Source organism: Actinophytocola sp., from assembly GCF_036002505.1.
Lineage (GTDB): Bacteria > Actinomycetota > Actinomycetes > Mycobacteriales > Pseudonocardiaceae > DASYTH01.
In genome coordinates this window covers 1-56,265 of the sequence record NZ_DASYTH010000428.1, presented here as the reverse complement: position 1 = coordinate 56,265, position 56,265 = coordinate 1, and the positions used below count along the sequence as shown (strand labels likewise).

The following is a 56,265-nucleotide window of genomic DNA, read 5'->3' as shown; positions in this document are numbered from 1 at the left end:
CGGCGAACAGGTACTCGCAGGCGTGCTTGACGTCCGACCGGTTCCACCAGCCGCCGGAGGCCCGGGCATGGCGCGCGCTGCCGCCGAGCTCGTCCTCCAGCTTCCCGGCGCTGACCGGGCCGAGCTCCTTCACCGCGGCCAGCAGGTCGCCGAAGAGGCCCGCGTGCTCGGCCAGCTTCTGGGCGTCGTAACCCCAGAACTGCTCCTCGTAGTGACGCATCCGCCAGCGCAGCAGCGGCCAGTCCGCCACCGGCATCAGGCTCGCCATGTGCGCCCAGTACTCCACCAGCAACCGCGGCCGGCGGGCCGAGTGCGCCCACGCCGCATCGTCCACAAGGGACGGTTCGTACGGCCCGAGCCGGCTGAACACCGGCATGTAGTGCGCCCGCACGGCGACGTTCACCGAGTCGAGCTGCAGCACCTGGGTGCGGGCGAGCACCTTCTGCAGGTGCCGGCGGGACGGCTCCCCGGCCGGCCGCGGGTCGGCGAACCCCTGCGCGGCCAGTGCCATCCGCCGGGCCGCGCTCGCCGTGATCGTCTCCGTCATGTCCGCACCGTGCCATCCGGCACCGACATTTCCCCGCACGGCGGCTCCGGCTTCGGCCGCCGCTCGGCGCGCACCACCAGCACGACCGCGGCCAGCACCACCACACCGCCGGCGAGCTGGGCGAACCCGAAGTGCTCACCGGCGAACAGCACGCCGAGCACCACCGCGATCACCGGGTTCACGTAGGCGTAGGTGGCCACCGTGGACACCGGCAGCTTGCCGAGGATGAACACGTACGAGCTGAACGCCAGCAGCGAGCCGAACAGGATCAGATACCCCCAGGAGAACCACGAGGTCGTGGTGACCGCGCCCAGGTCCAGCCGCTCGCCGGTGACCATGCCGACGATCATCATCGCGGTGCCGCCGGCCACCATCTCCACCGCGGAGAGCGTGAACGGGTTGGGCGGCACCGGAAGCCGGGTGCTCGCCACCGAGCCGACCGACCAGCCCAGCGCCGCCAGCAGCACCAGCCACGGCGCCCAGCCGGCCGACCCGTGCGCCCCGGCCACCGGCCCGCCGAGCAGCAGCAGCGCCAGCCCGGCCATCCCGATCGACACGCCCACCAGCGTGATCGCCGGCGGCCGCTCCCCCAGCAGCCGGCGCAGCACCACCACGTACAGCGGCACCGACGCGATCAGCAGCGCGGCCAGCCCGGACGCCACGTGCTGCTCGGCGATCACCACCATCCCGTTGCCCCAGGCCGGCAGCAGCAACCCGATCAGCAACCCGCTGCCGAGCTGCTTGCGGGTCATCCGCAGCGCCCCGCGCCCGGCCAGCACCAGCACGCCGGCCAGCAGCACGACCCCGGCCAGCACGAACCGCGCCCCGCCGGACAGCATCGGCGGCATCGACCCGACCACGAACCGGATGGCCAGGTACGTCGACCCCCACACCACGTACACGATCCCCAGCCCACCCCAGGCCAGCCAGGCAGGAGTCCCGGCACGGGTATCGGAAAGCGCTGTCTGGGTCATGAGTGCACCCTCGCACACACCCCTGACCAGCGTTGAACGGTTATTGGCGGGAGTCGGCTGATGATCGCCGAAATGGGAAATCCACGCTCGATTGTGAGTGTGGACTTCCCATCCTGGTGATCATGCCGCCGTTCGGCAGCGTGTGCCGAGCCACGCCGGCCGAGGTTGCGGTAGTGGGCGGCATCCAGGTCGGCGACTCAGCCCACAGGCCGTGCCACCAGGCCGCGGCGACTCCACACAATGTCGCCACCGGCAGGATCTGACAACCATCACTGACTGGGCCGGAACGCGGAGCCCTGGCTGCCGTCCTCCTCGGTGAGGGTGCCGACGCACCGGTAGACGTTGCGCTCCGCCTTCCGGTCGTCCGGGGTCGGCGGCAGCACCTGCGGCTCCCACTTGGTCGCCGGGAGCTTCAGCGCCTCGCCGAACCGGGAGGCGAGCAGGACCTCCTTGGCGCACACCTTGGCCACCGTCGGGTTGGCCTCGAGCACGTCCAGGTAGGGGTCCGCCACGTCGGGTGGGACGAGCGCGATCGCGTAGGTCTCGTAGGCGTGCTTCTGCTCGCACGGCAGCTTCCGGATGCTGGTCAGCTCGCCCTGGATGACCACGATGCCGCTCCAGCACTCGGCCCGCTTGGCGCAGCGTGCCTGCCCGCCCGCCACCCCGGCGGCCGGGCAACGGTCCACGACGGTCTCGATGCCGAACGTCTGCGCCGGGTCCGGTGCCTGGGAGGTGGTGAGGGTCGCCGAACCGCCGGACGAGGCCGCGCCGCCGCCCTGGGCACCCGGATCGTCCCGGACGGCGAAGTACCACACACCGATCAGCGCCAGCACCACCACCAGCGCGACCCCGGAGAGCAGGACCGCCCGGCGGTTTCGACCGCCCGGCCGGGACTCCGTCGACCCGGCCCCCGACCACGCCCCGGGTTGCGGTGCCACCGGCGGCGGCAGCACGGGCACGGTCGTGGAGACCTGCGACCGGCCGGCGAACCGGGCCAGGTCGTCGCGGAACGCCGCCGCGTCCGGGTAGCGCCAGCCCGGTTCCTTGGCGAGCGAGCGGCGCAGCACCGCGGTGAGCTCGGGCGGCACGCCGGGCAGGTCCGGCACCGGGGCGTCGTGCAGGCGGATGATCTCGGGGACGCTCGGGTCGGCGCCGCCCGCGGGAAAGCGCGGCGGGCGGCCGGCGAGCAGCGCGTAGAGGGTGGCGCCGAGCGCGTAGATGTCCGACTGCGGCGTCGGCGGGTGCAGGTGGAACGCCTCGGGCGCGGCGTAGGCCGGGGTGAGCGCGGCCAGCGTCACCGAGGAGTCCCGGCCCTGGTCGATCAGCGCGGCCAGGCCGAAGTCGCTGAGCCCGACCGTGCCGTACCGCTTGATCAGGATGTTGCCCGGCTTGATGTCCCGGTGCAGCACGCCGAGCCCGTGCGCGGTGGCCAGCGCGTCGGCGATGCCGCTGCCGATGCCGGCCACGTCGGGCGGGCGCAGCGGCCCGCGCCCGGCCAGCGACCCGCCCGGGCACAGCTCCATCACCAGGTACGGGTGCCCGTCCGGCAGCACGCCCGCGTCGTAGATCTCCACCACGTTGGGGTGGCCGGACAACCGCCCGGCGGCGCGCACCTCGCGGAGGAACCGGCGCTGGTCGCGGTCGTCCAGGATGACCCGGCTGTCCACCTTGACCGCCACCTCGCGGTCGATGGTGACCTGCCGCGCCCGGTACACCACGCCGAAGCCACCCCGGCCCAGGACGTCGAGCCTCTCGTAGCCGGGCGGGGTGAGCACGGCTGGCAGCGTACGGCAGCGATACCTTGCGGGTATGGCAGATGCCGACGTTCGACCGGCCACATCCGATGACGCAGCGGAGATCGCCCGGATCCAGCTCGGCACCTGGCGCACCGCCTACACCGGGATCCTGCCCGCCGCAGTGCTCGCCGAGCTTTCCGAGGACGGCGCGGCGGCGCAGTGGCGGCAGACCATCGAGCACGGCCCGGCCACGGTTCTCGTTGCCACCGAAGGAGGGTGGACGGTCGGGTTCGCCGCGGCCGGCCCGGCACCCGAGGACGAGTCGGCCGGCGCGGCCGGCACCCCCCCACCCGACGCGGCCGGCGTGGCCCTGGTGAGCGCCCTGCTGGTGGAACCCCGCTGGGGCCGGCGCGGGCACGGCGGCCGGCTGCTGGCCGCCGCCGGGGAGCGCCTGCGCAAAGCCGGTGCCACCCGCGGAATCGCCTGGGTTCCGGTGGCGGACGACGCATCCCTGTCGTTCTACCGGCGCGCCGGATGGGCGCCGGACGGCACCGTCCGCACGCTGGACGCCGGCGGCCAGCCGCTCCGCGAGCTCCGGCTGACCGGCGGGCTGGATCTCGACCTGGTCTGAATGCGATGAATGCGTCGTTCCTCACGCCCGGTGCGAGGAAGGACGCATTCATCGCCCTGAACTGACCCGAGCCGCGAAACGTGTCAGGGTCGGGGCCCGAATACCCGGGCGTTCCCCGATGCCGCGACCCGGCGGTCGCCCTAGCGTGAGGGCTGGGGTAGGGAGGAATCCACGCATGCTGATGTGGCTGGCGGTGAGCCTGGGCGTCGCGTTCGGGTCCGCGCTGCTGCCGCTGATCAGCGTGGAGATCTTCCTGATCGGACTGGTGACCCGCGAGCCGGGCCTGCCGTGGCTGGCGCTCGGCGCGGTGATCGCGGTCGGCCAGGTGGCCGGCAAGCTGGTCTACTACTACGCCGCGCGCGGCTCCTTCCATCTGCCGAAGTTCCTGCACCGCAAGCCGAAGACCGGTGGCAGCGAACGGTTCGCGTTGCGCACCAAGCGGATCCGGGCGTGGTTCGCCCGGATCACCGAGCGCTGCGAACGGCACCCGCACTGGATGGTCGGCACCTACGGGGTGAGCGCGCTGGTCGGCGTGCCACCGTTCATGGCCACCACGGTCATGGCCGGGCTGGTCCGGATGAACCTGACCGTGTTCGTCTCCGCCGGACTCCTCGGCCGGTTCATCCGGTTCAGCGTGCTGGCCGCCGCACCCGCCCTGTTCGCCGGCTGGCGGTTCTGACCGCTACCGGTTCACGACCACGGGAACGGCGCCGAAGCGGCGGTCACGGGCGGCGAACTCCTCGAGGGCACGCCAGAGATGGCGACGGTCGACATCCGGCCACAGCACGTTCTCGAACATCAACTCGGCGTAGGCCGACTGCCACAGCAGAAAGTTGCTGATCCGCTGCTCACCTGAGGTGCGCACGATCAGGTCCACGTCCGGCACGTCAGGCAGGTACAGGTAGCGGCTGAAGTCCTGCTCCCGCACAGAGTCCACATCCACCCGGCCAGCCGCCGCGTCCCGGGCGAGGCACCGGGCCGCGTGCGTGATCTCCGCCCGCCCGCCGTAATCCAGGCAGATGATCACGGTGAGCCGGTCGTTGCCGGCGGTGAGCCGCTCCGCGGTCTCCAGCTCGGCCCGCACCTCGTCCGGCACCCGGTCCCGCCGGCCCGCCCAGCGCACCCGCACGCCCTGCCGCCGAAGCCAGTCGACGCTTTCCGGCAGCCGCCGCGCGAGTAGTGCCATCAGCCCGGCGACCTCGTCGGCGGGTCGGGACCAGTTCTCGGTGGAGAACGCGAATGCGCTCACGTACTGCAGCCCCAGATCCAGCGCGGCCTCGACAAGATCACGGACCGCGTGTTCGGCCGCCACATGGCCGGCGAGCCTCGGCCGGCCGCGGCGCCGGGCCCACCGCCCGTTCCCGTCCATGATCACGGCGATGTGCCGGGGCAACCGGTCCGGCGGGATCGCCGGCGGGCCCGCGGCCCGGCCCGGGATCGCCGGCATGCGCGGTCGCGGCAGTTCGCCGGAACCGTCGCTCGCGGCGGGAATCCGCTCCCCGCGCCGGCTGATCTGATCGAGATAGGCGTGGCAGGCAGCAATGGCTTCGGTCAGAAAGGACCGGCTGGAGGGATGGACGAGGTCGACGACGGCCGAGCCCTCGTCCATCATCCGCCGGGCTCGCCCCGCCTGGAGCGCGTGCAGGCCGTCGATGTCACCGGAGATGGTCGTTCCGTCCAGCCGCACACCGAACCGGTCCACGTCCGCGGCGGGAAGGTAGCACCGGCCGGCGGCCAGGTCGGCGGCGAAGTCCCGGAAGATGTCGATCAGCTGGAACACCTCGCCCAGCAACGACATCAACGCGGACGCCGCCGGGCTCGGCCGGACCGGCTCGAGCACCGGCAGCAGCAGCCGCGCCGGAATCCCCGCGACCCCCCGCAGGAACACCCGAAGCTCCTCGAAGGTGGCGAACGGCGCGGTCCGTTCGGCGTCCTGCCCCGTGGCGGCGAGGAAGTCGGCGACGAGCGCCGGATCCAGCTCCCACAGACCGAGGGTGTGCACGAACGCCCGGCGCAGCGGGTGGTCGCTGTGCCCGGCCGCGACCTCCCGGAGGCTCGCCGCCTCCCATTCGGCGAACGCCCCGGGCTCACCCTCGTCGGCCAGCCGGTCCGCGGTGATCAAGAACCCGTACAGGGCATGGGCGTACGGCTGCTTCGGCCCCGGCAGGTAGGCGGACACCAGGAAGTGGGTAACCGTGTCAGATTCCCGGTGCACGCGGTCGCACAGCTCGAACGATGCGCGTAGCTCAGGGTCGACGATACCGGCCAGATCCAGCGGACTCACCATCGGCGGCGCACCCTTTCCACAGTGGAATGTCCCTCAGCGTGCTCGGTAATGACGGCCCGGGTAATTCCCGGTTCGGGTGAATTCCGGTGCGGGACCGGGTTCCGGGGCCGGGACACTCCTAGGCTCGGCGCGGTGTTCTTCGGTGGTGGTTTGGGCGGGTGGTGCGCCCGCAACCGCTGGCCGGTCGTGGCCGCCTGGCTGACCGCGGTGGTGCTGTCGCTGGTCGGCCTGCCGCGGCTGCTGTCCACGGTGGGCGCGCCGTCGCCGGCGATCGACGGCGCGCCGGCCGGACGGGCCAGCCAGATCATCGCGCGCGAGCTGCCGCAGCTCGGGCAGGAGCAGCTGGTCCTCGTCGTGCGGTCCGAGCGGCGCACCAACGACGATCCGGTGTTCCGGGCGGCGACCGCCGCGGCCGCCGAAGCGCTCGGCCGGGATCCGGGCGTGCGCGGGGTTTTCCCGCTCCCCCGGGCCGGATCGACCGGGGACCGCGGGGTGTTCGCCGGCCTCGCGGGTGTCTACCACGATCCGCACAATGTCTACGCCCTGGTCGGCGTGGCCGGCGACGGCAGCACCCGCCAGCTCGCCATCCCCCGGCAGCGCGCGGCGATCCAGTCCGCCGCGTCGACCGTGGACAATGAGATCAAGGCTTACCTGCTTGGCGAATCGCCGGTCAACTACGACCTGCGCCGCATCGAGCTGGTCGACCTGGCCAGGGCCGAGCTGGTCGCCGTGCCGCTCGCCCTGCTGATCCTGCTGCTCGGCCTGGGCACGCTCGGCGCGGCGCTGGCCCCGCTGGTCCTGGCCGGTGTGTCGGTGCCGGTCACCCTCGGGCTGTTCGGTCTGATCGCCCCGGCCGCCGGGTTTGACGTCGTGCTGCTCACGATCGTCTCCATGGTGGGCGTCGCGGTCGGCATCGACTACGCGCTGCTCGTGGTCAGCCGGTTCATCGAGGAACGTGGCCGGGGCACACCGCCCGAGCGGGCGGCGACCACGGCGGTGGCCACGGCCGGCCGCACCGCGGTGTACTCCGGGGTCGTGGTCGTGCTGGCCTCCGGCAGCCTGCTGTTCGTCCGCTCCCAAGTGTTCCGCGAGTTCGCGTTCGGCACCGCGGTGGTCATCGGGGTCGCTCTGGCCGCGGTGCACACGCTGCTGCCGGCGTTGCTGGTCGCCGGCTCCCGGTGGCTGCGCGGCCGGCGCGATCCCGGGGCCGGCCGGTGGGCGCGCTGGGCCAGGCACCTCATGCGCCATCCGTGGCGGTACTCGCTGATCACCATGGCGATTCTGCTCGCCGCCGCGGCACCGGCCCTGTCCCTGCGGACGGGTGTCGACTTCGGACGCGGAGCCCTGGCCGGCACGCCGAGCGGGCCGGCGCTGCGGATCGTCGAACGCGACGGGTTCGCCGGCGCCGCCGGCACGGTCGGTGTGGTGCTCCCCCGGCGGCCCGGCACCGCACCGCCGGACACCGGCGCGCTGGCCGCCGCGCTGCGGGCACATCCCGGGGTGGCCGGGGTGGTGGACGTCGACAACGGCAGGACGCTGCGCCTGCTGGTAGTCGTGCCGACGACGGCGCCCGACACCGGCCGCTCGGCCGGGCTGGCCCGGGAGATCCGCGACGACCTGGTACCGCGGACCCTGCCGGGCCGGCCCGAGGTCCTCGTCGGCGGACCTGGCGGGCTGCTGCTCGACGTGACGGAGGAGACCGCCGGAAAGCTCTGGTGGGTGATCGGGTTCGTGCTGGCGCTGTCGTTGCTGTTGCTGGCCCTGATGTTCCGCAGCCTGCTGCTGCCGATCAAGGCGGTGCTGCTGAACCTGCTGGCGACCATGGTGGCCCTGGGGCTCACCGTGCTCGCCTTCCAGCACGGTCTGGCCGCGCACGTGTTCGGGTTCACCAGCCTCGGCACGATCCAGGTGCACCTGCCGCTGGTCATCTTCGCCGTCCTCTTCGGACTGTCCATGGACTACGAGGTGTTCCTGGTCCGGCGCATCCAGGAGGAGTACCGCAGAACCGGGGACAACACCGAGGCCGTCGCGATCGGCCTGCAGCGCACCGCCCGGCTGATCAGCGTGGCGGCGGCGATCATGGTCGCGGTGTTCGCGAGCGTGGTGTTCAGCCGGGCGCTCGAGTTGCAACAACTCGGGTTCGCACTGGCGGTCGCGGTGACCGTGGACGCGACGCTGATCCGGCTGGTCCTGGTGCCCTCGCTGATGCGGTTGCTCGGCCGGTGGAACTGGTGGCCCGGACTCCGCCGGGCACCGGTGGCCGGCCCGGCTTCCCTCCACGGTGCGCCGGAAATGCCCGAGCGGGTGAATTCGGCCCCAACTCGGAAAACACCACAAACGAGTGAAGCCGGTCCGGGATGGATTGACACCGTCCGCCGGGCCGGCCGACGCTGAAGAAATGACAGGAAAGCGCGTCTGGTTCACCGTTGTCGCAACCGTTGCCGGGGTCGCCGCGACCTGGCTGGCAATTCCGCGAATGGTGGCTGGTGCGACGCCACCGCCGGACACCGCCCGCGCCCCGGCCGCCGTGGAGTGCACGCTCGCCGGCACGGGGAAATCCGCCCAGGGACTCACCAACGGCGCACCTGTCACGACCAAGGTCGCCGCAAGCCCGACGACCGCATCCTGCGTGGACCGGCGAGCCGATGTGAAGAACAAGCTCACCGGGGCGATCGTCGAGGTGCCGGACATGGGCACGCTCGAGGGCAACTGCGCCAACCTCACCGGATCCGCGACCGTCCGGGTCACCTGGATCCGCGCCACCCCGACCACGACCCCGTCGGTGAGCACGATCAAGGTGTCCGGCGGGGTCGCTGACGGCGTGCCGTACGGCGGAGCCGAGGTCACCGACGGCCCGCTGAAGGGCTACACGGTCTCCGCACTCCCGGTTTCCGCCGAAGCCCTGACCATGACCAAGGACCTGCTGCTGGCCGCCTGCGCGACCAGCGCGGGCGCCAGCCAGGCGACCATTGCCGGCACCGTGTACTTCAACCAACCGGCGTAACCGTGAGGCGGTGTTCTAGACCGAAGTTGCTGTGACTCTGCGTAGACCTTCGGCGGTTCACCTGCGAGAACGGGTCGATCACCGAGTGTGGCGAATGCGTCCTTTGTCACGCCCAGGGTGACCAAGGACGCTTTCGTCGCATCAGGAAATCATTCGTAACTTCGGTCTAGACCAGCACCTCCTCATCCACCAGCACCACTTTGACCTGCGCCGGGTCGTACTTCAGGCGTGGCACGGCGAACACCGCGGTCGCCGGGCCGGTCGAGTAGGTGAGCATCCGCCACTCGCCCTCGTCCCAGCTGTCCAACAGGTCCGAGCGGAGCTGGTCGGCCACCGCACGGTAGGCCGCGCTCCTGTGCAGCTGCTGCACGGTGGACTCCAGCGGGATCTCGAACGGGCGGCCGGCCAGCGGGTGGCTGATCCGCAGCCGCAACCGGCGCAGCGGCACCAGCCACACACCGTCCAGCTCCGGCGAGAGCACCACCACCAGCGCGGCCTCGGCGGCCAGCAACCCGACCGTCGCAAGGGGACGGTCGAGGAACGGGACCGGCCACCAGTCCATGGCGAACATCGCCGTGCCGCTCGCCAGCACCAGCACGCCGGCGCGGGCGAAGCTCCGGGTGCGGACCGGGGTGTGCTTCTCGCCCAGACAGCCGCACGAGGACTCCGGCGCCGCGAAGCGGGCGTAGCCCAGGTAGCCGACCATGCCCACGGCGAGCACCAGCGCCGCGATTCCCTTGGCCGGGTGCGCGGGCGGCAGCACCAGCAGCGTCGCCACCGCCAGCTCCACCCCGCCGACCGCGCGGTACACGGCGAAAACCCGGCCCGTGCCGACCAGCCGGCGGAGCGCCGAGCGGCGGGCCGCCAGCTCCGCGGACCGCCCGAACACCTTGATCGCCCCCGCCCACGCGAGCACACCGCCGACCAGCACCGGCTGCGCACCCGCCAACCACTGCATCATGGCGTTCCCTTCGGGATTGGAGAAGCAATGTGACGCTGCTTTCCTTCTATGGCAGCAATGTCACATTGCTTTCCTCAGTGGATGGTCAGGCTGCGGCGAACACCGTGGCGAGGTCGACCTCGTTCGTGTCCGGCCGCCACGCGCCGAGCACCTGGACGTGCTTGCCCACCTGCAGCAGCGACAGGTCGGTCACCGCGGGCGTGCCGTTGTAGACCGTGGCGGTGGTGCCGGCGACCACGTGGCCGACGATCAGGTTGCCGTTGTGGTCGAGGTGCAGCACGTCCTTGCCGATCGAGGTGATGTTCACCTGCAGGTTGACGATGTTGAGCCACACCGCGTCCGCGGCCAGCGTGCCGTCCGGTAAACGCACCCCTCGGGCGTACAGGCCGTCGCCGACCGCGGCCGCGTCGATCGTGGCCGGGCGGAGCTTCCACACACTGGTGCCGCTGGTGAGCTGGATCTGGTGCAGCACCCCGTCGGAGCCGGAGACCATCAGCAGCGCGCCCTTGATGCCGGTGATCCGGCCCTCGGCGAAGTTGGGGTCGATCCCGCCGGGCTCGACCTCGAAGGCCGGCTCGGCGATGGCCACCTCGGGGCTGACGGCGCCCAGCGCGGAGGCGGTCACCACGGTGGTCGCGGTGCCGAGCACGGCCCGGGTGAGAAACCTTCTGCGGTCAAGGGAGTTCATGTCGGGCACCTCCTCAGCTGTGCACGGCCATCGGGATGATCCCGCTGGACAGGTTGCCGATCGCGCTGAACGCGGACGGGGTCAGGTCGAGGATCCGGTTGGACGCGCAGCTGCCGCTGCAGCAGGACTGCTCGCCGCACCACAGGTCGGTCTGCGGCCCGCAATCGGCGATCGTGACCGCGATCTCCGTGGTGCGGCACAGGTTCCGCACGAAGAAGGTGTGCCCGCAGGTGCGGCGCAGCAGATCCTCGCCGCAGCGGTCCGGCCGGGTGATCGAGAAGCAGGCGTCCGAGGTGTTCGGCCAGGCGCACTGCCGGCTACCCGAGTTGCAGGTGCCGCAGGCGCCGTGCCCGGTGGCCCCGCACGGGCCCCAGGCACTGCCGCAGCAGAACCACGACGTCTCACCGGTTGCCGGCGCGTCGGGTACCACGTCATCAGGTGACATCGTTTGTCGCTCCATCCACAGCAGGGAGAGGGTGGAATTTTGCGCGAAGTAGCAGGGGTTGGTTATGTACTGACAGCCCGTAACGCTACCTACTCACCCGGAAATCAACAGCGACCAAACGACGCAGTGACCTACCCCGAACGGCTCATATGGTGATGGCCACCTTCGCCCGCGCGTGCTCCACCTCGAGGTAGCGAATCGCCTCCGGCACCTTGCTCAGCGGGTAGGTGCGGTCGACGACCGGCGCGATCTTCCCGGACTCGATGAGCTCCCGCAGCGTCGCCAGGTTCTCCCTGCTCTGCTTCGCGGTGACGAACGAAAGCCGCTGGCGGACAAAGGGTGCCACCAGCTTGCCTTTGAGCATCAGCGCCATCGGACCGAAGAAGCTGCCACCTTCGGACACGCCCCCGCCGGAGAGCGCCAGCGTCCCCCGGGGCGTCAGAGCGCGCCGGAGGTCGGTCAGCGAATGATTGCCCACCAGGTCGAAAACGACGTCGTAGCGCTGGCCGCTCCGGGTGAAGTCGTCGCGCGTGTAGTCGATGACGTGGTCCGCGCCGAGCGAGCCGATCAGCTCGACGTTCCGAGTGCTGCAGACCGCGGTCACCTCCGCGCCGAACGCCTTGGCCAGCTGGACGGCGAACGTCCCCACCCCTCCGGACGCCCCATTGATCAGGACCCGCTGTCCCGGCCGCACCTGCCCCACGTCCCGGAGGCCGACCAGGGCGGTGTTGGCCGCCAGCGGCACGGCGGCGGCCTGCTCGAAGGTCAGGTTCGCCGGCTTCGGCTCCGCCAGAGCGTCCGGCACGCACACATGTTCGGCGAACGCCCCACTGGCATAACCGAGGTCGCCGTACACCTCGTCACCGGGACCGAACCTCGTCACGCCCGTGCCCACCGATTCCACCCGGCCCGCGAAGTCCTGGCCACGGATGCTGGTCTTGGGCTTGCCCAGCCCGAAACTCAGGCGGTACAGGTAGGGATCACCGCGCACGGCGTGCCAGTCGTAGGCGTTGACCGAGGCCGCGTGCACCCGGACGAGCAGCTCGCCGGGAGCGGGTGCCGGCGTGGGCACCTCCCGGAGCGCGAGGACGTCGGGCGAGCCGTACCGGTCTTGAACAATGGCTTTCATCGGGTCTCCAATGCGGGAATCAGCGGGCCGGAAACACCGGCCCGGCGAGTGGGCCTGCGGATCAGCCATTCGGCCACGACGACGTTGATCACCCAGCCGGCCAGATGCCCCAGCGCGACGCTGAGCCGGTCGGGCGAGCCGAAGGCCAGCATCGGCGCCAGCGTGAACAGCTGGGTGCCCGCGCCCATGCCGACCGCATAGGCGCGCATCATCCAGGCCCGGTGCCGGACCACGTCCCAGCGCCGGATCGCGGTGAAACCGAGAACCAGGAACAGGATCCAGGCCGAGCCGAACACGAGCCGGAACACCGTGAGGAGCCAGCCGGTGCTCGGCGGGTGCGGGTAGAACAGGGTCATCCACAGCCCTGCCGAGGCGGCCAGCATGCCGCTGGGAACCAGCAGCCGGCCGGCCGCGCGGTGCCACCCGGGGCGCCGGCGGCGGAGCCCCGGAGCGAACTGGAAAGCCGACAGGAGCGCGTAGACGCTGACCGTGACGATGTGCACCACCACGGGAACGGGTGAGGCGAAGAACCGCGCGTTGTCCGGCGTGATCTGGGCGCCGGTGGACAGCTGGCCGACGCGGGCCGCACCGGCCAGCACCGGGACGAGGCTGAACAGGATCAGCCCGGCGGGCAGGAGCCACCCCGGTCTGGCGGAGGTCGTCGTCATGACCCGAATCATGGCGGCCGGCGGGGTGTCAACTCATCGGAAGAAAGGCCGCAAGTGTGCCGGCCGATGGTTCGGGGGCGAGGCCGTACTTTCGGGGCTACCGCTTGGCTCCCCGGCCGACGCGGTTGGTCTCGTGGGCCCACATGGCGACCTCGACGCGATTGCGGGCTGCGAGTTTGGTCATCATGCTCGCGATGTGGGTCTTGACCGTGCTGAGCGTGATGTGGAACTCGCGGGCGATCTCGTTGTTGGTCCGCCCGCCGGCCACGGCGACCAGGATCTGCTCCTCGCGGTCGGTCAGCGCCTCGATCGGCTGCTTCGGCGGCGCGGCGGGCCCGGCGCCGGCGAACGCCTCGAGCAGCCGGGCGGTCACGCTCGGGGCGATCAGCGCGTCACCGTTCGCCGCGGCGTGCACGGCCCGCACGAGCAGGTCGGTGCCGGCGTCCTTGAGCAGGAAACCCTTGGCACCGGCCCGAAGCGCGGCGTAGACGTACTCGTCGAGGTCGAACGTCGTGATCACCACGACGGCCATCGGCTCCGCGACGGCCGGGCCGGCGAGCAGCCGGGTGGCCTCGATGCCGTCGACGCCGGGCATCCGGATGTCGAACAGGCACACGTCCGGCCGCAGGCGCCGGGCCAGCTCAACGGCCTGCCGCCCGTCGGCGGCCTCCCCGACGACGTCGATGCCCGGCTGGGCGTTGAGGATCATCGCGAGGCCGGTGCGGACGATCTCCTGGTCGTCGGCGACCAGGACCCGGATGCTCATGCGGGGGTCCCGGTCCGCGGCAGCACGGCGGTCACGGTCCAGCCGCGGTCCGGGTCCGGGCCGGCCTCGCAGGTGCCGCCGAGCAGGTCGGCACGCTCGATCATGCCGATGAGCCCGAACCCCGAAGAACCCGCCGGGCGGGTGAGAGCGGTGTCGCCGTCGTCGCTCACTCGCAGGTGCACCGACGTGTCGTCGACCGCCACGCGGACCTCGATGCGGGTCGCGCGCCGGGCGTGCCGCCGGGCGTTGGTGACCGACTCCTGGGCGAGGCGGTAGATCGCCGCCCCAACCGGCGGCGGCAGGTCGTCGGCCGCGCCGGTGATCTCCACCTCGACGGCCGGACCGGGCCGGGCCGGGCCGGCGAGCAGCTCCAGATCGCTGACCCGCGGGCTGGGCGCCAGCTCCACCGGCTGATTGCGGCGCAGGACCCGGACCATCCCGCGCATCTCGGTGAGGGCCCGGGATGCCTCGGACTCGATGAGGGTGAGCGCCTCGATCGCGGCGTTCGGCTGGGACGCGGCCATGGCCAGGCCGGCCTGGGCGCGGATCGCCATCGCCGAGACATGATGGGCGACGGTGTCATGCAGGTCGCGGGCCAGCCGTTCCCGTTCCAGCAGCTTGACCTGGTCGAGCTCGCGCATCCGCGCCCGGGCCCGGTAGCGCAGCGCCGCACCCAGCGCGCCGGCCGCGGACAGGATGCCGAAACCCGCGATCAGGTCAGCCGGGCTCATGTAGCCCAGGATGATCCCGACCAGGAGCTTGCCGAACACGATCGACGATCCGACCACGGCATCGCGCCCGGACCCCCAGCGGAGAAGCGAGTACTGCAGAAGCAGCAGGTACGCCGCCGTGTTCAGGGCCAGATCGCCACCGACCACCAGCGAGGCCGCCGCGCAGGTGCCGAACGCGATCGCGACCATGAGCAGCGGCCTGGTGCGCCGCCACAACAACGTGGGCAGTATCCCGACGACGACCACCACCGAGACGGCCCGCCACGGCAGGTCCGGTCGCAGCACCCCTTCGAGCACCGCCGCCACCCCGAGCGCTCCCACCAAAGCCCAGTCCAGCCACCTCCGCGGAGGCGGGTTCGGGGGACGCGGCTCGTCCCACACGGACCGGAGGAGGTCGTGCACCAGCCCATCGTACGAGACCAGGCATCCAGCCAGATCAGCCCAAAGTACGAGACGGACCGGTCGTGACCGGCGCGGCGGGCCGGACCCGGTTGCGGCCACCCGACTTCGCGGCGAGCAGCGCCTCGTCGGCGGCCCGGAGCAGCGCCTCGACCCCGTCTCCGTGCCGCGGATATGCCGCGACACCAACCGATGCGGTCAGCCCGGACAGCGCAACCGCGCCGTGCAGACCGGTGACCCGCAACACCAGCCCGGCGATCCCGGCGCGCACCCGCTCCGCCACCCCGATCGCCTCGGCACCGTCCGCGCCGGGCAGCAGCGCCACGAACTCCTCACCGCCGAACCGCCCGACCAGATCGTGCGCACGAACCTGCCGCACCGGCCTGGACCATCGCTGCGCCTCTACATCGTCGCAACGCGCAAGCGATTCGTCAGGGCTCGAGGATGCCGGCCCAGCCTCCAGCGGCCGCTGGGTGAGCCTCCAAAACCACCCGTGGCAGTGTCGTCATGCTTGATGCACAAGGAGGTGTGCGATGAGCTTTGTGCAGATCATCGAGTTCGAGACCACCCGGCTAGACGAGTTCAACGATCTGGTGGACGAGTGGCTGGCCGCCACCGAGGGGCGGCGCATTGCCACCAGCGGCGTGCTCGCCCGGGACCGCGACCAGGCCCACACATACCTGCAGATCGTCGAGTTCCCGTCCTACGAGGAGGCGATGGAGAACTCCGACCGGGAGGACACCACGCACTTCGCCGAGCGGGTGGCCAAGTTGTGCCTGGCGCCGCCGACGTTCCGCAACCTCGACGTCATCCACGTCGACGACCTGTAAAGAGACGGCGATGCCCCGAAGGCCGCCTTCAGGACGTTGAACGCCCTGAAGGCGGCCTTCAAGGCATCTAGGAAACGGCGTAGCCCTTCAGCCCGGCGAAGTCGATCACTACACAGGCTTCGTCGCCGACTGTCCAGGCGTCGTGCCCGGGCGGGATGTGGATCGCGTCGCCGGGACCGACGTCGGCGGTCCGGCCGTCGTCCATGACCACCTTCATCCGGCCGGACACCACGTAGCCCAGGTGCTCCACCTGGCAGCTGTCCGTCCCGGCGAGCGGTTTGACGTCGGTCGACCAGCGCCAGCCGGCCTCGAAGGTGCCCAGCCCGACCGGACCGCTGTCCAGGTTGACCAGATCCACGTGCCCGTGCCCGGTGAACGGGCGGGTTTCGTCCGGTGACCCGAAGTTCTTGCTCTGCAACTCGCTCATCGGCGTGTCCTTTCCTGCGCGTGCTGGCACGGTAGGTCCGAACGGCCGCCACGAGTAGTCCCGATGGCCGACTGTGGACCTTCGGCCCTGGCCGTTGAGGTCCTTCGCCCCCCGCGCACAAGCCGCCGCGCGTGCTTGGTTGTCCTTTTTGGAACGGAGGCGTGGCGATGAGATTCGTGCAGACCATCGAGTTCAGGACGAGCCGGATCGACGAGTTCAACCAGCTCCTGGACGAGTGGCTGGCGAGCACCGAAGGCAACCGCATTCCCACCCGTGGTCAGCTCACCCGGGACCGCGACCGGGACGGCACGTACGTGCAGATCGTCGAGTTCCCCTCCTACGAGGAGGCGATGGAGAACTCGAACCGGGCGGACACCACGGCGTTCGCCGAACGGCTGGCCAAGCTGTGCGACGGGCCGGCGGTGTTCCGGAACCTCGACGTGCTCCGCGACGACGACCTGTGAGGGAGCTTGCGAGCGAACCGTCAAGCACTGCCTCAGCGCCGAGCTTGCGAGGCGCTGAGGTTCGGCGCTCCGAGCTTGCGAGGAGGCGCCGTGTAGCGCGGTCAGATATCGAGCAGGTTCTCCAGGCCGACGATCAGGCCGGGGCGGGTCAGGATGGAGCGGACCCCGAGGAGGACGCCGGGCATGAAGGAGGTGCGGTCGAGCGAGTCGTGGCGGATGGTGAGGGTCTCGCCGTCGCCGCCGAACAGGACCTCCTGGTGCGCGACCAGGCCGGGGAGCCGGACGGAGTGCACGTGGACGTCGGTCAGCCGGGCGCCGCGCGCACCGTCCACTTCGGACGTCGTGGCGTCCGGGCCGGGTTCGAGCCCCGCCGCGGCCCGGGCGGCGGCGATCAGCCGGGCGGTGTGCGCCGCGGTGCCGGACGGAGCGTCGGCCTTGCGGTCGTGGTGCAGCTCGATGATCTCCGCCGAGCGGTAGTAGCGGGCCGCGACCTGGGCGAAGCGCATGGCCAGCACGGCACCGAGGGCGAAGTTCGGCGCGATCAGCACCCCGAGCTCGGGCTTGGGCGACAGCCATTCCCGCACGGTGTCCAGCTTGGCCTGGTCGAACCCGGACGTGCCGACCACGCACCGGATGTCGTGGTCGACGCAGAACCGGATGTTGTCCAGCACCACGTCCGGGTGGGTGAAGTCGACCACCACCTCGGCTCCGGCGTCGGCGATGTCGAACTTCCAGTCGCCGGTGTCGACCATGGCGACGATCTCCATGTCGGCGGCCGCCTCGACGGCCCGGCAGACCTCCGAGCCCATCCGCCCGCGCGCGCCCAGCACCCCGACCCGGATCGGGTTGTCCTCCGTCCTCGCGACCGTCACCTGTCGATCACCTCATGCACTTCGGCCGGCACATCGTCGGCGTGAGCGTAGGGCCCCACCACCGCCGCCGCGACGGGGCGGGCCAGCAACTCGCCGGCCAGCGCGCCGACCTGCTCCGGGGTCACCGCGTGGATCCGGTCGAGCGTCTGCTGAACCGACAGGTACTCACCGTAGGACAGCTCCGCCTTGCCGATCCGGGACATCCGCGAGCTGGTGTCCTCCAGGCCGAGCACCAGGCTGCCGCGCAGCTGGCCGTGCGCCCGCGCCACCTCCTCGGCGCTCACCCCGTCCCGGGCGATGCCGGTCAGCACCTCGCGCACCACCCGGGCGGCGTCGCCGAGCCGGTCGGGCTGGCAGCCGGTGTAGATCGACAGGTGCCCGGTGTCCGAATAGGACGCCACCGAGGAGTACACCTGGTAGGCCAGCCCGCGCCGCTCCCGGACCTCCTGGAACAGCCGCGAGCTCATGCCGCCGCCGAGCACCGTGTTGAGCACACCGAGCACCCAGCGGCGCTGGTCGTGCCGGTCCGGCGCCCGCACGCCGAGCATCATGTGCGCCTGCTCGGTGTCGTCGGGGTGCACGACCAGCTTGGCCGACGCCGGGATGCGCGCCCGGCCGGCCCGCGCGGCCACCGGCTTTCCGTTGCCGGACAACCGGTTCCGCAGCGACTTGCGGGCCAGGCGGAGCACGTCGCCGTGGGTCAGGTTGCCCGCCGCGGCGAGCACCATCGACGGCATCGTGTAGCGCCGCTTGTAGAAGCCGTGCAGGGCGGTGCGGCTCATGTCGGTGATCGACTGCTCGGTGCCGAGCACCGGGCGGCCCAGCGGGTGGTCGCCGAGCAGCGCCGCGCAGAACGCGTCGTGCAGCAGGTCCTCGGGGTCGTCGTCGCGCATGGCGATCTCCTCGAGCACCACACCCCGCTCGGTCTCCATCTCGGACTCGGCCAGCAGCGCGTCGAACACCACGTCGCACACCAGGTCCATGGCCAGCGGCAGGTCCTCGTCGAGCACGTGCGCGTAGTAGCAGGTGTGCTCCTTGGCCGTGAACGCGTTGAGCTCACCGCCGACCGCGTCGATCTCCTGCGCGATCTCCGTCGCCGTGCGCCGCTCGGTGCCCTTGAACAGCAGGTGCTCCAGGTAGTGCGCGGCGCCCGCGACGGCCGGCTTCTCGTCCCGCGAGCCGACCGCGACCCAGATCCCGATCGAGGCCGAGCGCACGCCCGGCACCTGCTCGGTGATCACCCGTAATCCACCGGGGAGCACGGTGCGCTTGACCACACAGCCCTCGGCCGTGCGCTCGAGTACCCGCGTGCTCGTGCTCCCCTGACCGCCCGCCGTCACTGGCCGGACGGCTGCTCGGCCTCGGCCGGCTGGGCGGCGGCGTCCTCGTCCTTGACCGGCACCAGGCTGATCTTGCCGCGCTGGTCGATGTCGGCGATCTCCACCCGGAGCTTGTCCCCGACCTTGACCACGTCCTCCACCTTGCCGATGCGCTTTCCGTTGCCCAGCTTGGAAATGTGCACCAGGCCGTCCTTGCCGGGCAGCAGCGAGACGAACGCGCCGAACGCGGCGGTCTTCACCACCGTGCCGAGGAACCGCTCCCCCACCTTGGGCAGCTGCGGGTTGGCGATGGCGTTGATCTTCTGGATGGCCGCCTCGGCGGACGGACCGTCGGCCGCGCCGACGTAGATCGTGCCGTCGTCCTCGATGGAGATGTCCGCGCCGGTCTCCTCGGTGATCGAGTTGATCATCTTGCCCTTCGGCCCGATCACCTCGCCGATCTTGTCGACCGGGATCTTGACGCTGGTGACGCGCGGCGCGTACGGGCTCATCTCGTCGGGCTTGTCGATGGCCTCGGCCAGCACCTCGAGGATGGTCAGCCGGGCGTCCCGGGCCTGGGACAGCGCCGCCGCGAGCACCTCGGACGGGATGCCGTCGAGCTTGGTGTCCAGCTGCAGCGCGGTGACGAACTCCTTGGTGCCGGCCACCTTGAAGTCCATGTCGCCGAACGCGTCCTCGGCGCCGAGGATGTCGGTGAGCGCCACGAACCGGTCCTCACCGTCGACGTGGTCCGACACCAGACCCATGGCGATACCGGCCACCGGGGCCTTCAGCGGCACGCCGGCGTTGAGCAGCGCCAGGGTGGACGCGCAGACCGAGCCCATCGAGGTGGAACCGTTGGAGCCCAACGCCTCCGACACCTGGCGGATGGCGTAGGGGAACTCCTCGCGCTTGGGCAGCACCGGCACCAGGGCCCGCTCGGCCAGCGCGCCGTGGCCGATCTCGCGCCGCTTGGGCGAGCCGACCCGGCCGGTCTCACCGGTGGAGTACGGCGGGAAGTTGTAGTGGTGCAGGTAGCGCTTGTGCGTCTCCGGCGACAGCGAGTCGATCTGCTGCTCCATCCGCAGCATGTTCAGCGTGGTGACGCCCAGGATCTGGGTCTCGCCGCGCTCGAACAGCGCCGAGCCGTGCGCCCGCGGGACCACCGCGACCTCCGCGCCCAGCGACCGGATGTCGGTGAGTCCGCGGCCGTCGATACGCACCTTGTCCCGCAGGATGCGCTGCCGCACCAGCTTCTTGTTCAGCGACCGGAACGCCGCGCCGATCTCCTTCTCCCGGCCGGCGAACGCCTCGTCGGCGCTCAGCCGCTCCAGCACGCCGGCCTTGAGCTCGTCGAGCCGGGCCTCGCGCTCCTGCTTGCCGGCGATGGTCAGCGCCTGGGCCAGGTCCCCGGCCACGGCGTTCTCCACGGCCGCGTACACGTCCTCCTGGTAAGCCAGGAAGCGCGGGAACTCCCCGGTCTCCTTCGCGGCGGCGTCGGCCAGTTCCTGCTGGGCCTGGCAGAGCACCCGGATGAACGGCTTGGCGGCCTCCAGGCCGGACGCGACGATCTCCTCGGTGGGCGCCTGGGCACCCGCACCGATCAGGTCGATCACGTTCGCGGTGGCCTCGGCCTCGACCATCATGATCGCGACGTCGTCCCCGACGATCCGGCCGGCCACCACCATGTCGAACACGGCGGAGGCGATCTGCTCGTGGGTGGGGAAGGCCACCCACTGGCCGTTGACCAGGGCCACCCGGGTGGCGCCGATCGGGCCGGAGAACGGCAGGCCGGCGAGCTGGGTGGAGGCGGATGCGGCGTTGATCGCCACCACGTCGTAGAGGTCGGCCGGGTTCAGGCTCATCACCGTGACCACGACCTGGATCTCGTTCCGCAGACCGTCCACAAAGGACGGACGGAGCGGACGGTCGATGAGCCGGCAGGCCAGGACCGCGTCGGTGGACGGCCGGCCCTCGCGGCGGAAGAACGCGCCCGGGATGCGGCCCACCGAGTACATCCGCTCCTCGACGTCCACGGTCAGCGGGAAGAAGTCGAAGTGCTCCTTGGGCTGCTTGGACGCCGTGGTGGCGGACAGCATCATGGTGTCGTCGTCGAGATAGGCGACGACGCTGCCGGCCGCCTGCCGGGCGAGCCGCCCGGTCTCGAGCCGGACCGTGCGGGTGCCGTAGCTGCCGTTGTCGATCGTGGCGACGGCCTCGTGCACGCCGGGTTCACTGAATTCGGTCAATGTTGAACTCCTCGTCTCGTGGGCAAGTGCGCGCCGGGGCGCGGCCCAAAGACGAGGCCGGTCTTCGATCGAAGTCCCCGGGGATTGGTGACCCGGGAACCACTACCGAGGACCGGCGAACTGGTCCCCTGCGGGGCGCGCTTGCCTGTGCTTATTCCTCAGTTCAGTTATGTACGAGGGGAGTGACCCTGGTGGCCACTCCCCTCGGGCTAGCTATCGGCGCAGACCGAGGCGCTGGATCAGCGATCGGTAGCGTTCGATATCCACCTTCGTCAGGTAGTTGAGCAGCCGGCGGCGACGGCCGACCAGCAGCAGCAAACCCCGGCGGGAGTGGTGGTCGTGCTTGTGCACCTTGAGGTGCTCGGTCAGGTCGCTGATGCGCTTGGTCAGCATCGCGACCTGGGCCTCCGGCGACCCGGTGTCGGCCGAGTGCAGTCCGTACTCGCCCAGGATCGTCTTCTTCTGCTCGGTGGACAGCGCCACTCGTCGTCTCCTCGATCTTCGCGCGTACCGTGGGGCCCTGCCCTCGCGGACAAGGTGAGACGGTCACGGCCGCCACGGACTGCAGCCGGACCCAACCCCTTACGTTACCAGGCGGTGAATTCCGCTCGCGTTCAGGTGACCTCACCCCGCGAGTTCGACACTCGAGCGCAGGTCATGCCGGCAAGATCGCCGTTTGGGGACGGAAGTGCTCGATTTTCAAGCATTTCCGTCCCCAGGCAGTGATCATGAACCCACCGTCACCCACTCGTGCCACCATGGCCCCGCCAGCCCCCACCCCAGGCCGCGAGGCGGCCCCGGCCCCAGGAATGTCGAGCTCGCACGTCAGGTGACCTTCAGCGGGATGCGCTCGACGACGGAGTAGATCGAGCCCTCCGGTTTGAGCTGACTGGAGAAGAGGACGAGCTCGCGGGGGACCCACCACGGGCCGTTGTAGTCGCCGAGCGCGAGGGCGGCGCGTTCGGCGAGAGGGTTGCGATCGGGGCCGCGGCGCCAGCGGGCGACCGTGACGTGGGCGCGAAACTCCTGGTCGTCGCCCTCGTCGGGCTGGGCGGCGGTGGCCACGGCGAGCATGGCCCGCTCGGCCGCGCGGTTGGCCGGGTCGACGCCGATCCACAGCACGCCGGGGAAGCCGCCGGCGGCGGCGAGCCGGATGCGTGGCGCGGCAAGTCCCGAGGCGCGGCGGCGCAGCCATGCGCCACGCCGGTCGGCGTGTTCCCGGTTGCCGTAGAAGCCGAGGGTGATGTGCCAGCTGTCCGGCTCGACCCAGCGCAGCGGGTCGGCCTCGGCCCGCACCTTGTCCAGCCGCGCCGCCAGGTCGGCCGCCACGAAGTCGGGCAGCTCGACCGCGGAGAAGAGTCTCGGCACGGTAGTTATTGCCTCCAGGGACGGACGGTCAGTCAGTGGCGGCCGGCCCGGCGCAGCAGGTCGGCCAGGTCGGGGAACTTGCCGTTGAGCAGGTCCGCGGCCGCGGTGAGGTCGTTCGGGTCGGCCACCCGGCGCAGCGCCGCGACCGCCACCCGGTCGTTGCGGCCCACGTCGACCGGCAGGTTGTCGCGGGTCACCGACGGCCGGGACTCGCGCACCTCGTCCAGCGCGCGCTGCAGCGCCTCGCGCTTGCCGGCGGCCACGTCGGGCTGGAACACCTTGCGCTCCAACATGATCAGCCGGGCCAGCACCTGCGGGTTGCCGATCTTGGCGCGCCGGCCGCTCATCACCTGGCTGAGCATCGGCGCGCTGATCCCCAGCACGTCGGCGAGGTTGGCCTGGGAGACGTCGAACGCGACCACCAGCCGGCGCACCCGATCCCCCAACGGCTCGCCATACCACTCGCGCTGCAGCGCGAGGTTCCGCTGGACGATCTTGTGGTCCTCCACGGCCGCCTCTCCCCTGAGCACCTCATCGCAGGTCAGTCCACTGCATCTTGCCAGTCCAGCACATCGGGCGTGGAGAATTGGAACACTCGGCCGTATCCTCGTCGCCCATTAACCCGATTGGTCCAGCACCGTGCGGGTACGTTCGACATCGCGGTGCATCTGCTCGACGAGCGCCTCGCTGGACGGGAAGCGCTCCATGTCGCGCAGCCGCTCCACGAAGTCGACGGCCACCCGCTGGCCGTAGTAGTCGGCCTCGACGTCCAGCACGAACGCCTCGACCCGGCGCTCCCGCCCGGAGAACGTCGGGTTGGTGCCGACCGAGACCGCTGCCTTGCGCGGGCCACCGTTGCTGAGCAGGGAGAACTGGCAGGCGTACACCCCGTCGGCGGGCACCGCGGCGTAGCGCGGCGTGGACAGGTTGGCGGTCGGAAAGCCCAGCTCGTGCCCGCGCCGGTCGCCGCGCACCACGATGCCCTCCAGCCGGTGCGGCCGGCCCAGCGCGGCGGTCGCGGCCCGCACGTCGCCGGCGTCGATGCAGGCCCGGATGTAGGTGGAGGAGAACGTGATCTCGTCGCCGGGCTGGGCGTTCGGCACGGTGACCAGCTTCGCCCCCTCGGTGACGAACCCGAACCGGTGGCCGAGGCGGCTGAGCTGGTCGACGGTGCCGGTCGCGCCGTGCCCGAACACGAAGTTCTCCCCTACCACCACGGCGGCCACGTGCAGCTTCTCGATCAGCACCTCGTGCACGAACTCGTCGGCCGGGAGCTTGGAGAGCTCGGGGGTGAACGGCAGCACGCAGAACACGTCGATGCCCAGCGCCTCGACCAGCTCGGCCTTGCGCCGCAGCGTCGTGAGCTGCGCGGGATGACTCCCCGGCCGGACGACCTCGGACGGGTGCGGGTCGAACGTGAGCAGCACGCTCGGTAACCCGCGCTCATGGGCCAGCGACACCGCGCGGTGGATCAGCTCCTGGTGGCCGAGGTGCACCCCGTCGAACACACCGACGGTGACGACGCAGCGGCCCCAGCCCCCAGGCAGGCTGTCCAGTCCACGCCACCGCTGCACACCCGGCAGCCTACAAGCCGGTCACCCGGCCGGGCTCAGCACGACCAGGGCCCGGGTCACCGCGCCCTCATCGACGGCGAGCGCAAGGGCGTGGCCGTCCTCGTCGAACACACCGTAGGTGCCTTCGATCCCCGCGGCGGGCAGGCGGCGGCCGTGCGCGAGGGCGGCGGCGAGGTCGCGGTCGACGTCGCGGCGGGGGAACGCGGCGGCCACCGAGGCGTCGAGGTCGAGCGAGAGCGTGGGCTCCTCCTCGAGCCGCTCCAGGGTGCGCGCCAGCTTCAGGCCGAACGGGCCGACCATGGTGCGGCGCAGCGCCGTGAGGTGGCCGCCGACCCCGAGCCCGGCGCCGAGGTCGCGGGCCAGCGCCCGGACGTAGGTGCCGGACGAGCACTCGACCAGCACGTCCAGGTCGATCGCACCGGGCTCGCGGTGGGTGTGCAGCAGGTCGAACCGGTAGACGTGCACCGGCCGCGGCGGGATCACCACGTCCTCACCGGCCCGCACCCGGGCATAGGCCCGCTTCCCGTCGATCTTCACCGCGCTGACCGCGCTCGGCACCTGCGCGACCGGACCGGTGAGCGCCGCGATCCCCTCGGCGATCTCCTTGTCCCGCACGGAGCTGAGATCGTCCACTGTGGACAGCACGGTCCCCTCGGCGTCGTCGGTGGTGGTTGCCGCGCCGAGCCGGATGGTGGCCAGGTACGCCTTGCGGTCCAGGGCGAGGTGGCCGAGCAGCTTCGTGGCCCGCTCCACCCCCAGCACCAGCACGCCGGTGGCCAGCGGATCGAGCGTGCCGGCGTGGCCGACCTTGCGGGTGCCGAGGATGCGCCGAACCCGGGCGACGACATCGTGCGACGTCATCCCGGCCGGCTTGTCGATCACGACCAGACCTGGCTTCACGGTGCGACAGGCTGTCACATTCGTCGCTCCCGCGTGGCCGCAGATGGTGTTGGCTTCCTCCGTGCGCTGCTCGGCGCTCGTTCCTCGCGCGCTGCTCCTTCGTCCAGCCAACACCGCGGCCCGCGTCCGCTCCTAGGCGGCCACCACGTCGGCGTCCCACCGGCGGTAGGTGAGCTGGACCGGGACGGCCTCGCCGCGGGCCTCGGCGGCGAACACCGCGGCGCGGGCCCGGCGCCACCAGACTGCGGTCCGCCACGCGCCCAGGGTCAGCAGCACCACCAGGGCCAGCAGGGCGATCCGGAACGAGCCGGTGAGGTCGAGCAGCAGGCCGATGCCGAGCGCGGACAGGGTGATCGCCACGAAGCCGCCGACGTTGACCACGCCGGTGGCGGTGCCCACGCGGCGCATCGGGTTGTAGTCGCGAGCCAGGGCGAACGCGATGCTGGACGCCGGTCCGCCGAGGGAGAGCCAGGCGAACGCCGCGACCAGGACGGTGAGCGGCAGCCGCCCGCCGGGCCAGCCGAGCAGCACCACCCAGACCGCGAGCGCGCTGGCCAGATAGGCGATCACCAGCGGCATCCGCCACTCCGGGCGGCGGCTGATCAGCACGCCGAGGGCCGGCCCGCCGAGGAGCGCACCGAGCACCAGCACCCCCAGCACGGAGCCCGCGGCACCGGTGCTCAGGCCCTGCGCCTGCACCAGGTACGGGAAGCCCCAGAGCAGGCCGAGCACGGCCGGCGCGAACATCGTGGAGAAGTGCACCCAGAAGCCGAGCCGGGTGCCGGGCACCCGCCAGGACCGCCGGACCTCGGTGAGCACCTCGCCCACCGGCTCGCCGGCCCGGGTGTCGGCCGGCGGGCCGGGCAGGCGCAGCGCGATCACGATCGCGTAGCCGGTGGTGGCCGCGCCGGCGACGAGGAAGGTGGCGGTCCAGCCGGCGCTGTCCAGCAGCAGGGTGAGCGGCACGGTGGCGATCAGGTTGCCGACGGTGCCGAGGGCGGCGGTCAGCGCGGCGAGCGCGGCGAACCGCCGGGCCGGGAAGTGCGCCGCCACCAAGCGAAGGACGCTCACGAACGTCATCGCGTCGCCGACGCCGAGCACCGCGCGGGCGAGCAGGCCGAGCGGGTAGGATGCGGCGACGGCGAACAGCGCCTGGCCGAGTCCCATGAGGACGGCGGCGACGGTGAGCACGCGGCGGGGTCCGAAGCGGTCGACCAGCAGCCCGGTGGGGACCTGCATCAGGGCGTAGAGCCCGACCTGGAGCACGGTGAACGTGCCCAGTGCCGCCGGTCCGACGTGAAACCGTTGTGCCGCTTCGAGACCCGCCACACCGAGGGAAGTTCGGTGGAACACCGCGGCGATGTAGACAACCACGGCGACCACCCAGATCCACAGAGCACGCACGCTGGTTACAGCGCCGCCGCGGAGGGAATCGTTAGCAAAGCTAAGCGTGTGCTCGATCACGTGCGAGTACCGCGCCGGTGACGGCCCACCGGCCGGAGCGCAGCCGGCCTGCCGCCAGCACCAAGCGAATCAGCACGAACAGCGTGAGCCCGGCCCAGATGCCGGACAGGCCCCAGCTGAACGCCAGCGCGGCCCAGGTCAGCGGAAGATACCCGAGCACGGCCGAGATTATGGTGGCGTTGCGCATGAATCCGGCGTCCCCGGCGCCGAGGAAGATCCCGTCCAAGGCGAACAGGGTGCCGGCCATGATCTGCATCACGACGAAGAACCACCAGGCGTGCGGGACCTCGGCGAGCACCGAACCGTCCGAAGTGAACACTCCAGGTAGGACGCCGGCCAGCGCCGCGAACACACCGCTGAACACCACGCCGAGCACCGTCCCGTAGCCGGTGATCCGCCAGGCCAGCTCGCGCGCGCCCCGGGCGTCGCCCGCGCCGAGTGCGGCGCCGATCAGCGACTGGGCGGCGATGGCCAGGCAGTCCAGCACCAGCGCCACGAACATCCACAGCTGCAGCACGATCTGGTGCGCACCGGCGGCCGCGGCGGAGGTGTGCGCGGCGACCGCGGTGGCCGAGATGTGCGAGACCTGGAACGCGAGGCTGCGCAGGATCAGGTCGCGCCCGACCGCGAGTTGGGCGCGCATGACCGCCGGCTGCGGGCGCACCGGCGCACGCTCGGCGGCCAGCGCGCGCAGGAACAGGCTCGCGGAGATCACCTGCGCGGCCACATTGGCGATCGCCGAGCCGGCGAGGCCGAAGTCCGTGCCGTACACCAGAAGTGGGCACAATACGGCGGAGATTCCGTTACCCGCCAACACATAGCGCAGTGGACGGGCGGTGTCCTGCACACCCCGCATCCAACCGTTGCCGGCCATCGTGATCAGGATGAACGGGGTGCCGAGCAGCGCGATGCGCAACCACCCCACCGCGGCGGCCGAGACGTCGCCGGGGCCGGCCAGCAGCCGGGCGATCGGGCCGGCCAGTGCCAGGCCGGCGATGAGCAGCAGCAGCCCGCCGAGCGCCGCGAGCCAGGTGGATTGCACGCCCTCGGCCACCGCGTCGACCCGCCGGCCGGCCCCGTGCAGCCGGGCGGTCCGCGCCGTGGTGCCGTAGGAGAAGAACGTGAGCGCGCTGACGGCCTGCGCGAGCACCGTCCCGCCCACCGCGAGGGCCGCCAGCGACACCGCGCCGAGGTGGCCCACCACCGCCGTGTCGACCAGCACGTACAGCGGCTCCGCGGCCAGCACCCCGAGCGCCGGCAGCGCCAGCCGCATGATCTGGCGTGGTCCGCGCATGCCTCCTCCGGTAAGGTGCAATGCTGCAAAGTGCCCCTGACAGATTCGCAGCCTATACGTAAGGACCGCTCGTGGACAACGCCAGTTACCTAGATGTCGCGCTGCGGCTGGCCAACGCGGACCTGACCGGGGTGGACGAGTTGCGGGCGGCGCTCCACGAGGAGCCGTGGTGGTCGGAGCGGGTGACCGAACGGGACGTCCGGGCACTGCGCAAGGTCGCGGCCGGCCTGCGGCAAGCGTTCGAGGCGATGGTCGACACCGACCGCGAGGGCGTGGTGCGCGAGGTGAACGCGCTGCTGGCGGCCCACCCGCTGCGGCCGCGGCTGTCCTCGGGCCACGACGAGGCGGTGGCCGACTGGCACGTCCACGTGGCGGACCCGACGGAGCCCCCGGCGACCGAGGTGGCGGCGGCCGCGTCCTGGGGTCTGGCGCAGGGCATCGTGCACCACGGGCTGCAACGCTGGGGCCGCTGCGCCGCCGACGACTGCGGCAAGTTCTATGTGGACACTTCCACCAACCGCGCGAAACGGTTCTGCTCGGCCCGCTGCGCCAACCGCGTCCACGTCGCGGCCTTCCGCTCCCGCCAGGACCCGCGAGTTCGACTCTCCAGCAACTGAGTTCGACGCTCAGGCAAGTGAGTTCGACATTCGGGACGCTACGCGGCTTGCCGGAGGCCACCGAGGAAGGCGGCGTTGGACGAGGTTTTCTTGAGCTTGTCGAGCAGGATCTCCACGGCCTGCTGGCGGTCGAGGCCGCTGAGGGTTCGGCGGAGCTGCCAGATCAGTTGGCGTTCGTGGGGGTTAAGGAGGATCTCTTCGCGGCGGGTGCTGGAGGCGTCGAGGTCGATGGCGGGGTAGATGCGTTTGTCGGCGAGGGGGCGCGACAGGCGGAGCTCCATGTTGCCGGTTCCCTTGAACTCCTCAAAGAAGTTGTCGTCCATGCGGGAGCCGTTCTCCACGAGGGCGGTGGCAAGAATGGTGAGGGAGCCGCCTTCTCGGATGTTCCTTGCGGCGCCGAAGAAGCGGCGAGGTGGGAGCAGGGCTGCGGCGTCGATGCCGCCGGCCAGGATGCGGCCGCCGTTGGGGGCGACGTTGTTGTAGGCCCGGCCCAGGCGGGAGAGGGAGTCGAGCAGGACCACGACGTCCTGGCCCAGCTCGACGAGGCGTTTGGCGCGTTCGATGGCGAGCTCGGCGACCGTGGTGTGGTCGCGGTCGGCTCTGTCGAAAGTGGACGCGGCGACCTCGCCTTTGATGGACTCGCGCATCTCGGTGACCTCCTCGGGGCGCTCGCCGACGAGCACCACCATGAGGTGGCATTCCGGGTGGTTGGCCGAGATGGCCGCGGCGATGTCCTGCAGGATCAGGGTTTTGCCGGCTTTGGGCGGGGCGACGATCAGGCCGCGCTGACCTTTGCCGATGGGGGCGAACAGGTCGATCACACGGGTGGTCGGGGACGCGGTCTCCAGGTGGATGCGCTCGTGGGGGTGGATCGGGGTCAGGTCGGCGAAGCGGGGGCGGTCACGCCACGTCGGGTTGCCGTTGACCGAGATGACCTCGTTGAAGGAGCCGGTGGCGACCACGTGGTCACCGGCGCGCAGACCGTGCCGCTTCACCTGGACGAGCGGCATGCGGGCGTCGGCCGGGCCGGGCAGGTAGCGGTCGGAGCGCAGGTGGGCGACCTTGTCGCGGACGTCGAGCAGGCCGCTGACTGTCTGATATGGACTTTCTGAGTCGGAGAACTGTACGGATGTGGACATGAATTTCCTTCCCCTGAGGGGATATGGGAGAGCAGGCGCCACGAGAGGGCGCTCGATGCTCGAGAGGAGTGGGGCGCGGATCGCACGCGGCTGAGCCGGCATGCTCGCTGCCCTGCGTTCAGGGTAGCAGGGTCTGACACGATCGCGGTATGCCTTATGCGCCGAGGATGGTCGACGGGGTCGAGGTGGTGCCGCTCCGGGATGCGGTGGGGCCGTTGGGAGCGCCGCTGCGAAGGCCGCTCGCGGAGATCTTCGCGAACGCGTCGGCGGCGGACTGGGCGGGGCTGGACACCGGCGAGTGGGTGTTGGAGTTCCGGTGTTACCTGCTGCGGGACCGGAGTGGGCGCACCGTGCTGGTGGACACCGGGATCGGCGGAACGGACTCGCTGGCGGCGGGTTGGGCGCCGGTGCCGGGACGGCTGCCGGAGGAGCTCGCCGCGGCGGGCACCGCACCGGACGAGATCGACGTGGTGGTGATCACCCATGTGCACAGCGATCACGTGAGTGGGACGGTGCTCGGCGGGGTGCCGGCGTTTCCGAACGCGCGGCACGTGTTGCAGCGGGCGGAGGTGGAGTGGGCGTCCGGGGCGGTCCGCGAGCGCGTGCTGGGGCCGCTGGGTGAGCGCGTGCAGGTCGTGGACGGAGACGTCGAGGTGGTGCCCGGAATCCGGGTGATCCACACGCCGGGGCACACGCCCGGCCATCAGGTGGTGCGGGTCGGTGACCTGGTGCTGACCGGTGACCTGGTGCTGCACGCGGTCCAGCTCAAGAACCCGGCGGTCACCTACCTGTACGACGACGACGCCGAGCAGGCGGCCGCCACGCGCATGGCGGTGCTGGACGAGATCCGGGCGGCCGGCGGCACGATCGGCACCGCGCACCTGGCCGAGCCGTTCGTGCCGGTGCCGTAAAAGGCAGACGCCCCAGGGGTTTCCTGGGGCGCCTGCGTTGGTGCGCGGAACTACTGGCGAAAGACGACCTGGCGGATCTCGACCTCGCCGGTCCACTCGGGCCAGTGGTCGGCGTGCAGCTGGGCGAACCGGCGGCCCCAGTGCAGGGCCTCCTCCTTCGACTCGACCTCGTACACGGCGTAGCCGCCGACCAGCTCGGTGCCCTCGCCGAACGCGCCGTCCGTCACGTCCAGCTTGCCGCCGCCGATCCGGATGCGGGCGCCCAGCCCGCTCGGCCCCAGCGCACCGGTCTCGACCAGCACGCCGGCGATGGTGGCTTCCTCGCCGAGCTTGCCGATCGCCTCCATCAGGGACTGCGGCGGCTGGCCGGCGTTCTCCGAACCCTTGACCATGGTGAGGAATCGCATCGCTCTTCTCCTTCGAGACGTAGGGCCGGTATTTCCGGCCGCTGCCAACGCGTCGAGCGGAGCGAACCGGAATCGACACCGCGGCAAGAAATTCTTCAGAAAAAAGCAACACCCCGAGGGGTTCCCCGGGGTGTTCGATGTGGACGGTGGAGCTATTGGTGGAAGACGACCTCGCGTATCTCGACCGTGCCCGACAAGTCGGGCCAGTGCTCAATGTGGGCCTCGGCGAAGCGGCGGCACCACTCGAGGGCCTCCTCCTTGGTCTTCGTCTCGTAGACCGCGTAGCCGCCGATGAGCTCCTTGGCCTCGCTGAACGGGCCGTCGGTCACCGTGATCTTCCCGCCACCGAAGCGGATCCGGGCACCGAGGGCGCTGGGGCCGAGGCCTCCGGTCTCCACCAGCACACCGGCCTTGGTGGCGTCCTCCCCCAGCTTGCCGATGGCGTCCATCAGGCCCTGCGGGGGCGGGCCGGCGTTCTCCGGGGCGCTGACCATCGTGAGGTAACGCATGACTGCTCTCCTTCTCATGTGGATGGTGAGGAACTTATCGAGCCACCGGGCCGGGAACGTCGTGCAGGTAGCTGCCGGCCCAGTCGATCACGTCGTGCGCCGGCGAGACGATCGGCGGCGCGGGCACGAAGTTGGCGGCGTCGTCGATGCTGCCGGTGCCGTCGTACTTGGCGCGCAACGGGTACGGGAACACCGGGCGGGTACGGGTGATCTCGTGGGTCTGCGGGTTACGGCCGGTGGCGATGGCCCGGTCGGGTGCCTGGCCGCGCTCGACCCAGCTCACCAGCTCCGGAAGCGGGTCGAACTCCTGCAGCTGGTCGCCGCCGGTGAAGCAGTGGTACATCGACGGAACCAGGAACGCCCGGGCGAACTTCTGGGTCTCCCGCAGGCCACCGCTGCGCTGCACCAGCCGGGCGTAGTAGTCCACCGTGCCGACCGCCGGGATGGACTGGTCCTCCCAGCCGTGCCAGATGATCAGCTTGCCGCCGGCGCGGCGGAACGCGGACAGGTCGAGGCTGAGCGCGTTGGCCTTGGCGCCCTCGGCGGTGAGCCGGTTCAGCTCGTCCACGGTGAACGGGAATTCGGCGAGCGAGGAGTGCGGCGTCCCGATCGGGTAACCCACGTAGCGCAGGTAGTTGTCCGGCAGCGGAGCGAGGAAGCTCAGCCCGTCCCAGGCCGGCTCGGAACCGCGCGAGGCCCAGCCCGGGTAGAGCCGGCGGCCCTGCTCGTCGACCGGACCGCGGTACATCTTCGTGGCGGCGTCGACCTGGGCCGGGGTCAGGCAGGTGTCCGCGTCCGTGCCGGCCGGGCACTGGAGCAGCGCCGGGTCATAGGTGCAGGCGCGCGGGTCCTCGATCTGGACGTCGATCAGGCCGTCCAGCCCGTCACACGCGCCGACCACGGCGTTGTGCAGGCTCGCCAGCTTCGTCGTGGTGAGGTTGGCGCCGGCCAGGGTGCGGGCGATCCAGGTGAAGTACACGCCCATCAGCGGCCCGTTGTACGCGGCCGAATCGCCGGCGATGATCCCGTCGAAGTCGGTCGGGTAGCGCTGGGCGAGCAGCAGCGCCTCGCGCCCACCGGTGGAGCAGCCGTCGAAGTACGAGTGCCGCGGCGGCGCGCCGTAGAACCGCGCGATGATCCGCTTGGCGGCCAGCGAGACCACGTGCGGGCCACGGAAGAAGTAGTTGTCCCGGGCCGCCTGGTTGCTCGCCGCCCAGGTGCCGTCGGTGATCTGGACGAACGGGTTCGGCGGGTTGTTGAACGGGTCCTGGCCGGCGTGCCCGTCGTTCGTCGCCGCCACGGCGAAGTCCCCGGACCGCGGCCCGCAGGTGGTGGCCGGCGGGAACGCCTCGTCGAGGAAGGTGCCGCACAGGCCGTGACAGCCCTTCTGCAGGTACCGGCCGTTGTAGGTGTCGAGCGGCAGCTTGAGGTGGAACTCCACCGCGGGCTCGACGTGGCCGACCACGTAGCAGTGCCGCGGCTCGCCGGTGCCGGAGCGCTCCTCGGCCGTGGTCACGTGGGTGGGCGCGCCCGGGATGGCGTAGTCCCGGACCAGGTCGGCGCACTGGCGCACCGGTTGGACCGAACCGTCGGTGGCGGCCGACGCCGGAGCGCCGAGTCCCAGCCCGGTCACCGCGATGATCAGCGCGCCGGCGGCGACCGCGTACCGGCGCCACCAAGATGTGCGTTCCATGTCTGCTCTCCCTGTCGTCCCTCAGTGCTGGGGCCCGGGCATGACCCGGCGCTGCCCACGCGTCGAACGCGGAGCCCCCAGATCGACATGTGCGCGAGGAATCTTTCGGGAGAGTGTCCGGTCAGGTCAAACGGCCACCGGAACCTCGATCATGGCGCGGGTGAGCGGCGCGTGGCCGGTGACGGTGTAGCCGTCCGGCTCGAACAGCGTTTCCGGGAGGCTGCGCCGGATCCACTCGAGGACGAGCTCGTTCTCGCCGAGCACGTCCATCTGGAGCCGGTCCGCGCCGGCGTCGACGACGTGTTCGAGGAGGCCACGGATCAGGCGGGTGCCGAGGCCGCGATGGCGGTACCCGGCGGCGACCACGACCCCGAGCTCGACCGCGCCGGCGGCGTTGGTGGATGCCATGGCGTGGCCAACGACCTCGGTGCCGGTGACGGCCAGGAGGACCCGCTGCCGCGGGGTGACCGTCACCAGCTCGCGCACCAGGCTCGGCGAGACCGAGCCCAGACCGGTGAAGAACCGCTGGTACTGCGTGTCCGGCGACAGCCCAGCGAGAAAGGCCCGAACCGCCCCGGCGTCGGCCTCGGTGGCCGTTCGGATGCAGACCTGAGTTTGAATCACGCACGCAGCCTGCCCGGTCGTTGCTGGGTCTGTCAACTAGACTTAGCATCGTCTACGTGACGGAATCAACGCTGATGCGCTACCGGCCGGTGGACTGTTCGATCGCGCGCTCCCTGGAGCTGCTTGGCGAACGCTGGACGATCCTGGTGCTGCGCGCGGCGTTCAACGCGGTCCGGCGCTTCGACGACATCCAGGCCGACACCGGCGCACCCCGCCAGGTGCTCAGCGCGCGCCTGGCCCACCTCGTCGAGCACGGCATCCTGAAGCGGATCCCCTACCAGGAACCCGGCCAGCGCCAGCGCTACGAGTACCGCCTCACCCACAAGGGCCTGGACCTCTACCCCGTGTTGCTCGGCCTGCTGGAGTGGGGGGACAAGTACCTCGCCGACGACGAGGGCCCGTCGGTCGTGTTGACGCACAAGGAGTGCGGCTCCCCCATCCACATGGCCATGGTGTGCGCCGACGGCCACGAGGTCGAATCCGCTCGCGACGTGCGACCAGTGCGATGAAGGGGGCCTTCCTCACGCTGGACGTGAGGAAGGCCCCCTTCATCGCACTTCAGTCAGGCAGCCGGTCACCGGACTCGGCGTCGAACAGGTGCACGGCGCCGGGCTGCGGGACGAGGCCGATCTTCTCGCCGCGCTGCCAGTGCGACATGCCGGCGGCGCGCACGGTGATCGCGTGCGGGGCCTCACCCTGGTCCACGGTCTCGTCGGCGGCGATCACCTTCGTGCTGGCCGTGCAGTAGAGGAACTGGTCGCTGCCGAGCTCCTCGACGACCTCGACGACGGCCGAGACGCCCTCGCCGGCCGGGCGGATCTCCCAGCCCTCCGGCCGGATGCCGACGACCACGTTGTTGCCGGACAGCGCCGAGCGCTGCGTGCGGGTCAGCTCGATGGGCTGGCCGCCGATCTCGGCCACCTCACCGTTGACCGTCGCCGGGATCAGGTTCATCGCCGGCGAGCCGATGAAGCCGGCCACGAACAGGTTCTTCGGCTTGCCGAACAGGCCGATCGGGGTGTCGCACTGCTGCAGGAGGCCGTCCTTGAGCACGGCCACCCGGTCGCCCATGGTCATGGCCTCGACCTGGTCGTGCGTGACGTAGATCGTGGTGACGCCGAGCCGGCGCTGCAGCGAGGCGATCTGCGTGCGGGTCTGCACCCGGAGCTTGGCGTCCAGGTTCGACAGCGGCTCGTCCATGCAGAACACCTGCGGGCGGCGGACGATCGCGCGGCCCATCGCCACGCGCTGGCGCTGGCCACCGGAGAGCTTGGCCGGCTTGCGGTCCAGGTACGGCTCGAGGTCGAGGAGCTCCGCGGCCTCGTGCACGCGCTGCATCCGCTCCGCCTTCGGCACCTTCTTGATCTTGAGGTGGAAGCCGATGTTGTCCGCCACGGTCATGTGCGGGTAGAGCGCGTAGTTCTGGAACACCATCGCGATGTCCCGGTCCTTGGGCGGCAGGTTCGTCACGTCCCGCTCGCCGATCCGCACGCTGCCCGAGTCGACGCCCTCCAGGCCGGCGAGCATCCGCAGCGTCGTGGACTTTCCGCAACCCGACGGGCCGACCAGCACGAGGAACTCCCCGTCCGAGACCTCGAGATCCAGATTGTCGACGGCCGGCTTGTCGTTGCCGGTGTAGAAGCGCGTCGCGCCCTCGAAGGTCACGGTCGCCATGGTCTAGTCCTCCTCGTTGGGCCGCTTCGCCCGCACGTCCAGCGTCTGACCGGTGGTGATCCGGCAAACATTGCACAATCTAGAGCACCAACTGGAGTAACACCACGATCGGTTCAGATGAGTACCGGCTCGTCGAGCGCGGCTCGAAGCGAGGCGAGGACCTCGCCGGCCCAACCCTCCGCGGTGAACCCGGCCGCGAGCCGGTGCCCGCCACCGCCGAGCCGCGCGGCCGCGGCCGACACGTCCACCTTCCCGACCGCGCGCAGGGAGCCGGTCCACCGGCTGGGCAGGACCTCCTTGAGCACCAGGGCGACCTCGGCTTCGACCGTGGTGCGCAGGATGTCGACCACGCTCTCCACCTCCTCGACCCGCAACCCCTCGAGGTCCGACTGGTAGACGACGGTGTGAACCAGGCCGAACCCACCGGCCGCGTCCGGCTCCAGCACCGCCCGGCCGAGCACCGCGGAGAGCATCCGCAGCCAGGCGAACGGGTGGCTGTCGACCAGCTCCTTCGCCAGGGCCTCGGCGTCGACCCCGGCGGCGAGCAGGCGGGCGGCCACCTGGTGGGTGGCCGGGGTGGCACGGCGGAACATGCTGGTGTCGGTCATCAGACCGGCGTAGAGGCAGCGCGCGATGTGCTCGTCCAGCGGGACGTCCAGCGCGTCGATCAGCTGAAGCACCAGCACCGCGGTGGCCTCGGCGCGGTCGTCGACCACGTGATGGGTGCCGAACCGGGTGTTGGACGCATGATGGTCGACGACCAGAACCGCGCCCCCGGCGGCGGTCGTGGCGCCGACCCGGTCCGCGAGGCGGCCGAGCCGGCCCTGGCTCCCGCAGTCCAGGGCGACCAGGACTTCGGCGGTTGGTGGCACGTCTCGTGCGGGCACCACCAGCCCGTCCGGGTCGAGGCCGCGCAGGGTCTCCGGGATCTCCTCGGGGGCGCCGAACGAGACCCGCACGGTGGCGCCCCGCCGGCGCAGCGCCGTGCCGAGGGCGACCGCGCTGCCCAGCGCGTCGGCGTCCGGGTTGACGTGGGCGAGCAGGGTGACCTCGCGGGCGGTGCGGAGCAGCTCGGCGGCGGCGGTCAGATCGTGTTCAAGGGCCACGAATCCAGCCTGACAGCTACGGCAGGGTCTCGCCCACGAAGCGGAGCACCTCGGGCAGCACCTTGCGCCAGTAGGCCGCGTCGTGGCCGCCCGCGCCGATCGCGGAGATCCGCGGGCGGGCCTTGGTGACCAGCTGCCGGGCCTGCGCGACGAACGAGTCGCTGGTGCCGCACCAGACGCCGAGCGGCACCGTCCGGATGTCGTCGGTGTGCCGCAGCGGCTCGGTCGCCTCCCACTGCGCCTGATCGGCGAAAGCGTTGCGGCCGCGAGCATCCGGCCATGAGTTGAACAGCGCCGCACTGACCGCGGCGACCGCCGACAGCCCCGGGTTACGCGCATAGTTCAGCGCGCCGTACCCACCCATCGAGATGCCCAGCGCCGCGAACGGCAGCGTTTCGAACCCGCGGTTCGCCATCCACGTCGGGACGTCCACGGTGAGCATCTTCTGCGGATCGTCGGCGTTGCGCGCCACCCAGTAGTTGTCGCCGCCGTCCACCGCCACCACCGCGAACGGCGGCACCCCCTGCGCGACCAGGTTGTTCAGCATGTCCGGCACACCGAGATCCAGAAACATCCGCGCGCCCGCGCCTTTTCCGTGCAGCGCAAGGCAGATCTGCATCCGCCCGGCCACCCCCGCCGGCCGCATCGTGATCAGCTCGACGGAGGTGCCCCGAGCCGGCGAGTGCACCCGCTCGGTGGTCACCGGCTCGTTGGGCACGCCGGTCGGAGCCGCCAACGACTGCGGCGGCTGACTCACCGGTACACCACCATCGGCCCGGGTAGGAGGGGCCGAACATCCACTGAGGGCCGCGATTCCCGCGCCCAGGCCGCCAACCAGCAAGCCTCGACGCGTCATCCGGCCCGTCCTATGGCTCAACGTCACCGCCGTCCACGGTCACTCGCCGACAGGTCACGGGAAGGTTACCGAAGCCACCTCAAGATCGGGCCCAGCAGCTCAGAATTGTCCAGTACGCGCTGGTAGGCCGCGTCCCCGCGGATCCCGGTTCCTGGTAGTACCGTGTACTCAGAGCCATCCAAGGAGCCTCATTGACCGCGATGCCCTTTCCCCACCACCACGTCAACCCGACGTTAGTGCCGTACGACCTGCGTCGGCGCTACTCGGTGGAGGAGTTCGCGCGGCTGCCCGAGGACAACACGTACCGTTACGAACTCCAGGATGGCGTCATCACCGTGAGTCCCCGCCCCTCAAACCTCCGTATGAAGGTGCTCCTACGGCTGGGAACAGAGATTGATCGTCAGCTGCCGTCCGGCCTGGATGTCCTGCCCGAGGTCGAGGTCGATCTCCGACCCGCCTGGCCGAAGGTGCGGGTCCCTGATCTAGTCGTGATGCGCAGCGACCTGGCGCGGCGCGGTCCGAACCCGGCTTCCAACGTGCTGCTGGCGATCGAGATCCTGTCGCCTGGCAACCGCGAAAGCGACATGCTGGACAAGCAGGTCGAGTACGCCGACGCCGGCATCGAGAACCTCTGGATCGTCGACCCCCGCCCGCACGTCACCGCCACGGTCTACATGGTCTGCTGCGGCGACTTCGAAGAGGACCAGCGCTGCAAGCACACCTTCGAGGTCGAGCGGCCCTGCCCCCTGACCATCGATCTTGATGCCTTGCTGCCCGACTAGCAGAGGCGACTCGACAACAGACTGGTGGCGCGATGATCTTCCCGTTCGCCGTGGTGATCATCGGTGTCGACCTCACGAGCCCGGACAGTCCGGATGCGGATGCGCTGTTCGAGGCGGGCTGTGATGACGCCTTGCTCATGAGCGAGGGCGGCGTGCAGCGGGCTGTGTTTGACCGTGAGGCGCCAAGCTTCGCGATACCTGTGGCCAGCGCGATCACCGCGATCGAGACGGCCGTCCCGGGTGCGCGGGTGGTCCGGATTGAGCGGCTTGACTCAGCTGGGCCACGGACCTCGCTGCCGCAGTCGGCTTAGCTCCTTCTCGATACGCTGCTGGCCGACTGAAGGGCGTGCCGGTGGAGCGGATTGATTACGACGGGCGGCTGCATACGGTGTATGCGGCGGGGCGGGCGATCAGTTCCGCGGCGCTGGCGGAGTGGATGCGCCGGTTCGGCGAGCATGCTCCGGGGCGGCGGCCGTTGGTCGTGCTCGATCTGGGGTCGGGTGTGGGGCGGTTCACGCCGGCGTTGGCGGAGGCGTTCGGTGGGCCGGTGTACGGGGTGGAGCCGTCGAGTGGGATGCGGGGGGTGGCTGAGGAGTCGGCGGGGCATTCCGCGGTGACGTATCTTGCGGGGGCGGCGGAGCGGATACCGTTGCCGGACGGTAGTTGTGATGTGGTGGTGCTGTTTCTGGTGTGGCACCACGTGCGGGATCGGGACGCGGGGGCTGCGGAGATCGCGCGGGTACTGCGGCCCGGGGGTCGGGTGCTGATGCGTGGTTCCTTCTCCGACCGGTTGCCTGACGCGCCCTATTACCGGTTCTTTCCGCGGTTGGTGGAGATCGAGAAGGCGGTGTTTCCGAGCCTCGAGGAGGTTGTGGGGACCTTCGGCCGGGTCGGGCTGGAGCGGCTGGCGTTGGAGGCCTGTCCAGTCCGGTTGGCCGACAGCCTGGCGGACTGTGCGGCGCGGTGGCGGATGCGGGCCGTCTCGACCTTCGAGCACCTCACCGAGGAGGAGCTCGAGCAGGGCTTCGCCGCGCTCGATGCGGCGGTGGCCGGGGAGACCGACCCGCAACCGATCTTCGGTGTCGCGGACCTGCTGGTGCTGGGCTAAGCGAGGGCCTTGAGGAAAGCGGCGAGGTTCGGGGCGGGGAAGTGGAGGGTGGGGCCGGGGTTCTTGGAGTCGCGGACGGCGGTGGCGGCTACCTCGACGCAGTCGTTTTCCGCACTACGTGAACTCTTGCGCCACTGTAGAGGTGGGTAGCCCACCTCTACACAGTCCGTGTGATCACTTCGGGAAGTCTTCCTCCAGCGCAGAAGCGTACTCATCGTGATCCTCTCGCGCACCCAGCTGTTTTGCCAAGTCAGCAAGCCAGGCGCGGGAACGTTGCTCGTCTAGGGCAACATTATCGAGGTTGGCCACGGTCCGGCGGTAGCCGGCGATAGTGTCTTTGCGCTCCAGGAACAACACCGAGGTAGGGCACTCGATGTGCACGACGGGACTCAGCTCGCTGAACCCCATGAGTTTGAACGGCATGTGACCGGCGTGGATGCCAGCCGAGTCAGAGATGATCCGAATCTCGATGTTGGATCGCACCGACAAGCGCAGCAAGTGATGCACCTGTTCGGACATGATCTCCCGGCCCGGCCCCTTGCGGGTCAGCGCCATCTCATCGATAAAGAACCGGAAGGCGGCCGGCGGCTGGCGATCCAGAGCCTGCCGACGGAGGATGCGAACACCCATCCGCTCGTCCAACTCGCTCGCGGGGATAGTAGGAATTGATTGCAAGATCGCGCGTGTGTATTCGGCTGTTTGCAGCAGACCGGGAACGAGCACGTTCTCGTAGTTGACGACTGTGATGGCAGCATCTTCGTAGTTGGTGAGCGTGGTCAGCTCGGGTGGGAGGCGGTCTCCGTACTCCTGCCACCAGCCGCGTTCGTTGGCGCGGTGGGCTAGTTTGACCAGCTCGTCGCGTTTCGGGGACTTGATGCCGCAGATGGCGAGGATGGCGGCGACGTCGGCGGGACTGGCGCCGCGCTTGCCGCTGTAGAGACGGCTGACTTTGCTGTCCGACCACTGGAGGAGGCGACCGAGTTCTCGGCCGCTGAGGCCTCTGGCTTGGGCGGCGCGAAGAATTGCCAGGCCAAGCTCGCGGGAGCGGACAGTGGGCTCGTGATCCTTCATGGGCACACGGTATGCCGACGAAGTGCGGATTTCACGTACCGGCGGGACAGGTTCACCCGGATGAAAGTGCTTGCCTGGCAGGCAAAGTCAGTCCTCGAGGGGCTCTTCTTCGCGGGGTGGTTTGTAGGGATCGGGATCGCCGGCGGGCTGGGCGCCGTTGGCGAGGCGGGCTACTTCGGCGTCGGCTTCCTTTGCCTTGGCTAGGAGTTCGTCGATGTGGCGGGCGTCTTCGGGAATGGAGTCGGCGACGAAGGCGAGGGTCGGGGTGAAGCGGACGCCGGTGCCCTGGCCCACTTTGGTGCGGAGGACGCCTTTGACGCTGTCGAGGGCGGCCGCGGCGGCGGCGCGGTCCGGCGGGGAGTCGAGGCTCTCGCCGAGAACGGTGTAGTAGACGGTCGCGTCGCGCAGGTCGGCGGTGATCTTGGCGTCGGTGATCGTGACCGAAGCCAGGCGCGGGTCCTTGACCTCGTGCTCGAGCGCGGACGCGACGATCCTCACGATGCGCTTGGCGAGCTTTCGGGCGCGGGGTGCGTCAGGCACTTTCCTTGTTCCTCTTCAGTCGTCTGGGCCGAGGAGCCGGCGCCGAGCCGAGAGCAGATCCAGCTCGGGGCGGCCGGCCACCAGGCGTTCGCACGCGTCCAGCAGGTCGCGCACGTGCTCGGCGTCGGGGGCCACCGCGGCGACCCCGATCAGGGCGCGGCGGTGCAGGTCGAGGTGGCCGGCTTCGGCCGCGCTCACCTCGAACCTGCGGCGCAGCTCGGCGATGACCGGCCGAACCGCGGACCGCTTCTCCTTCAGCGAATGGACGTCACCGAGCAGCACGTCCAGCTCGAGGGTTCCGACGAACAACGGGCATCACTTTCCGCCATGAATGCCTCATTCAGTGCACTGGGCGCACTGAATGAGGCATTCATCGCATCAGGTGCGGGGCTTTTCGCGGAGCTCGTAGGTCTCCACGACGTCGTCGACCTTGATGTCGCTGAACGAGCCGAGCGTCAGACCGCACTCGAAGCCCTCGCGGACCTCGGTCACGTCGTCCTTGAACCGCCGCAACGTGCCCACCGACAGGTTGTCCGCGACGACGTTGCCGTCGCGCAGCAGGCGGGCCTTGGTGTTGCGCCGGATCTCGCCCGACATGACCAGGCACCCGGCGATCGTGCCGACCTTGGAGGACTTGAACACCTCGCGGACCTCGGCCCGGCCGAGACCCACCTCCTCGTAGATCGGCTTGAGCATGCCCTTCAGGGCCTGCTCGATCTCGTCGATCGCCTGGTAGATCACCGTGTAGTAGCGGACGTCGATGCCCTCGCGGTTGGCCAGCTCGGTGGCCTTCCCCTCGGCGCGGACGTTGAAGCCGATCACGATGACGTTGTCCGCGATCGCCAGGTTGATGTCGCTCTCGGTGATGCTGCCGACCCCGCGGTGGGTGACCCGCAACTCGACCTCGTCGCCGACGTCGATCTTCGTGAGCGCGTCCTCGAGGGCCTCGACGGTACCCGAGTTGTCGCCCTTGATGATCAGGTTGAGCTGGCTGGTCTCCTTCAGCGCCGCGTCCAGGTTCTCCAGGCTGACCCGGGTCCGCCGCTGCGCGTTGAGCGCGTTGCGGTTGCGGGCCGAGCGCCGCTCGGCGATCTGCCGCGCCACCCGGTCCTCGTCGACCACCAGGAACGTGTCACCCGCGCCGGGCACCGAGGTGAACCCGATGACCTGGACCGGCCGCGACGGCGTGGCCACCGCGATGTCCTCGTTGTACTCGTCGACCATCCGGCGTACCCGGCCGTAGGCGTCGCCGGCCACGATCGAGTCGCCGACCCGCAGCGAGCCGCGCTGCACCAGCACCGTGGCCACCGGGCCCCGGCCGCGGTCCAGGTGTGCCTCGATGGCCACGCCCTGGGCCTCCATGTCCGGGTTGGCCCGCAGGTCCAGCGCCGCGTCCGCGGTCAGCAGGATCGCCTCGAGCAGTTGCTCGATGTTCGTGCCCTGCTTGGCCGAGATGTCCACGAACATGGTGTCGCCGCCGTACTCCTCGGCGACCAGGTTGTACTCGGTCAGCTGCTGGCGGATCTTGGCGGGGTTCGCCCCCTCCTTGTCGATCTTGTTGACCGCGACCACGATCGGCACGTTCGCCGCCTGGGCGTGGTTGATCGCCTCCACCGTCTGCGGCATCACGCCGTCGTCCGCCGCCACCACGATCACCGCGATGTCGGTGGCCTGCGCACCGCGGGCACGCATGGCGGTGAACGCCTCGTGGCCCGGGGTGTCGATGAAGGTGATCAGCCGCTCGATGCCCTCGAGCTCGGTGGCCACCTGGTAGGCACCGATGTGCTGGGTGATGCCGCCGGCCTCGCCCTCGTGCACGTTCGCCTTCCGGATGGTGTCCAGCAGGCGGGTCTTACCGTGGTCGACGTGACCCATGACGGTCACCACCGGCGGCCGGGCCTGCAGCTCCTCCTCACCGCCGGCGTCCTCGCCGTAGGTGATGTCGAAGGACCCGAGCAGCTCGCGGTCCTCCTCCTCCGGGCTGACGACCTGGACGTTGTAGTTCATCTCGGAGCCGAGCAGCTCCAGGATCTCGTCGGAGACCGACTGGGTGGCCGTGACCATCTCGCCGAGGTGGAAGAGCACCTGCACCAGCGACGCCGGGTTGGCGTTGATCTTGTCGGCGAAGTCGGTCAGCGAGGCGCCGCGCGGCAGCCGGATGGTCTCGCCGCTGCCCTTCGGCAGCCGGACCCCGCCGACGCTGGGCGCCTGCATGTTCTCCATGTACTCCTGGCGCTTCTGCCGCTTCGACTTGCGCCCACGCCGCGACGGGCCACCGGGCCGGCCGAACGCGCCGGCCGCGCCACCGCGGCCGCCACCCGAACCGGGACGGCCGCCACCGCCGCCGCCACCACCGGCGGGACCGCGGTTGAAGCCACCGCCACCGGCCGGAGCGCCACCGCCACCACCGGCACCGCCACCGCGGTACGGGCCACCGCCGCCGCCACCGGGGCCGCGGCTGAAACCACCGCCGCCACCACCGGGACCACCACGGCCGCCGCCGCCGGGGCCACCCCGCGCGCCACCGCCAGGTCCACCCTGACCAGGGCCGCCGCGGGCGCCGCCACCGGGACCACCACGGCCGCCGCCACCACCGGGACCCGGCCGGGCCGGGCGGGGCGGCATCATGCCCGGGTTCGGGCGCGGCGGCATGTTGCCCGGGCTGCCGGCCGGCGGGCGCGGACCGCCCGGCGCGCCGCCGCGGTCACGCGGGCCGGGCGCGGGCCGGGACTCACCGGGCCGGGACGGGCGCTCGCCGCCACCGGGCGCACCGCCGGGACGCGGCGAGCTCGGCCGCTGCGGAGCCGCACCGGCGCCGACGCCGAACGGGTTGTTGCCGGGCCGCGGGGCGCGCGGACCGGGCTTGGGCGACTGGGGCTTCGGCGGCACCACGGAGTGTCCGGGGTGCGCGGCGTCCGGCGTGGTCGCGGGCTTGGGTTCAGCGGGAGCCGGAGCCGGAGCCGGAGCTGGCGCCGGCGTCGCTGCCGCCGCGGCGGGTGCCGGAACCTCGGGAGCCACCGGAGTCTGAGGCATGGGCGCGGGCGCCGGCTGGACCACGGGCTTGGGGCCCGGGCGCGGACCCGCCTGCTGCGGGGCCGGCTTGACCGCGGGCTGTTCGGCGGCGGGCTGCTCGGCGGCGGGCTTGGCCGGTGCGGCGGCGGGACGGGCGGGTGCCGCGGGCTTGACCGGCGCGGCAGCATTCGCCGCGACTGCGCCGTTCGGCTTGGGCGCCTCGTCCCTCTTGGTGTACGCGGCCCGGAGCTTGCGGGCCACCGGCGCCTCCACGGTGGAGGACGCGGACTTCACGAACTCACCAAGATCACTCAGCTTGGCGAGTACTTCCTTGCTGGTGACACCGAGCTCCTTCGCGAGCTCGTGCACTCGGGCCTTGCCTGCCACTGCTCTCCTCGTTCGAGTGAGGCCGGCGGCTTTGACCCGCTCGACCTCGTCCTATCGTCTGACGTTCATGGCTTCAGCTTCACGGCTGACTCATGACGGGTCGACCTGCTTCCGTTCTTCCTTCGCGGCCCGGGAAGCTCCCGAGCCGGTCGTGTGCGTCCGCTGCTCCAACTGCCCGCGGACACCGGCGACGTCGAGCGGCCCCGGCACGCGCAGTGCCCTCGGGAACGCCCGCCGCCGCTCCGCCCTGGTCAGGCAGCCGGGATCGGGGTGTAACCATGCTCCCCGGCCACCGATCCGCCGGCGTAGATCGAGAACGAGCTCTCCATCGACGACCACGACGCGCAGCAACTCACCAGCCAGCGCCCGCCCCCGGCAACCGACACAAGTCCTCACCGGGCCAGAGCCCGAAAGACGTGCGGGTACCGGTTCCTGACGATGAACCATCAACAGTCTAGCTCGTGTTCTTCAGTCCACCGAAGGGGATACCGTCGCGGCCGCGGCGTCGCTGCGGATGTCGATCCGCCAGCCGGTCAGCCGGGCGGCCAGCCGGGCGTTCTGGCCCTCCTTGCCGATGGCCAGGGAGAGCTGGAAGTCCGGCACGATCACCCGCGCGGTCTTGGCCCGCTCGTCGATCACCCGCACGGACACCACCTTCGCCGGGGACAGCGCGTTGCCGACGAACGTCGCGGGATCCTCGGAGAAGTCGATGATGTCGATCTTCTCGCCGGCCAGCTCGCTCATCACGTTGCGGACCCGGGAACCCACCGGCCCGATGCACGCGCCCTTCGCGTTGACGCCCGGCACGGTGGACCGAACCGCGATCTTGGACCGGTGCCCCGCCTCCCGCGCGACGGCGGGGATCTCCACGGTGCCGTCCGCGATCTCCGGAACCTCCAGCGCGAACAGCCGGCGCACCAGGTTGGGGTGCGTCCGGCTCAACGTGATCTGCGGCCCGCGTGTTCCCCGCGACACGCCCAGCACGTAGCACTTGAGCCGGGTGCCGTGCTCGTAGCGCTCCCCCGGCACCTGCTCCACCGCGGGCAGCACGCCCTCGGTGTCCCCGACCTGGACCACGACCATGCCGCGGGAGTTGGCCCGGGCGTCGCGCTGCACCACGCCGGCGACGATCTCGCCCTCCTTGGCGGAGAACTCGCCGAAGGTCTTCTCGTTCTCCGCGTCGCGCAGCCGCTGCAGGATGATCTGGCGGGCGGTGGTGGCGGCGATGCGGCCGAAGCCCTCCGGTGTGTCGTCCCACTCCTCGGCGACCGCGCCGTCCTCGCCGAGCCGGTAGGCGATCACCCGGACGAACCCGGTGCGCCGGTCGATGTCGATCTTGGCGTGTGGCTGGTGGCCGTCGGTGTGCTTGTACGCGGTCAGCAGCGCGGTCTCGATGGCGTCAATCACCGTCTCGAAGGGGATGTCCTTGTCCCGCTCGATCGCGCGAAGCGCCGCAATGTCGACGTTCACATCGACTCCCTATCCTCGAGCAGTTTCAGTTCATCCACCGGTGGCTGCTTGAACTCCACCTCCACCACGGCATGCGCCAGGTCGGCGTAGGCGACTTGCTGGACGGTTCCGTCGACGAGCAGGTCTACCGTCTCGTCGCCGGCGTGTCCCACCCGGCCGGTGAAACCCGTGCCGTCCGGCCGCTTCACCGACACCAGCCGGAACTTGGCGCGGCGCCAGTGCCGGGGCCTGGTCAGCGGGCGGTCGAGGCCCGGCGAGGTGACCTCCAGCGTGTACGGGCCGCCCAGGTTCGGGTCGTGCGCGTCGAGCGCCGCGGACACCGCCCGGCTCACCTCGGCCACGTCGTCCAGGTCCACCCCGTCGTCGGCGTCCACCACGACCTTGACCAGCCGGCGCCGCCCGGCCACCGTCACGTCCAGCGCCTCGAGGTCGAAGCCGGCCGTCGCGACGGCATCGGCAACCACCGGCTCCAGCAACCTGGATCCGGAATCACGCTGTGGCTGACCTGGCACGTCTTCGCTCCGTCACACACTCACCGACCGTGGTTGCCAAGCGTATCTCGTCGCGGTTCGACGGCCAGTCTGGAGCGATTCCCGCGCGTCGGCCGGGGTGCGGGCGGGCGAATGGCAGGATGACTGCCCGTGAGGGGTCCGAACGGAACGAGTCGACGAGCGGTGCTGGGCCTGCTGCTCGGCGCGCCGGTGGCGCCGGTGGTGCTGGGTGCGTGCACCACTCCCCCGGCCGCCCCGCCAGCTCCGGATCCCTTGGCGGAGTTGGCTTCCACGGCCCGGTCGGACGCCTCGTTCGCCCGCGCGGTGGCGGCCGCGGTGCCTTCGCTGGCCACCGCGGCGGGGTTGGTGGCGGAGGCCCGGGCGGCCCATGCGGAGGCTTTGCAACGGGAGGTGGACCGGGCGCGCCCACCGCAGCCGCCGGCCTCGTCGTCGAGCGCAACTCCGCCGGTGGTGGACCCGGCTTCCGCGCGGGGCCGGCTGGTGGACGGGTTGCGGGCGGCGGAGAAGCGGATCGGGGAGCTGATCGGGTCGGTGCCGCGGTTCCGGGCAGGCCTGCTGGGGTCGGTGGCGGCAGGGTGCGCGAGCTTGCGTGAGGTGTTGGGATGATCACCCAGCCGTCGTCTTCGTCGAGCCCGGCGCCGCTCCCCGCGGATGGCGCGGAGGCCGTGCAGCAGGCGCTGGGCGCCGAGCACGCGGCGGTCTGGGTGTATGGGCTGGTGAGCGCGTTCCTGCCGGCGAACCTCGACGGCCCGACGCTGGAGGGCATGACCGCGCACCGCGCCCGCCGCGACGCCACCGAGCGGTTGCTCGCCGCGGGTGGTGCGACGCCGCGGCCCGCCGAGCCCGCCTACGTGACGCCGCAGCCGGTGACGGATCAGGCGTCGGCGCTGGCGGTGCTGGTGACGGCCGAGGTGGACGCCGGGGTGGCGTGGCGGGCGGTGCTGGAGCGGACCGATGACGCGGCCGTACGGACGTTCGCGCTGGAGGGGCTGACCGGGGCGGCGGTGCGGGCGGCGCGGTGGCGGAAGGTGGCCGGGGTGGCTCCGGTGGCGCCGCCGATGCCCGGGGTGCCCTGAAGGCGGCCTTCGGGACGTTCAGTGTCCCGAAGGCCGCCTTCAGGGCATCACGCCCCGATCTGATCACCCAGCCGGATCGCGTCCTCGCAAATCGTGTCGAGGGCGGCCTCGTCCTGCTTCTTGTCGCCCTTCTTCACCGCGGGGTCGTAGTCGGATTCGACGATGATGACGTTCTGCTCGTGCTGGACGGCTTGGTAGCCGCCGCCGTTGCTCAGCGACTTGAGGGGCGGGACCTTCACCAGACCCTCGCGGATGAGGTCGTTGACGTTGCCGGTGTTGTCCTTGTCGGCGAGGGCGCGGAGCCGGGCGGCGTCGTCGGCGGTGGGCATGCGGACGACGGAGACATTGGTGTAGACCTTGCGGCCGTCGCGGGTGAGGGTGGTGTAGAGGGCGCGGGTGAGCTGCTGGCAGGGGGTCTGCTGGAAGAACGTCTTGACCTGGTTGTAGGCGTGCTCGGCGCAGCTGGGGTCGCGGCGCGGGTCGACCGCGGGGGTGAACTCGAACTGGCCGGCGGTGGGGTTCTGGGTGGGTTGGGCGGCGTCCCCGGCGGGGCGGGAGTCGGCGTGGATGTACCACCAGACGAGGCCGGAGACGACCGCGACGAGGATCAGGCCGAGGATGCGGAGGCCCCAGCTCACGAACGGGTTGGTGGGGGGCGATGGGGCCTCGGTGTGAAAGCTGAGGGGTGCGGCGCCGGCGGGCGGGCGGGACCGGATGGGGGCCGTGTCACCGGACGCGCCCGAGTGGCCGCCGTGGTCGGGCCACGGTGGCTGTCCGGGATGGCGTGGTGCCGGCACGGGGGGTCACGGTAACGGGTCGCGCGATGCTGCTCCAGTACGGTTCAGCATTGTGCGCAGCGAGGAGATCGAGATCAGGACCGGGTCCGAGGAGACCGTGCGGGACCTGACCCGGGAGTGCGCGCGGTTCGTGGCCGGTGCCGGGGACGGCTTGCTGCATGTGTGGGTGCCGCATGCGACGGCCGGGCTCGCGATCATCGAGACCGGTGCGGGCAGCGAGCCGGATCTGCTCGCCGCCCTCGGCCGGTTGCTGCCGCGGGACGCGGACTGGCGGCACCGGCACGGCTCGCCCGGGCATGGCCGTGACCACGTGCTGCCGGCGTTGTTACCGCCGTACGCCACCGTTCCGGTGCTCGGCGGGGAGCTCGCGCTGGGCACCTGGCAGTCCGTCTGCCTCGTCGACACCAACCGGGACAACCCCGTCCGGCGCGTCCGGTTGAGCTTTCTTCCGGGTGGCGGTGAGCAGTAGCACCACTAGCCCGGCGGCGGCCATCGAGGCGAGGACGATCACGCCGGTGCGCACGTCCGGGGCGTCCGGGGTGCCCAGCAGCAGGCTGCGCAGGCCCTCGGTGGAGAACCGGAACGGCGTCCAGGACCAGAGCAGCGCGCGGTAGGTCGGGTTGAGCAGTTCGGGGACCTGGCCGGCGACCGCGGGCGCGATCAGGTAGAGCGGGCCGAGCACGGCCGCGGCGGGCACACCGAACAGCCGGACGAGGGCGCCCTGGACGGCGGTGAACGCGAACGCGGTCAGCAGCAGGAAGCCGAGAACGCTCGCGGTGAGCGGAAGGGAGTTGTCCCACAAGCGGAAGTAGCCGGCGATGACCGCGGTGGCGAGGACGCTGGCGGTGACGGCCAGGGTGAACCGGGGCAGCAGGCCGGCGTGGATGCGGAACCGGGCGACCAGCGCACCGAAGCCGAGCGTGGCGACCAGGCCGGCGATCCAGAGCAGCGCGCTGGCCCCGAGCGGCGCGGTTCGGCCGGCGACCGAGGCGGGGTGCACGGTGGTGGTCTCGATGGCCGGGCCGCCGGTGGACTGGGCCAGCCGGTGCGCCACCTCGGTGAGGATCTGCTGGGCGAACTGGGTGCCCTGCGGGTTGATCGCGCCGGAGACCACGATCTTCGCCCCGGAGGGCGCCGCCGACACGTCGAGGTAGCCGTAGATCTCCTTGCGGTCCAGCAGGTTCGCGGCCTCGGCGGGGCTGGTGACCCGCCACGAGACGGCGTCGCCGCCCTGGCCGGTGAGCCGCTGGGAGATCTGGGCGCCGGCCGCCTCGTTCGGCACGGCGACGGCGAGCGGCAGGTGGTCCGGGCGGGCCGTGGCCTGCGCGCCGAACGTGAGCAGGCCGAGCACGGCGGCGACGAGCGCACCGGCCAGGCCGAGCAGCAGGGCGAGCGCGAGCGGTCGTGGCGGCGTGGCCATCACGTATTCCTTCCACAGTTCATCACACGTTGAATTCTTGGCCGGGACGCTACGCCTTCCTCCCGAGCAGAGTCAACCGATGTTGAATAGGTACCCACCAGCGGGTGAAAGTCGTGGGTGAGTGGCCCTCAACTGCGCGTTCCGGGCCGTGTCACGATGGCCGGGTGACGCTCGTGCTCTGGGACATCGACCTGACGCTGGTGGACTACAGCGGTATCGGACGGCGCTGGTACCAGAAGGCGCTGCGCAACCTGTTCGGCGTCGACATGCGGCACCTGCCGGAGTTTCCCGGGCGGACCGAGCGCTCGCTCACCATCGAGCTGCTCACCGCGCACGGCATGACCGAGGACGAGGAGTACGTCCAGCGGATGTTCGCCGAGCTGATCCGCATCGCCGACGAGGCCCGCCCGGACATGACCCGGCTGGGCCGGGCGTTGCCGGGCGCCGCGGAGGTCCTTGCCACGCTGGGCGGCCGGCCGGACGTGGTGCAGTCGCTGGTCACCGGGAACCTGCCGGAGCTGGCCGGCTACAAGCTGGCGCCGTTCGGCCTGGACCGGCACATCGACCTGGAGATCGGCGGCTACGGGTCGATCTCCGCGGACCGGCACGACCTGGTGTCCGGCGCCATGGCGCTGGCCGCGGCCAAGCACGGCCGGGAGTTTCCGGCGTCCTCGGTCGTGGTCATCGGCGACAGCCCGCTTGACATGGCCGCCGGCGCCTACCACGGCACGGTCACCGTGGGTGTGGCCACCGGACGGCACAGCGCCGAGGAGCTGCGCGCGTCCGGCGCGCACGCGGTGCTGCCGTCCCTGGCCGACACCGAGGCCGCGGTGGCGGCGCTGCTCAGGTCCGCCGCCTAGGAAAGCAACGTCACGTTGCTTCCCCGACCAGCGCGCTCAGGTGCGCTACCGCCTCGTCGACCGGGATCTCCGTGCGTTCGCCGGACTTCCGGTCCTTCACCTCGATCACGCCGTTGGCCAGGCCGCGGCCGACGACGACGATCGTGGGCACACCGATCAGCTCGGCGTCGGCGAACTTGACGCCGGGCGTGGCGGCGCGGTCGTCCAGCATGACCGAGACTCCCGCGGCGTCGAGATCGGCGGCCAGCTTCTCGCCGCCGGCACGCACCGCGTCGTCCTTGCCGGCGATGACGATGTGCACGTCGGCCGGCGCGACCCCGCGCGGCCAGATCAGGCCGAGCTCGTCGTGGGACTGCTCGGCGATCACCGCGACCAGGCGGGAGACGCCGACGCCGTAGGAGCCCATGGTGATCCGGATCGGCTTGGCGTCCGGACCGAGGGCGTCCAACGAGAACGCGTCGGCGTACTTGCGCCCGAGCTGGAAGATGTGGCCGACCTCGATGCCGCGGGCGGCGACCAGGGTGCCCCGGCCGTCGGGTGAGGGGTCGCCGGCCCGCACCTCAGCGGCCTCGATCGTGCCGTCCGGGGTGAAGTCGCGGCCGCACACCAGGTCCACCACGTGGTGGTCGGGCTCGTCGGCGCCGGTGACCCAGGCAGTGCCAGTCACCACGCGGGGGTCGACCAGGTAGCGGACCCCGTTGTCGCGCAGTGCTTTCGGGCCGATGTAGCCCTTGACCAGGAACGGGTTGGCGGCGAAGTCGGCCTCCTCCAGGATGGCCACGTCGGCGGGTGCGAGCGCCGCCTCCAGGCGCTTGAAGTCCACCTCGCGGTCGCCGGGGATGCCGATGGCCAGCAGCTCCCACTTGTCCTCGCCGGGCGCGCGGGTCTTCACCAGCACGTTCTTCAACGTGTCTGCGGCGGTGAACGTGCGGCCGAGCCCGGCGCCGTTCAGGAACGCCACGAGGGTCTCGATGGTGGGCGTGTCCGGCGTGTGGTGCTTGCGCGTCGCCGGTTTGTCCTCAATGGACTGTGCGGGCGGTGCGGGGGTGACCACGGCCTCGACGTTGGCCGCGTAGCCGGACCCGGTGCTGCGCACGAACGTGTCCTCGCCGGTCTCCGCCTCGGCCAGGAACTCCTCCGACGCCGAACCGCCCATCGCACCGGACATCGCGGACACGATCACGTACCGGATGCCGAGCCGGTCGAAGATCTTGATGTAGGCCTCGCGGTGCTTGAGGTAGGACGCTGCCAGGCCGTCGTCGGTGAGGTCGAAGGAATAGGAGTCCTTCATCAGGAACTCGCGGCCGCGCAGGATGCCGGCCCGGGGGCGCGCCTCGTCCCGGTACTTCGACTGGATCTGGTAGAGGATGACCGGGTAGTCCTTGTAGGAGCTGTACTCCCCCTTCACGGTGAGCGCGAACAGCTCCTCGTGGGTGGGCCCGAGCAGGTAGTCGGCGCCCTTGCGATCCTTGAGCCGGAACAGGTTCTCGCCGTACTCGGTCCACCTTCCGGTCGCCTCGTAGGGCTCGCGCGGCAGCAGCGCGGGGAACTGGATCTCCTGGGCGCCCATGGCGTCCATCTCCTCGCGCACGATGCGCTCGACGTTGCGCAGCACCCGCAGGCCCAGCGGCAGCCAGGAGTACCCACCCGGGGCGACGCGGCGCACGTACCCGGCCCGGACCAGCAGCCTGTGGCTGGGCACTTCGGCATCCGCGGGATCCTCGCGCAGGGTGCGCAGGAACAACGACGACATCCTGGTGATCACGACTGGCCACTCCTTGGTCACGGGTGTGCCAAAAGGGTAGGGAACGAAGGCGGGCCGGCTCCAACGGGTTACCGTTCCCGGCCGCCGCGCGCTGGAACCGGCAGTCCGGTCCCCGTTGCGGCATTCGGCCCAACGTGATCCATTCCGCCACCCTCCCGCCCGGTCGGGTGAGAGGTTCCGCGCATGGGGATCAAGCTTTTTCTTGCCGCCGTGGTCATCGGCGCCACCGTCCTGTCCACTCCCGCCACCGCGGCCGGCGCCGACGCGTCCCCGCCGAGCGGTCCGAACCCGTACCTGTCCTTCCTGCCCGATCAGTCGCATGTGGACTATGCGGCGTGGCGCACGTACCTGGCCCGGCAGTCCGGGGCGCGGCTCACCGCGGCCGCGCCGGAGGGTCCGGTGGTGCACGAGAACGAGCCGCCCGGTGTGCTGGGGCGCAACGACACCCGGGCCACGGCCGAGCGGGTGCCCGGCTTCGGCAGCGGCCGCCGGCAGACCGTGCGCATCGTCGGCCAACTGGCATCGTCGGAGTCCACTGTGGATGTCGACGTGTACCGGGTGGAGCTGCGCGCCGGCGACGTGTTCGCCGCGACGGTCCAGGGCGAGGCGCACCGGCTGACGATCTTCGACCCGGCCGGGGTCGAGGTGCAGGGCTCGGCACAGGACTTCTCGGTGCTCTACCCGCCGTCGTCCCCGCTGCCGCACAGCGGGAACGCCATCGCCGATCACGTGGCCAGCGTCAGCGGCACGCATTATCTTGCGGTGTCCGAGGGTTCCGGCGCCTACCAACTCGACGTCCAGGCGCACCGGCCACCGCTGGAGCGCGAGCTCCGGCCGCAGACGGTGTTCCTCGACTTCGACGGCGCCTCGGTCGACATGGGGATCTTCGGGATCGACCCGAGCCCGGGCGTGCGGGCGCTGAGCCCGTTCAGCACGTTCCTCCCCCGCTGGGGCCTCACCCCCGCGGACGAGCCGGCCCTGGTCCGCCAGATCATGCGGACCGTCCGGGAGAACCTCATCGAGGACGTCCAGCGGCGCAGCAAGAACCCCACCGCGCGCCTCATCCTGCTCAACTCCCTGGAGCACCCCGACACGTTCGGCCGAGAGAACGTCAGCCGGGTGGTCGTCGGCGGCACCGCCGACGAGGCCGGCTTCGTCACGGTCGGCATCTCCCAGTCCATCGACCCCGGCAACTTCGCCCAGGAGGAGACCGCGCTGGTGCTCCTGGACCTCGTCAGCCAACCGGCCGGCCCGGCCGTCTCGCTCAACACCTACCTGGCGCCGCAGAGCAACCGCATCGAGTTCATCGGCCGCGCCCTCGGGAACGTGATCTCCCACGAGATCGGCCACTACCTCGGCAGCTGGCACACCGACCCGGCCAACGCGCTGGTCAGCCTGATGGACGACGGCGGCACCAACATCCCCGGCTTCTTCGGCGTCGGCCCGGACGGCATCGGCGGCACCGCCGACGACACCGACAACGACCTCACGTCGGACACCTACCGCCCGTCCGAAGGCTTCACCGGCACCGAGGACACCCTGAACCGCACCGCCTTCGGCCTGTCGTAGTGCGATGAAGGGGGCCTTTCTCACGGCTGGCGTGAGAAAGGCCCCCTTCATCGCACTCAGATCACCCGCTCGTTGCCGCCGTCGATGGGGATCTGGGCGCCGGTGGTGCAGGCGAACGTGTCCGTGCAGAGCTCGGCGACGGCGCGGGCGACGGCGGCGCTGGTGACCTCGGTCTTGAGGAGGTTGCGGCGCTTGTACCCGGCGACCGTGAGGCCGTAGTGGGCGGCGCGTTCGGCCAGCAGTTCCTCGGTCCAGAGCCCGGTGTCGAAGACCGCGTCCGGGTGCACCAGGTTGACCCGGATGCGATCGGCGGCCCACTCGAGGGCGGCGACCCGGGCGAGCTGGGTGACGGCCGCTTTCGACGCGGAGTAGGCGGCGGCGCCGGGGCCGGGGGCGGGGACGTTCTTGGAGGCGATCAGCACCACCCGGCCGCCGCGGGGTGACCGGGCGAGGAACGGGTGCGCCCGGGTGAACAGGGTCGCGATCGCGTCGGCGTTCACCGACATGGTGCGCCGCCAGGCTTCCGGGTCGAGGTCGGCGATCCGTTGCGCGCCGGGGAACACGCCGGCCGAGGGCACCAGGATGTCGAGGCCGCCGAACCGTCCGGCGGTCCGCTCGAGGGCGTCGGCCACGGCGTCGGCGTCGGTGACATCCGCTTGCAGGCCGAGGTAGTCCGGGCGGTCGGTGGGGGTCGGGGTGAGGTCGAGGCCGACCACCGCGGCACCGCGGGCGTGCAGGGCTTCGACGCAGGCCCGGCCGATGCCCGAGGCGGCGCCGGTGACCAGGGCGACCTCGCCGGTGAGCGGGCCGGCGGTACTTCCCCGGTGCAGCTTGGCCTGCTCCAGCTCCCAGTACTCGACGTCGAAGATGTCGGCGGCGGGGAGCGCGCGGTAGCCGCCGAGCGCCTCGGCCCGCTCGATGATCTGAATGGTGTGCCGGTAGATGTCGCGGGCGATGTCGGCGTCCTTGGCCCGCCGGCCGACGGTGAGCAGGCCGAGCAGGGGGTCGAGCACGACGCGCGGCGCGGGATCGAGCATGGTCAGCTCGCGGCCGTTGGCGTGCTCGGCGAAGTAGGCGCGGTACTCCCCGGCGTACTTGGCAAGATCACGTCCGATCAGCGGCACGCGTTTGGTGCGGATGACGTGGTCGGGGGTCGCCGGCCCGCGGCTCGCCACGGAGGTCAGGTCGGGCCGGGCCGCAAAGGGTTCGGCGTGCCGGCTGACGATCATGGGAGCACCGGCCAGCGCCGAGATCTCCGCGCGGAGCCCGGCCAGCTCGACCGGATCCACCTCGTCCGGACCGAACTGTCCGGAAGGGACGGACGGGAGCGCGGCCGCCGCGTCGCCGACGAGCTGGAGGTGGCGCCGGTAGGCCTGCGTCGGGTCCGCGCCGAAGGTGAACAGGCCGTGGTTCATCAGCACCATGCCGACGGTGCCGGGGTGAGCCTCCTTGGCGAACCGTTCGGCGCAGGCCCTGGCCAGCAGGAAACCCGGCATCACGTAGGGAATCACCACGACGCGGTCGCCGAAGACCTTGCGCACCAACGACTCCCCGTCGGCGGTGTTGGTCAGCGTGAGGATCGCGTCGGCGTGGCTGTGCAGCACCGCGGCGTGCGGCAGGGTGGCGTGCAGCAGCGTTTCCACGCTGGGGTCGGGGGCGGCCGCGTCGAGCAGGGCGCAGCGCAGCTCGTTCATCATCCGCCGGTCGGAGAGGTGCGCCACGGAGAGCAGCGCGCGCAGCCGGGCCAGCCGCAGCGGGGCGAAGCCGGCCGGCTCGATGGTGGCCAGATCCCAGCCGCTTCCCTTGACGTACAGCACTTCCACCGGCTCACCGGTGACGTCGGGCACCGTGGTCTTCACCGAGGTGTTGCCGCCGCCGTGCAGCACAAGGGAAGGGTCGGCGCCGATCAGCCGCGAAACCTCGACCAGCCCGTCCAGCTCACCCTGTGACATTGATTCGCTCGCAAGCTCGCTCACGGTCTCTCCCCCACTGCCGGGCGGATCACCCGGTCTTCGGTGATGATCGCGGTGACCAGGTCGGCCGGGGTCACGTCGAAGGCGAGGTTCAGCGTCGCGGTGCCGGCCGGAGCGGTCGCCATCTGTCCTATCCGGACTATCTCGGCGGACTCGCGCACCTCGATGTCCACCGCGGCCCCGGACTCCGTGGATTTGTCCACTGTGGACTCCGGGGCGGCCACGACGAACGGAACGCCGGCCCGGTGCGCGGCCAGCGCGAGCGGATACGTGCCGATCTTGTTGATCACGTCGCCGTTGGCCGCGATCCGGTCCGCGCCGACCACGACCGCGCCGGCCAGCCCGCGGGCCAGCACGGACGGGCCCGCCCCGTCGACCACGAGCGTGTGCGCGATACCGAGCTGGGCGAGCTCCCAGGCGGTGAGCCGGGCGCCCTGCAGCAGCGGGCGGGTCTCGTCGACGTAGACGTGGCCGAGCGCGCCCCGCTCGTGCAGGGCCCGTACCACGCCAAGCGCGGTCCCCCACTCCACGCAGGCCAGTGCGCCCGCGTTGCAGTGGGTATGCACGGCGACCGGCCCGGTGGCGTTCTCGAGCAGCCAGGCGGCGCCGCGCTCGCCCAGCCTCCGGTTGCAGCGGACATCCTCCTCGAGGATGACGAGC

60 protein-coding genes and 1 pseudogene (1 of these 61 only partly in view) are annotated in these 56,265 nt (G+C 71.1%); 17 read left to right on the top strand and 44 right to left on the bottom strand.

Features of this window, described 5'->3' with window-relative positions; translation table 11 throughout:
* From VGR06_RS38080 to VGR06_RS38070, 3 genes are all read right to left on the bottom strand, one after another.
* Positions 1-547 carry the 5' end (the start) of a winged helix-turn-helix domain-containing protein gene (locus VGR06_RS38080; RefSeq protein ID WP_327564082.1) on the bottom strand. The gene continues 737 nt to the left of window position 1, outside the view, so only the first 547 of its 1,284 coding nucleotides appear in the window; its start codon is at positions 545-547; the stop codon falls past the left edge of the window.
* The gene (locus VGR06_RS38075; protein WP_327564081.1) at positions 544-1,521 is read right to left on the bottom strand and encodes an EamA family transporter; all 978 of its coding nucleotides are present in this window, start codon (positions 1,519-1,521) and stop codon (positions 544-546) included. The genes VGR06_RS38080 and VGR06_RS38075 overlap by 4 nt, the downstream gene beginning before the upstream one ends.
* A 269-nt stretch (positions 1,522-1,790) precedes the next feature.
* Complete coding sequence (locus tag VGR06_RS38070; RefSeq protein WP_327564080.1) at positions 1,791-3,296, bottom strand: serine/threonine-protein kinase; 1,506 nt, start codon at positions 3,294-3,296, stop codon at positions 1,791-1,793.
* A 34-nt stretch (positions 3,297-3,330) separates the two neighbouring features.
* Here VGR06_RS38070 and VGR06_RS38065 point away from each other — a divergent pair, with 34 nt between their 5' ends.
* Both VGR06_RS38065 and VGR06_RS38060 read left to right on the top strand, forming a co-directional pair.
* A complete protein-coding gene (locus VGR06_RS38065) occupies positions 3,331-3,888 on the top strand; it encodes a GNAT family N-acetyltransferase (protein ID WP_327564079.1) in 558 nt (185 codons plus the stop codon).
* 175 nt (positions 3,889-4,063) lie between these two features.
* On the top strand, positions 4,064-4,567 hold the full coding sequence (locus tag VGR06_RS38060) for a hypothetical protein (RefSeq protein WP_327564078.1): 504 nt from the start codon (positions 4,064-4,066) through the stop codon (positions 4,565-4,567).
* Between the two features lie 3 nt (positions 4,568-4,570).
* On the opposite strand, the gene uppS is transcribed toward VGR06_RS38060, so the two are convergent.
* Positions 4,571-6,175 (bottom strand): polyprenyl diphosphate synthase, encoded by a 1,605-nt coding sequence (gene uppS / locus VGR06_RS38055; protein WP_327564077.1) that lies wholly within the window; start codon positions 6,173-6,175, stop codon positions 4,571-4,573.
* A gap of 132 nt (positions 6,176-6,307) precedes the next feature.
* Here uppS and VGR06_RS38050 point away from each other — a divergent pair, with 132 nt between their 5' ends.
* Entirely contained in the window at positions 6,308-8,569 is a 2,262-nt protein-coding gene (locus tag VGR06_RS38050) for an MMPL family transporter (RefSeq protein ID WP_327564076.1), read from the top strand.
* 4 nt (positions 8,570-8,573) lie between these two features.
* Positions 8,574-9,179, top strand: coding sequence for a hypothetical protein (locus VGR06_RS38045; protein ID WP_327564075.1), 606 nt, complete (start codon positions 8,574-8,576; stop codon positions 9,177-9,179).
* Between the two features lie 166 nt (positions 9,180-9,345).
* Here VGR06_RS38045 and VGR06_RS38040 read toward each other — a convergent pair whose 3' ends face one another.
* The 8 genes from VGR06_RS38040 to VGR06_RS38005 all read right to left on the bottom strand — a co-directional run bounded on the left by VGR06_RS38040 (position 9,346) and on the right by VGR06_RS38005 (position 15,345).
* A complete protein-coding gene (locus tag VGR06_RS38040; protein ID WP_327564074.1) occupies positions 9,346-10,128 on the bottom strand; it encodes a MauE/DoxX family redox-associated membrane protein in 783 nt (260 codons plus the stop codon).
* A 97-nt stretch (positions 10,129-10,225) separates the two neighbouring features.
* On the bottom strand, positions 10,226-10,828 hold the full coding sequence (locus tag VGR06_RS38035; protein WP_327564073.1) for a cell wall protein: 603 nt from the start codon (positions 10,826-10,828) through the stop codon (positions 10,226-10,228).
* Positions 10,829-10,841: 13 nt separating this feature from the next.
* Complete coding sequence (locus tag VGR06_RS38030) at positions 10,842-11,273, bottom strand: RlpA-like double-psi beta-barrel domain-containing protein (protein WP_327564072.1); 432 nt, start codon at positions 11,271-11,273, stop codon at positions 10,842-10,844.
* Between the two features lie 145 nt (positions 11,274-11,418).
* Positions 11,419-12,402, bottom strand: coding sequence for an NAD(P)-dependent alcohol dehydrogenase (locus VGR06_RS38025; protein ID WP_327564071.1), 984 nt, complete (start codon positions 12,400-12,402; stop codon positions 11,419-11,421).
* Positions 12,399-13,070 carry a DUF2306 domain-containing protein gene (locus VGR06_RS38020; RefSeq protein ID WP_327564070.1) on the bottom strand — a complete coding sequence of 224 codons (672 nt, stop codon included), beginning with the start codon at positions 13,068-13,070 and terminating at the stop codon, positions 12,399-12,401. The genes VGR06_RS38025 and VGR06_RS38020 overlap by 4 nt, the downstream gene beginning before the upstream one ends.
* A gap of 97 nt (positions 13,071-13,167) precedes the next feature.
* Positions 13,168-13,836, bottom strand: coding sequence for a response regulator transcription factor (locus VGR06_RS38015; protein ID WP_327564069.1), 669 nt, complete (start codon positions 13,834-13,836; stop codon positions 13,168-13,170).
* Positions 13,833-14,969: a sensor histidine kinase gene (locus tag VGR06_RS38010; RefSeq protein ID WP_327564068.1), complete on the bottom strand. Its 1,137-nt coding sequence runs from the start codon at positions 14,967-14,969 to the stop codon at positions 13,833-13,835. The genes VGR06_RS38015 and VGR06_RS38010 overlap by 4 nt, the downstream gene beginning before the upstream one ends.
* Positions 14,970-15,003: 34 nt before the next feature.
* The gene (locus VGR06_RS38005) at positions 15,004-15,345 is read right to left on the bottom strand and encodes a GGDEF domain-containing protein (protein WP_327564067.1); all 342 of its coding nucleotides are present in this window, start codon (positions 15,343-15,345) and stop codon (positions 15,004-15,006) included.
* A 154-nt stretch (positions 15,346-15,499) separates the two neighbouring features.
* Here VGR06_RS38005 and VGR06_RS38000 point away from each other — a divergent pair, with 154 nt between their 5' ends.
* Positions 15,500-15,796 carry a hypothetical protein gene (locus VGR06_RS38000; RefSeq protein WP_327564066.1) on the top strand — a complete coding sequence of 99 codons (297 nt, stop codon included), beginning with the start codon at positions 15,500-15,502 and terminating at the stop codon, positions 15,794-15,796.
* Positions 15,797-15,863: 67 nt separating this feature from the next.
* On the opposite strand, the gene VGR06_RS37995 is transcribed toward VGR06_RS38000, so the two are convergent.
* Positions 15,864-16,223, bottom strand: a complete 360-nt coding sequence (locus tag VGR06_RS37995; protein ID WP_327564065.1) for a cupin domain-containing protein — start codon at positions 16,221-16,223, stop codon at positions 15,864-15,866.
* Between the two features lie 167 nt (positions 16,224-16,390).
* On the opposite strand from VGR06_RS37995, the gene VGR06_RS37990 reads away from it, so the two are divergent.
* Positions 16,391-16,687 (top strand): hypothetical protein, encoded by a 297-nt coding sequence (locus tag VGR06_RS37990; RefSeq protein ID WP_327564064.1) that lies wholly within the window; start codon positions 16,391-16,393, stop codon positions 16,685-16,687.
* 101 nt (positions 16,688-16,788) lie between these two features.
* Here VGR06_RS37990 and dapB read toward each other — a convergent pair whose 3' ends face one another.
* The 10 genes from dapB to VGR06_RS37940 all read right to left on the bottom strand — a co-directional run bounded on the left by dapB (position 16,789) and on the right by VGR06_RS37940 (position 27,727).
* Positions 16,789-17,559 (bottom strand): 4-hydroxy-tetrahydrodipicolinate reductase, encoded by a 771-nt coding sequence (dapB, locus tag VGR06_RS37985; RefSeq protein ID WP_327564063.1) that lies wholly within the window; start codon positions 17,557-17,559, stop codon positions 16,789-16,791.
* Positions 17,556-18,899, bottom strand: coding sequence for a pitrilysin family protein (locus tag VGR06_RS37980; RefSeq protein ID WP_327564062.1), 1,344 nt, complete (start codon positions 18,897-18,899; stop codon positions 17,556-17,558). The genes dapB and VGR06_RS37980 overlap by 4 nt, the downstream gene beginning before the upstream one ends.
* The gene (locus VGR06_RS37975) at positions 18,896-21,127 is read right to left on the bottom strand and encodes a polyribonucleotide nucleotidyltransferase (protein WP_327564061.1); all 2,232 of its coding nucleotides are present in this window, start codon (positions 21,125-21,127) and stop codon (positions 18,896-18,898) included. Before VGR06_RS37975 ends, VGR06_RS37980 begins: the two co-directional genes overlap by 4 nt.
* Positions 21,128-21,340: 213 nt before the next feature.
* The gene (gene rpsO, locus VGR06_RS37970; protein ID WP_327564060.1) at positions 21,341-21,610 is read right to left on the bottom strand and encodes a 30S ribosomal protein S15; all 270 of its coding nucleotides are present in this window, start codon (positions 21,608-21,610) and stop codon (positions 21,341-21,343) included.
* 342 nt (positions 21,611-21,952) lie between these two features.
* A complete protein-coding gene (gene thpR / locus VGR06_RS37965) occupies positions 21,953-22,495 on the bottom strand; it encodes an RNA 2',3'-cyclic phosphodiesterase (RefSeq protein ID WP_327564059.1) in 543 nt (180 codons plus the stop codon).
* Positions 22,496-22,527: 32 nt separating this feature from the next.
* On the bottom strand, positions 22,528-23,004 hold the full coding sequence (locus VGR06_RS37960) for a helix-turn-helix transcriptional regulator (protein ID WP_327564058.1): 477 nt from the start codon (positions 23,002-23,004) through the stop codon (positions 22,528-22,530).
* A gap of 108 nt (positions 23,005-23,112) precedes the next feature.
* Positions 23,113-24,069, bottom strand: coding sequence for a bifunctional riboflavin kinase/FAD synthetase (locus VGR06_RS37955; protein WP_327564057.1), 957 nt, complete (start codon positions 24,067-24,069; stop codon positions 23,113-23,115).
* Positions 24,070-24,090: 21 nt separating this feature from the next.
* Positions 24,091-24,969, bottom strand: a complete 879-nt coding sequence (gene truB / locus VGR06_RS37950; protein WP_327564056.1) for a tRNA pseudouridine(55) synthase TruB — start codon at positions 24,967-24,969, stop codon at positions 24,091-24,093.
* Between the two features lie 132 nt (positions 24,970-25,101).
* Positions 25,102-26,373, bottom strand: coding sequence for an MFS transporter (locus VGR06_RS37945; protein ID WP_327564055.1), 1,272 nt, complete (start codon positions 26,371-26,373; stop codon positions 25,102-25,104).
* 40 nt (positions 26,374-26,413) lie between these two features.
* Entirely contained in the window at positions 26,414-27,727 is a 1,314-nt protein-coding gene (locus tag VGR06_RS37940; protein WP_327564054.1) for an MATE family efflux transporter, read from the bottom strand.
* 71 nt (positions 27,728-27,798) lie between these two features.
* On the opposite strand from VGR06_RS37940, the gene VGR06_RS37935 reads away from it, so the two are divergent.
* A complete protein-coding gene (locus tag VGR06_RS37935; protein WP_327564053.1) occupies positions 27,799-28,344 on the top strand; it encodes a CGNR zinc finger domain-containing protein in 546 nt (181 codons plus the stop codon).
* A gap of 38 nt (positions 28,345-28,382) precedes the next feature.
* On the opposite strand, the gene rho is transcribed toward VGR06_RS37935, so the two are convergent.
* Complete coding sequence (gene rho / locus VGR06_RS37930; RefSeq protein ID WP_327564052.1) at positions 28,383-29,483, bottom strand: transcription termination factor Rho; 1,101 nt, start codon at positions 29,481-29,483, stop codon at positions 28,383-28,385.
* 149 nt (positions 29,484-29,632) lie between these two features.
* Between rho and VGR06_RS37925 the strand changes: the two genes are divergently transcribed.
* A complete protein-coding gene (locus VGR06_RS37925; protein WP_327564051.1) occupies positions 29,633-30,394 on the top strand; it encodes an MBL fold metallo-hydrolase in 762 nt (253 codons plus the stop codon).
* Positions 30,395-30,444: 50 nt separating this feature from the next.
* Here VGR06_RS37925 and VGR06_RS37920 read toward each other — a convergent pair whose 3' ends face one another.
* The 4 genes from VGR06_RS37920 to VGR06_RS37905 form a co-directional block, all read right to left on the bottom strand.
* Positions 30,445-30,801 (bottom strand): YciI family protein, encoded by a 357-nt coding sequence (locus VGR06_RS37920; protein WP_327564050.1) that lies wholly within the window; start codon positions 30,799-30,801, stop codon positions 30,445-30,447.
* 152 nt (positions 30,802-30,953) lie between these two features.
* Positions 30,954-31,310 carry a YciI family protein gene (locus VGR06_RS37915; RefSeq protein ID WP_327564049.1) on the bottom strand — a complete coding sequence of 119 codons (357 nt, stop codon included), beginning with the start codon at positions 31,308-31,310 and terminating at the stop codon, positions 30,954-30,956.
* A gap of 34 nt (positions 31,311-31,344) precedes the next feature.
* Positions 31,345-33,003 carry a tannase/feruloyl esterase family alpha/beta hydrolase gene (locus tag VGR06_RS37910; protein WP_327564048.1) on the bottom strand — a complete coding sequence of 553 codons (1,659 nt, stop codon included), beginning with the start codon at positions 33,001-33,003 and terminating at the stop codon, positions 31,345-31,347.
* Positions 33,004-33,129: 126 nt separating this feature from the next.
* Positions 33,130-33,627 (bottom strand): GNAT family N-acetyltransferase, encoded by a 498-nt coding sequence (locus VGR06_RS37905; RefSeq protein ID WP_327564047.1) that lies wholly within the window; start codon positions 33,625-33,627, stop codon positions 33,130-33,132.
* 56 nt (positions 33,628-33,683) lie between these two features.
* On the opposite strand from VGR06_RS37905, the gene VGR06_RS37900 reads away from it, so the two are divergent.
* Complete coding sequence (locus VGR06_RS37900; protein WP_327564046.1) at positions 33,684-34,136, top strand: helix-turn-helix domain-containing protein; 453 nt, start codon at positions 33,684-33,686, stop codon at positions 34,134-34,136.
* A 49-nt stretch (positions 34,137-34,185) separates the two neighbouring features.
* Here VGR06_RS37900 and VGR06_RS37895 read toward each other — a convergent pair whose 3' ends face one another.
* The 3 genes from VGR06_RS37895 to VGR06_RS37885 form a co-directional block, all read right to left on the bottom strand.
* On the bottom strand, positions 34,186-35,301 hold the full coding sequence (locus tag VGR06_RS37895) for a sn-glycerol-3-phosphate ABC transporter ATP-binding protein UgpC (protein WP_327564045.1): 1,116 nt from the start codon (positions 35,299-35,301) through the stop codon (positions 34,186-34,188).
* A gap of 113 nt (positions 35,302-35,414) precedes the next feature.
* Positions 35,415-36,407 (bottom strand): DHH family phosphoesterase, encoded by a 993-nt coding sequence (locus VGR06_RS37890; RefSeq protein WP_327564044.1) that lies wholly within the window; start codon positions 36,405-36,407, stop codon positions 35,415-35,417.
* Between the two features lie 16 nt (positions 36,408-36,423).
* Entirely contained in the window at positions 36,424-37,164 is a 741-nt protein-coding gene (locus VGR06_RS37885) for an alpha/beta hydrolase (protein WP_327564043.1), read from the bottom strand.
* Between the two features lie 299 nt (positions 37,165-37,463).
* Between VGR06_RS37885 and VGR06_RS37880 the strand changes: the two genes are divergently transcribed.
* Genes VGR06_RS37880 through VGR06_RS37870 form a run of 3 tightly spaced genes read left to right on the top strand, consistent with a single transcriptional unit; the run spans position 37,464 to position 39,153 of the window.
* Positions 37,464-38,045 carry a Uma2 family endonuclease gene (locus VGR06_RS37880; protein WP_327564187.1) on the top strand — a complete coding sequence of 194 codons (582 nt, stop codon included), beginning with the start codon at positions 37,464-37,466 and terminating at the stop codon, positions 38,043-38,045.
* Positions 38,046-38,077: 32 nt separating this feature from the next.
* Complete coding sequence (locus VGR06_RS37875; protein ID WP_327564042.1) at positions 38,078-38,356, top strand: hypothetical protein; 279 nt, start codon at positions 38,078-38,080, stop codon at positions 38,354-38,356.
* A 41-nt stretch (positions 38,357-38,397) separates the two neighbouring features.
* Positions 38,398-39,153 (top strand): class I SAM-dependent methyltransferase, encoded by a 756-nt coding sequence (locus VGR06_RS37870; protein WP_327564041.1) that lies wholly within the window; start codon positions 38,398-38,400, stop codon positions 39,151-39,153.
* Here VGR06_RS37870 and VGR06_RS37865 read toward each other — a convergent pair.
* From VGR06_RS37865 to rimP, 8 genes are all read right to left on the bottom strand, one after another.
* On the bottom strand, positions 39,150-39,368 hold the full coding sequence (locus VGR06_RS37865) for a DUF397 domain-containing protein (protein WP_327564040.1): 219 nt from the start codon (positions 39,366-39,368) through the stop codon (positions 39,150-39,152). The genes VGR06_RS37870 and VGR06_RS37865 overlap by 4 nt on opposite strands.
* Positions 39,328-40,224, bottom strand: a complete 897-nt coding sequence (locus VGR06_RS37860; RefSeq protein ID WP_327564039.1) for a helix-turn-helix transcriptional regulator — start codon at positions 40,222-40,224, stop codon at positions 39,328-39,330. The genes VGR06_RS37865 and VGR06_RS37860 overlap by 41 nt, the downstream gene beginning before the upstream one ends.
* Positions 40,225-40,311: 87 nt before the next feature.
* Entirely contained in the window at positions 40,312-40,764 is a 453-nt protein-coding gene (gene rbfA / locus VGR06_RS37855; protein ID WP_327564038.1) for a 30S ribosome-binding factor RbfA, read from the bottom strand.
* A gap of 15 nt (positions 40,765-40,779) precedes the next feature.
* Positions 40,780-41,073 (bottom strand): DUF503 domain-containing protein, encoded by a 294-nt coding sequence (locus tag VGR06_RS37850; protein WP_327564037.1) that lies wholly within the window; start codon positions 41,071-41,073, stop codon positions 40,780-40,782.
* 69 nt (positions 41,074-41,142) lie between these two features.
* Positions 41,143-44,163 carry a translation initiation factor IF-2 gene (gene infB / locus VGR06_RS37845; RefSeq protein WP_327564036.1) on the bottom strand — a complete coding sequence of 1,007 codons (3,021 nt, stop codon included), beginning with the start codon at positions 44,161-44,163 and terminating at the stop codon, positions 41,143-41,145.
* Between the two features lie 90 nt (positions 44,164-44,253).
* On the bottom strand, positions 44,254-44,559 hold the full coding sequence (locus VGR06_RS37840; RefSeq protein WP_414637415.1) for a YlxR family protein: 306 nt from the start codon (positions 44,557-44,559) through the stop codon (positions 44,254-44,256).
* Between the two features lie 72 nt (positions 44,560-44,631).
* Positions 44,632-45,633, bottom strand: coding sequence for a transcription termination factor NusA (gene nusA / locus VGR06_RS37835; RefSeq protein WP_327564034.1), 1,002 nt, complete (start codon positions 45,631-45,633; stop codon positions 44,632-44,634).
* On the bottom strand, positions 45,630-46,106 hold the full coding sequence (gene rimP / locus VGR06_RS37830; RefSeq protein WP_327564186.1) for a ribosome maturation factor RimP: 477 nt from the start codon (positions 46,104-46,106) through the stop codon (positions 45,630-45,632). Before rimP ends, nusA begins: the two co-directional genes overlap by 4 nt.
* A gap of 168 nt (positions 46,107-46,274) precedes the next feature.
* Here rimP and VGR06_RS37825 point away from each other — a divergent pair, with 168 nt between their 5' ends.
* Positions 46,275-46,751 carry a hypothetical protein gene (locus VGR06_RS37825; RefSeq protein ID WP_327564033.1) on the top strand — a complete coding sequence of 159 codons (477 nt, stop codon included), beginning with the start codon at positions 46,275-46,277 and terminating at the stop codon, positions 46,749-46,751.
* Complete coding sequence (locus tag VGR06_RS37820) at positions 46,748-47,221, top strand: ferritin-like domain-containing protein (protein ID WP_327564032.1); 474 nt, start codon at positions 46,748-46,750, stop codon at positions 47,219-47,221. The genes VGR06_RS37825 and VGR06_RS37820 overlap by 4 nt, the downstream gene beginning before the upstream one ends.
* 47 nt (positions 47,222-47,268) lie before the next feature.
* On the opposite strand, the gene VGR06_RS37815 is transcribed toward VGR06_RS37820, so the two are convergent.
* Positions 47,269-47,859, bottom strand: a complete 591-nt coding sequence (locus VGR06_RS37815) for a hypothetical protein (RefSeq protein WP_327564031.1) — start codon at positions 47,857-47,859, stop codon at positions 47,269-47,271.
* Positions 47,860-48,070: 211 nt separating this feature from the next.
* Between VGR06_RS37815 and VGR06_RS37810 the strand changes: the two genes are divergently transcribed.
* Complete coding sequence (locus VGR06_RS37810) at positions 48,071-48,487, top strand: YjbQ family protein (RefSeq protein WP_327564030.1); 417 nt, start codon at positions 48,071-48,073, stop codon at positions 48,485-48,487.
* Here the strand turns inward: VGR06_RS37810 and VGR06_RS44190 are convergent.
* Positions 48,419-49,438 (bottom strand): annotated as a pseudogene (locus VGR06_RS44190) (ABC transporter permease); the annotation flags it as partial. The gene VGR06_RS37810 and the pseudogene VGR06_RS44190 overlap by 69 nt on opposite strands.
* Before the next feature lie 164 nt (positions 49,439-49,602).
* Here VGR06_RS44190 and VGR06_RS37805 point away from each other — a divergent pair.
* Positions 49,603-50,298, top strand: coding sequence for an HAD family hydrolase (locus VGR06_RS37805; RefSeq protein ID WP_327564029.1), 696 nt, complete (start codon positions 49,603-49,605; stop codon positions 50,296-50,298).
* 10 nt (positions 50,299-50,308) lie between these two features.
* Here VGR06_RS37805 and VGR06_RS37800 read toward each other — a convergent pair whose 3' ends face one another.
* The gene (locus VGR06_RS37800) at positions 50,309-52,063 is read right to left on the bottom strand and encodes a proline--tRNA ligase (RefSeq protein WP_327564028.1); all 1,755 of its coding nucleotides are present in this window, start codon (positions 52,061-52,063) and stop codon (positions 50,309-50,311) included.
* Between the two features lie 183 nt (positions 52,064-52,246).
* Here VGR06_RS37800 and VGR06_RS37795 point away from each other — a divergent pair, with 183 nt between their 5' ends.
* Positions 52,247-53,632: a hypothetical protein gene (locus VGR06_RS37795; protein ID WP_327564027.1), complete on the top strand. Its 1,386-nt coding sequence runs from the start codon at positions 52,247-52,249 to the stop codon at positions 53,630-53,632.
* Between the two features lie 56 nt (positions 53,633-53,688).
* Here VGR06_RS37795 and VGR06_RS37790 read toward each other — a convergent pair whose 3' ends face one another.
* Complete coding sequence (locus VGR06_RS37790) at positions 53,689-55,608, bottom strand: bifunctional aldolase/short-chain dehydrogenase (RefSeq protein ID WP_327564026.1); 1,920 nt, start codon at positions 55,606-55,608, stop codon at positions 53,689-53,691.
* The coding region (gene mtnA / locus VGR06_RS37785; protein WP_327564025.1) for an S-methyl-5-thioribose-1-phosphate isomerase at positions 55,605-56,265 on the bottom strand (661 nt) is incomplete at its 5' end. The genes VGR06_RS37790 and mtnA, both read right to left, overlap by 4 nt.

Coding starts and splice junctions, on each gene's coding strand:
- VGR06_RS38035 (WP_327564073.1), bottom strand. CDS start 10,828: ATGAACTCCCTTGACCGCAGAAGGTTTCTCACCCGGGCCGTGCTCGGC.
- uppS (WP_327564077.1), bottom strand. CDS start 6,175: ATGGTGAGTCCGCTGGATCTGGCCGGTATCGTCGACCCTGAGCTACGC.
- VGR06_RS37920 (WP_327564050.1), bottom strand. CDS start 30,801: ATGCGATTCCTCACCATGGTCAAGGGTTCGGAGAACGCCGGCCAGCCG.
- VGR06_RS37880 (WP_327564187.1), top strand. CDS start 37,464: ATGCCCTTTCCCCACCACCACGTCAACCCGACGTTAGTGCCGTACGAC.
- VGR06_RS37990 (WP_327564064.1), top strand. CDS start 16,391: ATGAGATTCGTGCAGACCATCGAGTTCAGGACGAGCCGGATCGACGAG.
- VGR06_RS38000 (WP_327564066.1), top strand. CDS start 15,500: ATGAGCTTTGTGCAGATCATCGAGTTCGAGACCACCCGGCTAGACGAG.
- VGR06_RS38075 (WP_327564081.1), bottom strand. CDS start 1,521: ATGACCCAGACAGCGCTTTCCGATACCCGTGCCGGGACTCCTGCCTGG.
- VGR06_RS38015 (WP_327564069.1), bottom strand. CDS start 13,836: ATGAGCATCCGGGTCCTGGTCGCCGACGACCAGGAGATCGTCCGCACC.
- VGR06_RS38065 (WP_327564079.1), top strand. CDS start 3,331: ATGGCAGATGCCGACGTTCGACCGGCCACATCCGATGACGCAGCGGAG.
- VGR06_RS38060 (WP_327564078.1), top strand. CDS start 4,064: ATGCTGATGTGGCTGGCGGTGAGCCTGGGCGTCGCGTTCGGGTCCGCG.
- VGR06_RS37875 (WP_327564042.1), top strand. CDS start 38,078: ATGATCTTCCCGTTCGCCGTGGTGATCATCGGTGTCGACCTCACGAGC.
- VGR06_RS38045 (WP_327564075.1), top strand. CDS start 8,574: ATGACAGGAAAGCGCGTCTGGTTCACCGTTGTCGCAACCGTTGCCGGG.
- VGR06_RS38030 (WP_327564072.1), bottom strand. CDS start 11,273: ATGTCACCTGATGACGTGGTACCCGACGCGCCGGCAACCGGTGAGACG.
- VGR06_RS37795 (WP_327564027.1), top strand. CDS start 52,247: ATGGGGATCAAGCTTTTTCTTGCCGCCGTGGTCATCGGCGCCACCGTC.
- VGR06_RS37895 (WP_327564045.1), bottom strand. CDS start 35,301: ATGGCGACCGTGACCTTCGAGGGCGCGACGCGCTTCTACACCGGCAAC.
- VGR06_RS37910 (WP_327564048.1), bottom strand. CDS start 33,003: ATGGAACGCACATCTTGGTGGCGCCGGTACGCGGTCGCCGCCGGCGCG.
- VGR06_RS37995 (WP_327564065.1), bottom strand. CDS start 16,223: ATGAGCGAGTTGCAGAGCAAGAACTTCGGGTCACCGGACGAAACCCGC.
- VGR06_RS37865 (WP_327564040.1), bottom strand. CDS start 39,368: ATGAGTACGCTTCTGCGCTGGAGGAAGACTTCCCGAAGTGATCACACG.
- VGR06_RS37820 (WP_327564032.1), top strand. CDS start 46,748: ATGATCACCCAGCCGTCGTCTTCGTCGAGCCCGGCGCCGCTCCCCGCG.
- VGR06_RS38025 (WP_327564071.1), bottom strand. CDS start 12,402: ATGAAAGCCATTGTTCAAGACCGGTACGGCTCGCCCGACGTCCTCGCG.
- VGR06_RS37860 (WP_327564039.1), bottom strand. CDS start 40,224: ATGAAGGATCACGAGCCCACTGTCCGCTCCCGCGAGCTTGGCCTGGCA.
- VGR06_RS38020 (WP_327564070.1), bottom strand. CDS start 13,070: ATGACGACGACCTCCGCCAGACCGGGGTGGCTCCTGCCCGCCGGGCTG.
- VGR06_RS37915 (WP_327564049.1), bottom strand. CDS start 31,310: ATGCGTTACCTCACGATGGTCAGCGCCCCGGAGAACGCCGGCCCGCCC.
- rho (WP_327564052.1), bottom strand. CDS start 29,483: ATGTCCACATCCGTACAGTTCTCCGACTCAGAAAGTCCATATCAGACA.
- VGR06_RS37940 (WP_327564054.1), bottom strand. CDS start 27,727: ATGCGCGGACCACGCCAGATCATGCGGCTGGCGCTGCCGGCGCTCGGG.
- VGR06_RS37925 (WP_327564051.1), top strand. CDS start 29,633: ATGCCTTATGCGCCGAGGATGGTCGACGGGGTCGAGGTGGTGCCGCTC.